The following is a 57,028-nucleotide window of genomic DNA, read 5'->3' as shown; positions in this document are numbered from 1 at the left end:
GACGCCGAGCGCTTCCTCGACGGCGACGTGGTTGTTCGTGAAGAAGTGGCGCGGCACGTACAGCATCGGCAGCGCGTCGGTGGTCCAGACGCCGGTATCGGGATCGACGTTGATCGGCAGTTGCGGTTGCATCGTGGTGACTCCGTGAGGAAATTGGCCGCGCGGCTCGGTGCGCCGGCGCGACATCGTCCGCGCGCCCACGCTGCTTGCGCGGGCACGTCCCGATTTTTTTATGTTGAAACGAAGGGAGCGGTTCGGCTCGGCGAGGGCTTACGCGCCCCACACGTCCTTGAACACGCGCACCCAGTTCTCGCCCATGATCTTGCGGATGCGCGACTCGCTCCAGCCGTGGCGTTCCATCGCGGCGGTCAGGTTCGGGAATTCGCCGATCGTGCGGATGCCGTCCGGGTTGATCACCTTGCCGAAGTTCGTCAGTTGGCGATAGCGTCCCTTGTCATGCGTCAGCATGTCGAAGAATTCCTTCGCGAAATCCTGCGTGAAGTCCGTGCCGATGCCGACCGCGTCTTCGCCGATCAGGTTCACGACGTAGTCGATCGCCTCGATGTAGTCGTCGATGTTCGCTTCGATGCCGCGCTTCAGGAACGGCGCGAACATCGTCACGCCGACGAAGCCGCCCGCATCGGCGATCTCCTTCAGCTGCGCGTCGCTCTTGTTGCGCGGATGTTCCTTCAGGCCCGACGGCAGGCAGTGCGAGTAGCACACCGGCTTCTTCGAGAACGCGATCGCTTCCGACGACGTGTTGCCGCCCACATGCGACAGGTCGACCATGATGCCGACGCGGTTCATCTCGGTGATCACTTCGCGGCCGAAGTCCGACAGCCCGCCGTCGCGTTCGTAGCAGCCGGTGCCGACCAGGTTCTGCGTGTTGTAGCAGAGCTGCACGACGCGCACGCCCATGTCGGCGAACGCTTCGATGTAGCCGAGGTTGTCCTCGAACGCATGCGCGTTCTGGAAGCCGAGGATGATCCCGGTCTTGCCTTCCTTCTTCGCGCGGAAGATGTCGTCCGTCGTGCGCACGAGCGTCAGCAGCTCGCCGTTGTCGCGGATTTTCTTCTTCATCACGCCGATGTTGTCGACGGTCTTGGTGAAGTTCTCCCACACCGACACCGTGCAGTTCGCGGCCGTGATACCGCCCTTTCGCATGTCCTCGAACACCGGCTTCTCGAACTTCGAGATGTTCAGTCCGTCGATGATGATGCTGTCCTGATGCAGCGTGCTCATATCTGCTCTCGCTCGTGTGACTGTTCTTGTGGGGTCGATCAATAGATCGGGAAGCGCTCGCAGAGCGCGAAGATCTCGCGACGCACGCGCTGTTCGGTTGCGGGGTCGCCTTCCGGGTTCGCCCGCAGTGCGTCGAACACTTCGAGGATCAGGCGGCCGACTTCACGGAACTCCGCGACGCCAAAGCCGCGCGTCGTGCCGGCCGGCGTGCCGAGGCGGATGCCCGACGTGACGGTCGGCTTCTCGGTGTCGAACGGGATGCCGTTCTTGTTGCAGGTGATGCCCGCGCGTTCCAGCGCCTGCTCGACCGGCGCGCCCTTCAGGCCCTTCGGGCGCAGGTCGACCAGCAGCAGGTGGTTGTCGGTGCCGCCCGTGACGAGATCGACGCCGCCGGCCTTCAGCACTTCGCCGAGCGCCTGCGCGTTCGCGAGCACGTTGTCGATGTAGGTCTTGAAGTCCGCGTGCAGCACCTCGCCGAATGCGACCGCCTTGCCGGCGATCACGTGCATCAGCGGGCCGCCCTGCAGGCCGGGGAACACGGCCGAGTTGATCTTCTTCGCGATGTCCTCGTCGTTGGTCAGCACGAAGCCGCCGCGCGGGCCGCGCAGCGTCTTGTGGGTGGTCGACGTGACGACGTGCGCGTGCTCGACCGGGTTCGCATGACGGCCCGCGGCGATCACGCCCGCGATGTGCGCCATGTCGACCATCAGCTTCGCGCCGACGCTGTCGGCGATCGCGCGAAAGCGTGCGAAGTCGAGCGCGCGCGGGTACGCCGAGAAGCCGGCGATGATGAGGTTCGGCTTGTGCTCGTGGGCAAGGGCCTCGACCTGGTCGTAGTCGATGCGCAGCGTGTCGCGGTTCACGCCGTACTGCACGGCATTGAACCACTTGCCCGACAGCGCCGGCTTCGCGCCGTGCGTCAGGTGGCCGCCGGCATCCAGCGACATGCCGAGCACCGTGTCGCCCGGCTTCGCCAGCGCGAGCATCACCGAGCCGTTCGCCTGCGCGCCCGAGTGCGGCTGCACGTTCGCATAGCCGGCGTTGAAGATCTGCTTCACGCGGTCGATCGCGAGCGCCTCGACTTCATCGGCGAATTCGCAGCCGCCGTAGTAGCGCTTGCCGGGATAGCCTTCCGCGTACTTGTTGGTCAGCACCGAGCCCTGCGCCTCGAGCACGGCGCGCGACACGATGTTTTCCGACGCGATCAGCTCGACCTGCGACTGCTGACGCTCGAGTTCCTTCAGGATGGCGCTGCGCACCGGCGCGTCGCGCTCGGCAAGGGGCTGCGAGAAGAAAGGCTGGGTGTTCGACATAGTGCGTCCGTGACGAAGAATAAAGGGCTGCAACCGAAGCTCAAGGCCCGCCGTGCCTGGGTTTCCCATGCTTCCAGTGCAAGGCTGCCGACGGCTCTATTCTTGTCGTTCGGATTTTCGGCGGATTGATGAATTTAGACGCGTTCTTTGCCTTTTCCGCCATGCACGTCCGTTTTATACAAGTGACCGGTCGTGCTTTTCGGTATGACCGCCGGAAACGGTGCGGGCTGTTCACCTATGGACACGCACACCGGCAGTGCGTTTGCCGCACGTTCGCGTGCGGCGTCTCCCGGATACGGTGCAGTGCAACAACGGCCCGATGCCCAGACAACGTATGGAGCTAGGGTTTAGCCGTATGGCACGCTTGTTGCACTCGCTCACACAATACCGCAGCCCGATCCGTGCCCCGGGCCAAAAGCTATTAGAGATTCAAGGAACGCTCCCCATGTCGCCCGACCGCACAGCGTCGCTGTCCCACTTCGCGTTCATGCCGTTACCGAACTTCACGATGATCGCGTTCACCAATGCGATCGAGGTGCTTCGGATGGCGAACTACCTGAGCGGTCAGCCGCTCTACCGCTGGTCGGTGATCAGCCCGGACGGCGGCCCGGTCACGGCGAGCAACGGCCTCACGGTCGACACGGGCCCGGCCGAATGCGCGGGACAGCCCGACATCGTGTTCGTGTGCGGCGGCGTCGACGTACAGCGCGCGACCACGCCCGCCCATCTGTCGACCCTGCGCCGCTTCGCGCGCTCGGGCATCCCGCTCGGCAGCCTGTGCACGGGCACCTATGCACTCGCGAAATCGGGGCTGCTCGCGGGCTACGCGTGCGCGATCCACTGGGAGAACATGTCGGCGCTGAAGGAAGAGTTTCCGGACACGCGCTTCCTGAAGGAACTGTTCGTGATCGACCGCGACCGCATCACGTGCACGGGCGGCGTCGCACCGCTCGACATGATGCTGAACCTGATCGCCGCGCGCGTCGGCACCGCGCGCGTCACGCAGATCGCCGAGCAGTTCATCGTCGAACACGTGCGCGACACGAGCGCGCAGCAGCGCATGCCGCTGGTTGCTCGCCTCGGCTCGGCGAACAAGTCGCTGTTCGAAGTGATCTCGCTGATGGAGAACAACATCGAGGAGCCGCTGTCGCGCGAAGAGCTCGCGCGGCTCGCGAACATGTCGCAGCGGCAGTTGCAGCGCCTGTTCCGCGAGCATCTGGGAATGACGCCGACGCACTACTACCTGACGCTGCGGCTGCGCCGTGCGCGCGAGCTGCTGCTGCAGACCGACATGTCGATCATGCACATCACGATGGCGTGCGGCTTCCAGTCGGCATGCCACTTCAGCAAGAGCTATCGCGATGCGTTCGGCGTCGCGCCGACGCGTGAGCGCCGCAAGCAGGTCGCGCCGCTCGCGCAGGGTGCGGTGAGTGCTGCGCCGGCGTTTCCGGCGCGTGTGCTGCATGCGTGAGGCGGGCAGTACCTGATGCAAAAAAGCGGCCTCGAAGGCCGCTTTCCGTTTTCGCTTACGATCCCCACACCTGCATTTCATAGAGCGAATACCCCCACTGCGTCGCCCGCTTCGTGCCGAGCATCCGCACATAACGGCCGTGCCCGTTCAGGTTCGGCAACGTCACATGGCTGTACGACACGCCGTTGCTCGTCGAGTAGATCGTCGTCCAGTTCACGTTGTCGTTCGACGTCTGGATCTGGTAGACGAGCGCGCCCGCATCCCAGTACAGATCGATGCTGCTGACGGTCTTCGTCGCACCGAGATCGACCGAGATCCATTGCGGATCGACGCCGGCGCCTTCCGGCGAATCCCAGCGCGTGCTCGCCGTGTTGCCGTCGAATGCCTTGTCTGCCGTGAGCGACGCGTTGTAGCTCGCCGACGCCGCGGCCGGCCGCCCCTGCGACAGCAGCGTGCGCGCCGCGGCCGCGCCGCCGTAGTAATTCGCGCCGAGCTTCGCCTTCGTCGCGTCGGCATTCACGCCGAACTGCGACAGGCTCCAGCGCTGACCGGTCGTCACGTCGCCGACATAGAGCTGATAACCACCCGCCGTCGTCGATGAGAAAAACAGGTAATTCGTACCACTGACGGGTGCCGGGTCCGAGTTGTTGCTCATGCAGTCGTTGAGCGCCAGCGCGCTCGGCGTCGAGGCCGGGTCGGCCGTCTTCGCATAGATCTGGTCGGCCCCGCCGCTGTCCTTCCAGCGCGCGTAGTACACCATGCCGTCCGCACGCACGGTCGGGTAGTACGTCTGCAGCCCGGCCGGACGATCGAACACGGCGGTCGCGCCGGTGGCGATCGTGCGCTTCATCAGCCCCATGTTCGAGCCGGTGCCGGTCGCGTAGTACACGGCGCTCGCGTCCGGCGCGAGGAACGGCATCGAGTATTCGGCGCCGGCCGGCGCATTCGTCAGGCTCACAACCGACGTGAACACCGGGCCGGCGCTCGTGTACGACAGCGTCGCCTGCTTCACGTCGCCGTTTTGCTTGAACACGAGCGTCTTGCCGTCCGTGCTGAACTTCGGGTCTTCGTTGCGCGTGGCGCCCGTGCTGTTCGTCATGTTGACGGGCGGCGTACCGGCGCCGAGTTGCAGCATGAACACGTTCCATGCGCCGTTGCTGATGCCCATGAACGCGAGCCACTTGCCGTCGGGGCTGAACACACCATTCATCGGATCGGTGATGCCCCACGCGCTCTTGCTGAGTTGCGTCAGCGTATGGGCCGAGAAATCGTAGAGGAACAGCTGGCTCGTGCCGTCGCCGTACTTCACGTAGCTGTGGTAGACGAGCTTGCCGGTCAGCGCGGCGGGGAATGTCGCGTTCGGCTGGGCGGCGGGATTGTTGACGCAGGCTGCGGCGGCCACGCCGCTGAACAGGTTGAGGGCGATGCCGGCCACGAGGCCCGCGACGAGGGTCTGCAGTTTCACGCTGGATACTTTCGGGTAAGGTAAGGACGCCGCAAAAAAGGACTCGCGCGACACGCGCGGACGTCACGGATTCGCGGTCGGGCAGCGTGAATTCCGTATCGGTCGGACAGCGGGAACAAAGCTTGCGAGAGGATGCCCGTTCGTCAGACGAAAGAACAGGATCAGAGCGCCGATAAAACATACGGATCAGCGATTTGGGGCGCGCTTGCACGTGACGGCTGCCGTACTACTCTGTGTCATCAGGGCACAACGGCCGGGGGACACGCATGAAGCGCTATGCGGTGCTGGCGCAGACGATCGCCGACGCGATCCGGCGCGGCGACCTGGCGGCCGGCGCGCGCATCCCTACCGTGCGCGCGGCATGCCGCGCGTATCGGGTGAGCCCGTCCACGGTGTTTCGTGCGTACTACGCGCTCGAAAGCGAGGGCCTGATCGTCGCGCGGGCGCGCTCGGGTTATTTCGTGGCGAACGTCGCGGACAAGCACGTGCGGTTCGGCCGCGATTCGCCGCGCAAGCCGGGCGCCGCGCAGAACGACGCCGCTCGAACCGGCGACGACGATGCGCTGTTCCGCCTGCTCGACTCGCTCAAATGCGACGACATCGTGCCGCTCGGCTCGGCATTCGCGAGCTATTCGCTGTTCCCGATGAGCAGCCTGTGGCGCCAGGTGGCGTCGGCCGCTCGCCACATGGACCGCACCAAACTGCTCGAAGGCTTGCCGCCCGGCAACGAAGCACTGCGCCGCCAGATCGCGTTGCGCTATCTGAACGCGGGCGCGTCGCTGCCGCTGGAGGAAATCGTCATCACGACGGGCGCGACCGAAGCGCTGACGCTCAGCTTGCAGGCGCTGACGCGCCCGGGCGACATCGTCGCGATCGAACGGCCGGCCTTCCACGCGGTGCTGCAGGCCGTCCAGTGCCTGCATCTGAAGGCCGTCGAGATTCCGGTCGACCCGCGCACGGGCCTCGACCTCGACGCGCTCGCCGAGGCGCTCGACACGCATCCGGTACGCGCATGCTGGTTCATGACGTCATTCCACAACCCGACCGGCGCGACGCTGACCGACGAGCGCAAGCGCGCGCTGATCGACCTGCTCGCGTCGCGCGGCGTGCCGCTGATCGAGGACGACGTGTATGGCGAACTGCAGTTCGGCACGGCGCCCACGCGGCCCGCGAAACTGTATGACGACAGCGGACTCGTCCTGCATTGCGGATCGTTCTCGAAATGTCTCGCGCCCGGGTTCCGAATCGGCTGGGTCGCGGCCGGCCGCTTCGTCCGGCAGATCCGCGAGGCCAAAGGCACGAGCACGCCGGCCGCCGACGTACCTGCGCAGATGGCGATAGCGAGCTATCTGCGCGACGGCGCATACGACCGGTTCCTGCGCAAGCTGCGACGCAATCTCGCCGCGCACCAGGCGCAAATGCTGTCGGCCGTGCGCGCGTATTTCCCGACGGATACCGAAGTGTTCGCGCCGCGCGGCGGGTATTTCCTTTGGATCGAATTGCCGCCGCACCTGGACGCGATGCACCTGTTCGACGACGCGATGGAAAGCGGCGTCAGCATTGCGCCCGGGCCGATCTTCTCCGCCACCGGCGGTTTTCGCCGCTATTTGCGGCTCAACTACGGGCGGCCGTGGACCCCGGCCGTCGAGCGCGCGCTGGAGACGCTCGGCACGCTCGCGGCCCGGCAGCGGCACGGCGGCTAGTACGAAACGGGCGGCACGAAATGTGCGCCACGCAACGCGCGACATGCGCCTTGCGTTTCGCGCGCGAACGACCAAGAATGAAGCGGCAGGCAGACGCGGACGAACGGGTTCCACGCGTCCGATGTTATGGAGAATCAAATGAACGCCGAATGCGAACGACCGCCGATGTGTAGCCCCACGATGGCATCCGTCGGTCGCTGACGATGCGCGTCCTGCCCAACCGGAGTGTCCGCGCGCGCGATGCCTGGCGTTCCGTGCTGAATGCACGCGCCGAATCGCGGCACGCGACGTGCTGCCGCTGCCGCGAATGCGGTTTCGTCGCGTTCCGCGCACTCGAGCACTGCCCCGTCTGCGGTCGGTGGAACTGGCCGTTCGAGCCGATTCGCCACACGCCGGCCGACGCGCGTGCCGTGCATGCGCCGCGATCGTTCCACACGTGGTCGTCGCGCGTCGCCCGCGCGCTGCGCAACGCGGCTTTCCAGCGGCCGCGCGCATCGAGCGCACCGCTCCTGAGTATCCTCACGCTCGTGCTGCTGGTCGGCGGCTACGTGATGGTCGACCAGACCTGCAAGGCCGATCCCGTTTGTCGCGGCTCCGCTGCGCCGGCCGCCGTCGCGACCGAAACCATGCTGCAGGCATCGAACGATCCGTTGCTGCCGGTCGTGCCGGCACCCGTCTACCCGTTTCATTCGCCTGATCAAACGCAAGTGGCAGCCAATCCGCAACAGAGCGCCCCGCTCGCCGGCAAACCTGCTCGCCCGATGGCAGTTGTACAAGCCGCGCCGTCGTTGCGGCCCGACCGGACGCGCGCCGGCGCAGTCCGCGTGGCCGACTGGAAAGGCAACCGCGACACCGCCCATCGCCCCACGCGCGCGATCCGCCGCGTCAGCCTGCACACCGGGCGTACACGCCGCACCGCCGCCAGCAACGCCGAACTCGCGAAGCTCTATCGCGGCCACTGAACGCGCCCGCAACGAAAAACGGGCGGCCCGTTTCCGGAGCCGCCCGTACTCGCGTCACGCGTCACGCGTGTCGAACGCTAGTGCATCACGCCGCCAGCAACCCGTGCGGGTCGATGACGAATTTGCGCGGCGCACCGCCGTCGAACTTCTTGTAGCCTTCCGGCGCCTGGTCGAGCGAGATCACTTCGACGTTGACGATCTTCGCGATCGGCAGCCGGTCGAACAGGATCGCCTGCATCAGGTTGCGGTTGTACTTCAGCACCGGCGTCTGGCCCGTGAAGAACGAATGCGACTTCGCCCAGCCGAGGCCGAAGCGGATGCTCAGGCTGCCGTGCTGCGCGGCCTTGTCCTTCGCACCCGGATCGTCCGTCACGTACAGGCCCGGGATGCCGATCGCGCCGGCCGGGCGCGTGATTTCCATCAGCGAGTTCAGCACCGTCGCGGGCGCTTCCTCCGAATGGCCCGACGAGCCGTGACCGTGCGCCTCGAAGCCGACGCAGTCGACCGCGCAATCGATCTCGGGCACACCGAGGATCTGCTCGATCTGCTCGCCGAGCGACGCGTCCTTCGACAGGTCGACCGTCTCGAACCCCATCGCCCGCGCATGCGCGAGGCGTTCCGCGTTCATGTCGCCGACGATCGTCACGGCCGCGCCGAGCAGGCGCGCCGACGCGGCCGCCGCCATCCCGACCGGGCCCGCGCCCGCGATATAGACCGTCGAACCGGGCTTCACGCCCGCGCTCACCGCGCCGTGATAACCGGTCGGCAGGATGTCGGACAGGCAGGTCAGGTCGCGGATCTTCGCCATCGCCTGATCGCGATCCGGGAATTTCAGCAGGTTGAAATCGGCATACGGCACGAGCACGTACTCGGCCTGGCCGCCGATCCAGCCGCCCATGTCGACGTAGCCGTACGCGCCGCCGGCACGCGACGGGTTCACGTTCAGGCACACGCCGGTGTGCGTGTCCTTGCACATCGCGCAGCGGCCGCACGCGACGTTGAACGGCACCGACACGAGATCGCCGAGCTTCAGCGTCTCGACGTCGCGGCCCACCTCGACCACTTCGCCGGTGATCTCGTGACCGAGCACGAGGCCGACCGGCGCGGTCGTACGGCCGCGCACCATGTGCTGGTCGGAGCCGCAGATGTTCGTGCTGACCACTTTCAGGATCACGCCGTGGCCGATCGCGCGGCCGCTTGGGTCGACCATCTTCGGATAATCGATTTTCTGGACTTCGACCTGGCCCGGCCCAAGATAGACGACACCTCGATTGCTGCTCATCGTATTGTCTCCATGTCTCGTTGGATGGCGCCGCGGCGCGCCGGCGCCATGCGGCGCACGCGCAACGTGCTGTTCGAGAGTAGTCCGGGAGGCAGGGGCGCCGATGTCTCAAACGCGACATGCGTTTGATCGGCGCCGACATCGATGGCGGAAATACGAAAGTCGGGCGGGAATCTACCGGGGGCCGGACCAGCCCTTGCGGCCGGCCCTGCCTTGGCGGCCCGGCGCTCACCCGCCCTGATTCTCGCGGATGATCGCGGCGGCGGCCGCTTCCGCGTCGCTCGCGACGCCGTCGTGCACGCGCGTGCTGACGGCCGGCGTCGGCGGCTCGCTGTCGAGCGCGTGACCGTTGCGGTCGTGCGTGTCGACCGTCGCGCGCATCGACAGCCCGACGCGCAGCGGATGCGCGGCGAGGTCGCGCGGATCGAGCGCGATCACCACCGGCACGCGCTGCACGACCTTGATCCAGTTGCCGGCCGCGTTCTGCGACGGCAGCATCGAGAACGCGCTGCCCGTGCCGGCCGAGAAGCCCTGCACACGGCCGCGATAGGCGATGCGCGAGCCGTAGAGATCCGACACGACCTCGACCGGCTGCCCGACGCGCATGTGGCGAATCTGCCCTTCCTTGAAATTCGCCTCGACCCACAGCCGGTTGAGCTGCACGATCGACATCAGCGGCACGCCGGGCCCGACCTGCTGGCCGACCTGTACCGAGCGCTGCCCGATCGTGCCGTCGACGGGCGCGACGATCGTCGTGCGCTTCAGGTTCCGGTACGCGAGCTTGAACTGCGCGGCCGCCTGCACGACCGCCGGGCTTTCGTCGACGGGCAGCTTGCTGCCGAGCGCGCGCGCCGCGTCGAGCTGCGCCTGCGCGGCCGCGAGGTTCGCCTGCGCGCCGGCCACCGCCGCGCGCGCCCGCGCCAGTTCTTCCGGCGCGACGATCTCGACCGATGCGCCCGAACGCGCGGCGAGCGCGCGCTGCGCCAGCGACAGGTCGGCGCGGCGCGCATTCACGGCCTCGACGTACATCGTGTTCGAAATCCTCGCGTTCGCGACCTGGCGCACGGCCTGCGCGAGCTGCGCCTTCGCCTGCGCGAACGCGACGGATGCCTCGGTGTCGTCGAGCCGCACGAGCGTCTGCCCGGCGCGCACGGCTTGCGTATCGGCGACCACCACGTCGGTCACGGCGCCCGGGATCTGCGCGGCGACCTGCACGATGCTGCCCGCGACGTATGCGTCGTCGGTGTCTTCGTAATAGCGGTCGCTCAGCAGCCAGTAGGCGATCCATGCGATCGCGGCCAGCAGCACGATCGCGAAGAACACGGTGAAGCGCTTGCGGCGCGTCGCGCGGCGCGCGTCGAGCGCCGGGTCGTTCAGTGCGGCCGGCGGCGCGGCGGAATGGAGGTTGTCGTGGTGCATCAGTCGCTTTGCGTAACGATCAGACGATCGTGCTGGAAGACGGGAATCGCAGGCATCGGCGACGAATCGCGCGTCGGGCTCGCCGAGGCCGTGCGCGCGAGAACGGGGTTGCCGCGCGGCGCCGCGTCGGGGCGGGTCGCACCGATCGTCGACGGGCGTGTCGTGTCGTCGCGTCGTGCCGATGCAGACGCGTTGCTCGTCGCGGTAGCAGCCGGCGACACTGCCGTGCTGCCTGCGCGTGCATCGTTAGACTGGCCAGCCGTCTCCCGATTCGCGGCCACGGCGCCCACAGCAGCCACGGCCGTTGCCGCCCCGCGCTTCGCCGCCCCACTCCGCGCCCGCGGCCCGGCCGGCGTCTGCGCTTGCGCGACCGTTGCGCCCGCATCGAACCCGCCGCCCAGCGCGCCGATCAGCCCCACCCGCAGCGTCCGCTGCTTGCCGAGCAGCGCGATCATCTGCGCGCGCTCGTCGATCAGCGTGAGATCCGCGACATCGACGTCCTTCTGCATCAGCACGCCGCGCCGATGCCGATCCGCCGCGATCTGCACGATCTTCTGCGCGGCCGCGACCGCGTCCTGCTGCTGCGCGACGAGCGTCTGCGACGTCTGCAGCGACGTGACGAGTTGCGCGACCTGCCCGAGCGCGTCGTCGACGGTCTTGTTGTACAGCCCGATCGCGACGTCGGCCTGCGCGACGTCCGCGCCGAGCTTCGCCTTCAAGCGGCCGCGATCGAAGATCGGCAGCGAGATCGCGGGGCCCACGGAGCCCGCGAGCGAATCGCGCGAGAACAGCGACGCGGGCGTCAGTGCGAACACGCCGCCGAGCGCGACGAGATTCACGTCCGGATAGAACTGCGCACGCGTCGAGTCGGCATTCGCGAACGCGGCTTCGACGCGCAACCGCGCGGCGACGATGTCGGGCCGGCGGCCGAGCAGATCGGCCGGCAGCCGGGCGGGCACGGCGCCGCCCGCGAACGCGCCGACGCGCGGCCGCTGCAGCGCGAGCCCGCGCTCCGGGCCGCGGCCCGACAGCACGCCGAGTTGCAGTTGCGCGAGCTTGATCTGCTCGTCGTTCAGCGCGATCTGCTCGAGCAGACGGCTGCGCTTGATCGACGCATCGCTCGCGTCGTACGCGTTGTCGAGGCCGCGCGCGGTGCGCTCGCGCAGCACGGCCGTCACGCGCTGGCTGATCTTCAGCTTCTGCTGCAACAGGTCGCGCACCGCGTACGCCTGGTCGAGCTGGCAATACACGGTGACGATCGCGACGGCGAGCGTGAGCCGCACCTGTTCGGCTTCGACGCCGGCCGCGTCGCGCAGCGACATCAGGCTCTTCGTCGCCGCGCGGTTCTTGCCCCACAGGTCGAGCTGGTAGTTCAGCCCGACGAAGACCGACGACGGCGATACGTTCGGATCGCCGAAGATCTGCACCGGCACGCGATAGCCGCCGGCCGTCACGTCGGCAATGTCGCCGGGTTTCGGCATCCGTGCCCGGCTGATCGTCGCGCCGGCCGTGCCGGTCAAACCGGTCAGCGAATCGAACTGCTGAAGCTGCGCCTGCGCGATCCGCAACCGCGCCTGCGCGACCTGTAGATCCGGGTTGTGCTGCGACGCCTCGGCGACCAGGTCGTCGAGCTGCGGGTCCTGCAACTGCTTCACCCAGTCGGGCGCCGGCCATGCGCCGTTCGCGCCGGGGCCGGCGGTATGCGCGAGCGCATCGTCGGCCGGCGCACGCAGCGACAGCGACGGCAGGAAGCCCGACGGCACGCATCCGGCCAACGCGAGCAATGCCGCGGCGGCCGCGATCATCGAGCCGCCCTTCACGCCACGCGCCGAACCCGCCGCTTGAATCATCCGTCGCATCGTCACCCCTGCCGAACGCGCCGCGCCCGCGCGGCCAGACGCGGTCGCGTGCGCTCGAGCGGGCCGAGCCGGCCGAACAGGCCGTCCGCGACGCCGAACAGGATGCCGGCCAGCTTCGCGCGCTTGTCGCGCTCGACCAGCGCGATCTGCACGACCTGCCACACGGTCAGCAGGTTCGGCACGAGCGCCACCGGAAAGCGCAGCCCGTACTGCATCCCGAGCTGCACCGCATTGCGGGCGCTGTAGTAGCGCCGTTGCCACGAGTGATTCATCGACGTCATTTCGAAAGGGCCGATCGCGTGCCGATGCTTCGCGCCGATCCGGTGCGGCAGCACCAGCGACGGCACGACATAGAGCGGCACGTTGCGCGCCAGCGCGCGGAAGCTGTATTCGGTATCGACGTGATCGATGAACAGCGTCTCGTCGAAGCGACCGAGCACGTCGAACGCGTCGCGCGACACGACGCAACCCGACGAAATCAGGAACGCGCAGCGCTGCATCGGCGTGCCCGGCTCGATGCGCAGGCGGCGCAAGCCGATGCCGTTGGTCGCGAGTTCGGGCAGGAAGCTGCGCGCGTTCTCGTCGAAGATGCGCGGGCCGGCGAGGAACGCACGCCGCGCGAGCCCCGCGCAGACATCGCGCATCGCCGGGAAATACGCAGCCGGCACCGACGAATCCTGATCGAACAGCGCGACCGCATCGAGGCCGTCGCGAAACAGCGCCGTAAGCCCCGCGTTGTACGCGCCCGCGATGCCGCCGCGATTGCCGTGATGCAGCAGCGCGATGCCTTCGCAGGCGCACAGTTCGCGTGCCCGCGCATCGGGCTGCGGCGTGTTGTCGACGACGAGCAGCGCGTCGCATGCGTGCCGCCATGCGCGCAGCGCGTCGAGCTGCGCGTCGCTCGGGTGATACAGGATCACGAGTGCGCCGAGTGTCGTCATGGTCCGCTCCTCAATGCCCGAACGATGCGGCCGCGCCGCGCTTGGGCCGCGTCAGCCACATCATCGCGGCGAGCGCGAGACACGTCATGCTCGCCATCCAGAACATGTCGTTGGTCGCCATCATGTAGGCCTGCTGCATCACGACGTGATGCAAGGTCGTCAGTTCGCGCACGCCGTCCACGCCCATCGCGTTCAACGCATGCACGAAGCGTTGCGTGTTCGCCGACGCATGCGTGACCGATTGCGACACGACGTCGTAGTGATAGGTCGCGCGGTTGTCCCACAGCGTCACGCTCATCGCGGTGCCGAACGCGGCCGACAGCGTGCGCAGGAAATTCGACAGGCTCGACGCGGCGGCGAGCCGGTCGTCCGGAATGCGCGACAAGGTCGCGGCGGTCAGCGGGATGAAGAAGCACGGCAGCCCGATGCCCTGGATCAGCCCGGGTGCTGCGATCTGCGCGAACGTCATCTTCAGCGTGAACTGCGCGTCCCAGGCGAGCACGGCCGCGAACACGAGGAAGCCGAACGTCGCGAGCACGCGCGCATCGAAGCGGTGCGCATGCAGCCCGACGAGGATCGAGAACACCAGCGCGAGCACGCCGAGCGACGCGGTCGCGAGCCCCGCATGAAACGCGTTGTAGCCCATCACGGCCTGCATCCACAGCGGAAACACCACGCCGACCACGGAGAAGCTCATCATCCCGAGCGAGATGATCAGCACGCAGAACGAGAACGTGCGGTCGCGAAACAGGCTCAGGTCGACCACCGGATGCGCTTCGCCCGCTTCCCAGATCAGCAGCGACACGATCGCGAGCGCCGCGACCACCGCGAGCGTGACGATCAGCGGCGAATCGAACCAGCCGCGGTCGTGGCCGAGATCGAGCATCGCCTGGAGCGAGCCGACGCCGATCACGAGCAGCACGATGCCCGGCACGTCGATCGGGCCGGCCGCGCCGCGCTGCGCGTCGGGGCGCAGCATCGCGGTGCACACCGCGAACGAGAACAGCCCGATCGGCAAGTTGATCAGGAAGATCCACGGCCACGAGAAGTTGTCGACGATCCAGCCGCCGACCACCGGCCCGAAGATCGGCGCGAGCAGCACCGTCATCGCCCACAGCGCGAGCGCGATCGTGCGTTTGTCGGGCGGGAACGTGCGCAGCAGGATCGTCTGCGACAGCGGCACCATCGGCCCCGAACACAGCCCCTGCAGCGCGCGGCAGATCACGAGCACGTGCAGGTCGCGCGCGAGCCCGCACAGCAGCGACGTCAGCGTAAACAACAGCACCGCGCCGACGAACAGCCGCAGCTCGCCGACACGGCGGGCGAGCCAGCCGGTGAGCGGCACCGCGATCGCGGCCGCGACCGAATACGAGCTGATCACCCACGTGCCCTGGCTGTTCGATACGCCGAGACTGCCCGAGATCGCCGGCACCGCGACGTTCGTCACGGTCGAGTCGAGCACCTCGATGAAGGTCGCGAGCGACAGCGCGAACGTCAGCAGCGCGAGCCGGATGCCGCGCACCGGCTGTGCGGCCGGCGCGGGCGCCGGCACGTCGAACGCGGACGGCGCGCCGCTCTCGTCGTGCAGCGGCGACGCGGTGCTCATGCGCCGGCCACCGCGACGTCGGCCCGCGCGGCAGCGCGCCCGCGCCTGGGCACGAACCGTTCGATGAAATCGGCGGCGGCGCCACAGCCGTCCGGCGCGGCCGCGAGCAGCGCACGCGTACGTTCCGCATGCACCGCGAACGCGGGTTCGTCGAGCACGCGTGCGAGCGCCGCGCCGAGCCGCGCGCCGTCGAGCGGGCCGTCGACCCGCACGCCGCAGCCGTTCGCGACGACGCGTTGCGCGTTGTCGAACTGATCGTGCGCGAACGGCGTGACGACCTGCACGATGCCGGCTTCGCACGCGAGCGCCGCCGTGCCGATCCCGCCGTGATGCACGAGCGCGCGGCAACGCGGCAGCAGCGTGCGCATCGGCACGAAGCGGCGCACGAGCAGCCGGTCGTCGCCCTGCACCGCATCGTGCGGCGTCAGCAGGATGCCGCGTGCGCCGGTCGCGCGCAGCGCATCCGCCACCGCACGCGCATACGCCGCATGATCGACGAGCGTCGAACCGGCCGTGAACACGACCGGGGCTTCGCCGGCCGCGAGAAACGCATCGAGTGCCCCATCGTCGTCGGGTGTCGCGATATCGTTGAACAACGGAAAACCGCTTTGCAGATGGTTCGACGGCCAGTCCGGCTGCGGCGGCGCGAACCAGCCGGGAAACAGGCACAGCACGCCGTCGGTCGAATGCAGCCAGCGGCCGAGCACGCGCCGCGCGGGCGCGAGCCCCAGCTCGCGGCGTACCGCATCGAGCGCCGGGCCGCACACGCGGTCGAGCACCTGCCGCTCGATCAGCGTCATCAGCGCCGACTTCACCGGCAACGGCCAGCGCGCGGGAATCGTCAGGCGCGGGTGAGTCGGCGGCGCATGCGCGGACAGCAGCGTCGACGGCGACACCTGCACCGATACGTACGGCGTGCCGTGCAGTTCCTGCATGAAGCGCGCGGAGAACGCCCACAGCGTGCCGACCAGCACCGTATCGGCATCGGTCAGCGCGCGCAGCGCGTCGTAATGCGGGCGCAACGTCGGCGCGATCACCTGCCACAGCGTGCGGAACGACGTGCGCGGATTCCACAGCGCCGGGTTCGCCATCGCCGCGTCGTATTCCGCCGCGGTGCCGACCGGCACGAACGCGAACCCGCAGCGGCGCACGGTCGCCTCGAACGGCGCGTGCGTGCAGAACACGACGTCGTGACCGCGCGCGGCCAGCGTGCGCGCGACGCCGAGCAGCGGATGCACGTCGCCCGCCGAGCCGATCGCGGTCACGATCATCTTCGCCATCGCGCGCCTCGCGGGTGTCAGTAGAAGCCGGGGATCAGCGCCGCGACCTCGCGGCGATACTGCGCATACGCCGGCCCGAAATATCCGGTCAGCCAGCTCTCCTCGACGCGCACCTTGTACGCGAGCGACGCAAACACGAGCAGCACGCCGATCGCGCCGCGCCATTCGCCGCCGATCAGCGCGGCGCCGACCAGCGCGATCAGGCAGCCGGTGTAGATCGGGTGACGCACGAGCGCATACGGCCCCGTGCGCACGAGTTCGTGGTCTTCCTTCAACGTGACCGACACGCTCCAGTTCGTGCCCAGATGCAGCCGTGCCCACACCGAGAACAGCAGGCCGGCTACCAGCACCGCGAGCCCGCACTGCGCCTGCAGGCCGAAGCGCTGCCAGTCGGGCACGAGCGCCTGCCACGACGGATCGGGCAGGATGATCAGCGCGCCGCCGACGATCAGCGGAATCGACTGCAGCGTGCGCGAGCGCGACGCCTCCTTGCGCACGGTGGTCTTGACGCCCTGCGACGTGGCGATCCAGTACGCGAGCCACGCGGCCCACGGAACGACGATGGCGATGGTCTGAACGATATTCACGGCTGGCCTGCCTCGTTGGGATGGGAATTCGGATGCGCGGGACGCGCCCGCTGCACGACGGATGGCGTCACGACGACAGCGCGTGCATCGGCGTGGGCACGCACGCATGTGCGGCAGCACGCGCGACGCCGGCCGCGGCGGCCGCCTCGCCGCAGAAGAAATCGAGCAACGCGGCACGGGTGTATTCGCGTTGCGCCCGGCCTTCGATGTCGAGAAAGTGGCCGGCGTCCGGCACCGTCGCGAACCGTGCGCGCGCCACGTGCGCACCGAGCTGGCGCACGTCGGCCGGCGTCGTGTACTCGTCGCGCTCGCCGTTCAGGAACAGCAGCTCGCAGCCGATGTTCGCGAATTCGCTGAAGTAGCGCTCGGGCTGCAGCGACAGGATCTGGTCGACGTGGAACGCGACCTGATCCTGCTCGTCGCGCGGCAGGCGCGTCAGATACCGGTAGTTGTACAGCTTCATGATGCGCGGCAGATAGCGGCCCACGGTGTCGTTCAGCAACTGCGCGGCCTTCAGGTTTTCGCCGGCCGCGATGTGGTCGCGGGCGCGCGTCACGTAGTCGACCATCGCGTCGTTCAGGAACGGCGAGAACGAGCAGATCGCCGCGCGCCGCACGCTCGGGCAGCCGCGTGCGAGCGCGAACAGCGACGCGACGCCGCCCCACGACACCGAAACGAGGTACGCCGGCGCGAAATGCTCGACCAGGTACTGGAGGATCGCGGCTTCGTCGTCCTTGGTCAGGATGAAGCAGCCGGGGTTGTGCTGGCGCGACTGCCCCGCATACGGCAGATCGAAGCAGATCGTGTTCATCCGCTCGCCGAGATACTGGACGGTCTGGCCGAACGACGCGGTGGTCGCGAGCGCGCCGTTGACGAGCATCGCCGTGTCGAACGCCGGGTCGAACACGTTCTGTTCGACGTAGACCTTCAGACCATTCGGCAGCGGGACCACGTGTTTTTCGGTCGGCATCGTCGTTCTCCGGTGGATGCGGCGTCTCGACGTCGCGGCATGCTGCAAGTGCGCAATGGCTGGCGCCGGCTGCGTGCGCGGTCGATCGACACGGTCATCGCCGACGCGTCGCGGCAATTGCCGGCGACGCCATTCATTCCTCATGGTGCGGCGCCATACTAATACGGTCGATATTACTTACTCAAGTCATTCCAAAAATCCCTCTACTCGGCCCGGAAATACGCCAAGTTCAAATTTTCTTATCAATTTCCATGGTATGCGGAATCTCAAAAAGGATCATCGCAATCGTTTGCTAGCAATTCGATCCAGCATTCAAAAAACACAAATTATCGTTTTGATTCAATCAGTTATATTGTTTAGATCGCTTGATTGAAACGGTTTTTAGAAAACCGTACACCCCCACAATCCGATTTGACGATTTCATATCGTGAATAATATTGCAGTTTTCGACACTCTTTCGGTTTGTAATGGAATCGAGTCTGGAAACGGTCCTCTGCATTGCGTCATATTTTCACGGTCCGTTTTAAACAGATTCAAACTTAGTTAATCTTCTTTCAACCGTCTTTCCGCACCTGCACATGAGCTTCGGACGCGAAGCATCGTGCCCCGTTTGGAACGCAGTCTCCCCTTCGGCCCCGATTTTTTATTGATTGAACGATCAATAAAAAATCGCTAAGCTCTCGACTTCCATGGACGACGGCCCGCCCGGGCGAAGGGAGTCACGATGCCGAAAGTCGGAATGCGGGAGATCCGCCGCGCACAGTTGATCGACGCCACGCTGCGCTCGATCGACGAAGCTGGCCTGCCCGGCACGACGCTCGCATCGGTCGCGCAACGCGCGAACATCTCGACGGGCATCGTCAGCCATTACTTCGGCGACAAGGACGGCCTGCTCGAAGCGACGATGCGGCACGTGCTGCGCGATCTGTGGTCGGCCACCACGCGCCGCCGCGTCGCCGCACGCAAGGACCCGCGTTCGCGGCTGCGCGCGGTCGTCGCCGCGAACTTCGACGACACGCAGGTCAGCGCGCCCGTGATGAAGACGTGGCTCGCGTTCTGGTCGCAGAGCATGCACGACCCGATGCTCAAGCGCCTGCAGCACGTGAACACGCGGCGCCTGCATTCGAACCTGTGCGCCGAATTCGCGAAGGCGTTGCCGCTCGCGAAGGCGCGCGAAGCCGCCAGCGGCCTCGCCGCGCTGATCGACGGCCTGTGGCTGCGCGGCGCACTCGCCGGCGGCCCGATCGACACCCGGGCCGCTTTGAAGCTCGCCCACGATTACATCGACCTGCTGCTCGCGTCCGACTGACGCGCGACGCAGTCGCCCTCAAGGAGATCCTCATGTCCGTATACGGTTTGCAGCGCCTCTACATCGGCGGCGGTTACGTCGACGCCACCAGCGGCAAGACTTTCGACACCTTCGATCCCGCCACCGGCGAACTGCTCGCGCAGGTGCAGCAGGCCAGCGCGGCCGACGTCGACCGCGCCGTTGCGTCCGCCCAGGAAGGCCAGCGCGAATGGGCCGCAATGACCGCGATGCAGCGCTCGCGCATCCTGCGTCGCGCGGTCGAGCTGCTGCGCGAACGCAACGACGAACTCGCGGCCATCGAGACGCGCGACACCGGCAAGCCGATCGGCGAGACGCTCGCAGTCGACATCGTCACCGGCGCGGACGTGATCGAGTACTACGCGGGCCTCGCGACCGCGATCGAAGGGCTGCAGGTGCCGCTGCGCGCCGAGTCGTTCGTGTACACGCGCCGCGAGCCGCTCGGCGTGTGCGCGGGCATCGGCGCGTGGAACTATCCGATCCAGATCGCGTGCTGGAAGACGGCGCCCGCACTCGCGGCCGGCAACGCGATGGTGTTCAAGCCGAGCGAAGTCACGCCGCTCACCGCGCTGAAGCTCGCGGAAATCTATACGGAAGCCGGCGTGCCGGCCGGCGTGTTCAACGTCGTGCAGGGCGACGGCTCGGTCGGCGCGCTGCTCACCGGCCATCCGGACATCGCGAAGGTGTCGTTCACCGGCGGCGTCGAGACCGGCAAGAAAGTGATGTCGCTGGCCGGCGCGTCGTCGCTGAAGGAAGTGACGATGGAGCTCGGCGGCAAGTCGCCGCTGATCGTGTTCGACGATGCGGACCTCGACCGCGCGGCCGACATCGCGGTGACCGCCAACTTCTTCAGCTCGGGCCAGGTCTGCACGAACGGCACGCGCGTGTTCGTGCACCGCTCGATCAAGGACGCGTTCACGCAGAAGGTGCTCGAACGCGTGAAGCGCATCCGCGTCGGCAAGCCGACCGATGCCGACACCAACTTCGGCCCGCTCGTGTCGGCCGCGCAACTCGACAAGGTGCTCGGCTTCATCGAAAGCGGCAAGGCCGAAGGCGCGAAGCTGCTCGCGGGCGGCACGCGCCTGACCGACGGCCACTTCGGCAGCGGCCAGTACGTTGCGCCGACCGTGTTCGGCGATTGCCGCGACGACATGAAGATCGTGCGCGAAGAGATTTTCGGGCCGGTGATGAGCATCCTCGAATTCGAATCGGAGGACGAAGTGATCGCCCGCGCGAACGACACGCACTACGGGCTCGCGGCCGGTGTCGTGACCGAGAACCTGTCGCGCGCGCACCGCGCGATCCATCGCCTCGAAGCCGGCATCTGCTGGATCAACACGTGGGGCGAATCGCCGGCCGAGATGCCGGTTGGCGGATACAAGCAATCCGGTGTCGGGCGCGAGAACGGCATCACGACGCTCGAGCACTACACTCGAATCAAGTCGGTGCAGGTCGAGCTCGGCCGTTACAACCCGGTGTTCTGAGACAAGGAGATCCGTCATGACGACACGCGAATACGACTACATCATCTGCGGCGCGGGTTCCGCGGGCAACGTGCTCGCAACGCGCCTGACGGAAGATCCGGACGTCACGGTGCTGCTGCTCGAAGCGGGCGGCCCCGACTACCGCTTCGACTTCCGCACGCAGATGCCGGCGGCGCTGGCCTATCCGCTGCAGGGCCGCCGCTACAACTGGGCGTACGAGACCGATCCCGAGCCGCACATGGACAACCGCCGGATGGAATGCGGGCGCGGCAAGGGGCTCGGCGGCTCGTCGCTGATCAACGGGATGTGCTACATCCGCGGCAACGCGCTCGACTACGACAACTGGTCGACGCACAAGGGCCTCGAGAACTGGACCTATCTCGACTGCCTGCCGTACTTCAAGAAAGCCGAAACGCGCGACGTCGGCCCGAACGACTATCACGGCGGCAGCGGCCCCGTGTCGGTCACGACCAGCAAGCCGGGCGTGAACCCGCTGTTCGAGGCGATGGTCGACGCGGGCGTGCAGGCGGGCTATCCGCGCACCGACGACCTCAACGGTTACCAGCAGGAAGGCTTCGGCCCGATGGACCGCACCGTCACGCCGAAGGGCCGCCGCGCGAGCACCGCGCGCGGCTACCTCGACCAGGCAAAGGTGCGGCCGAACCTCGAGATCGTCACGCACGCGCTCGCCGACCGCATCCTGTTCGACGGCAAGCGCGCGTCGGGCGTGACCTACCTGCGCGGCAGCGAGCGCGCGACCGCGCATGCGCGCCGCGAAGTGCTCGTGTGCAGCGGCGCGATCGCGTCGCCGCAACTGCTGCAGCGCTCGGGCGTCGGCCCCGGCGCGTGGCTGAAAGAACTCGACATTCCGGTCGTGCTCGATCTGCCCGGCGTCGGCCAGAACCTGCAGGATCACCTGGAGATGTACATCCAGTACGAGTGCAAGGAGCCGGTCTCGCTGTACCCGGCGCTCAAGTGGTGGAACCAGCCGAAGATCGGCCTCGAATGGATGCTGAACGGCACGGGCCTGGGCGCGAGCAACCACTTCGAGGCGGGCGGCTTCATCCGCACGCGCGACGACGACCCGTGGCCGAACATCCAGTATCACTTCCTGCCGGTGGCGATCAACTACAACGGCTCGAACGCGATCGAGATGCACGGCTTCCAGGCGCACGTCGGCTCGATGCGCTCGCCGAGCCGCGGCCGCGTGAAGCTGCGCTCGCGCGATCCGAACGACCATCCGAGCATCCTGTTCAACTACATGGCCGAAGCGCTCGACTGGCGCGAGTTCCGCGATGCGATCCGCGCGACGCGCGAGATCATGCGGCAGCCGGCGCTCGACCGCTATCGCGGCCGCGAGCTGAATCCGGGCGCCGACTGCAAGAGCGACAAGGAACTCGACGCGTTCGTGCGGGCGCGCGCGGAAACCGCGTTCCATCCGTCGTGCTCGTGCAAGATGGGCTACGACGACATGGCGGTGGTCGATGAAGAAGGCCGCGTGCACGGGCTCGACGGGCTGCGTGTCGTCGATGCGTCGATCATGCCGATCATCACGACCGGCAACCTGAATGCGCCGACGATCATGATCGCCGAGAAGATCGCCGACAAGATCCGCGGCCGCACGCCGCTCGCGCGGGTCGACGTGCCGTACTTCGTCGCGAACGGCGCACCGGCGCGCAATGTGGCGAAGGCCGTGCGGCAACCCGAGACGGTCTGACGAAGACGGCGCCTGCCCGGGCGCCGCGATACCCCCCGCGCGGCTCGCGGCGTTCTCGCCGCGAGCCGCATTTCATCGTGCCTTCTCGTTTGCGCTGCGCGGCCCGGCTGCCGAAACGCCCCGCATCCGCTTGGCGCGGACGATCGGGTTCCTGCGCGACGTCAGGCTCATCGCGTCGCGCAAGCGGTCGAATGCGACATCCTCCTTCGCCCCGAAGCGGCTGACCGCCGGCCATGCGAGCACGTGGTCGAGCCACGTCTGCCAGGTATCGCCATGAAACCGGCGGCCGATTGCCCTTACCGTATCCGGCGCTGCGATTGCAATGCCCGCCAGCAGGTAGTGGGCCCAGAAGCTGCCCGCGCCGATCAGTCGATCGAGCCGGCACACGGCGAGCGCGGCAAGGAGCCCCTCCATCGACGCGAGATCGGCGCGATGCGTTCTGATCGCTTGCGCGACGAAGTTGTGCCGACCGCCATACGCGTGAACGGAAACGCCGTTGCCGGCGGCGAGTTCGGCCGAGAACATCGCAAGCGCAGCCATCTCGTCGACCCGCGTCGCGTCGTCGCGCGGGCCGCATACGCGCAACACGATCGCATCGATGACCGCACCGGGACGAACCGGTGTTTCCGTGCTCATTGCCGCGACGGCGGTCAGCCTGTCTCTCAGGTTCTTCGCAGGCGGCGTCTCGCGCTGCCCGTCAGGTTCGTTCGCGACTTCGCCGTGGCATTCGACGCCATCGGCAATCCGTTCGAGCGCGGCCCAGCCGACGTCGGGATCGTCGAATGCACACGCATCGATCACGCCGTGCGCGGTGTCGAATACGGCAAGCGAGCCGGGGCAGCAACGTTCGGCGTCCGCGAGCTGCTGCGCGGAGGGCACATGCGCGCACGCGCCGAGCGGATCGGCCGGATCGCATGCGCAACCGCCGCCGTCGGTCGCGATCCACGGGACCAGCCGGTGGAGCACGGCCGTCGCTTCGCGAGACAGATGCGCGCCAGTTCCCGCACGGATTGCATACGAAGCGACGACGGGCGTGTCGCCGACGTCGGTCGCGGCCATCGCGCAAACCGCCGTGTCGAGATGGTCGATCAGGTACTGCAACCACGCGGCCGTGCGCAGCCGGTCGGGCGTCGCGCCGCGGGCATCGCCATACTTTGCTGGATCGGTCAGCATGGGTCGTCCGGGATGGTTCTGGCCAATTGGCCTGGTTTTGTTTCGATCGGATCGGGAGGCGTCATACACGCCACGCCGGCCCTGCAACTCCGCCCGTGTCGGATCGCGACACGGGCGGTCAACCGGCCGTCACGCGGGTAAGCATGACGGCTCGCATGAATCGGTGAAGCGGAAACTCGCGTATGCGCCGCACGGCTCGCATGCGCGACGGGCGCCCCGCTTCGCGGCGCCGACTGCACGCGGCGCTTCGGCAATCGATGGACAACGGCACAAACGGCCACGCTGCCAGACGCATCCGGCCGTCGCGCCGATACGCGCGACGGCACGAACCCATCAAGGCCGCGGACCCCGCCGCGCATGCCGCACGGCCCTCGTGCGCGGCGGGTCCCGGCTTCGATCGTGCGACGCTTACTGCACGTGGAACTTCGGCGACGTCAGGACCGTACCGGTCACCGTGCAGTCCGGCGTCAGCACGGAGTTGTTGAACGCCAGCGACGAGTTCGCATCGCTCCACGCGGTCACGACCTTGCTCGGCCCGCAAGTACCGAGCAGCGTGACGTTCACCTTCACGTTGTTGATCGACAGTTGCGTCGTGCTGTCGGCCTGCCCCGTCCACGGCGACGTGCTGCTCGCGCTGCCGCTGATCAGGCCGCACGTCGCGCCGCCTGCGAACGTCGTCGACGTGATGTTGACGATGCCGGTCGACGTGATCGTGCCGTTGAAGGTCGCGGTACAACTGGCGTTGATCGATCCCTTGCTGAGATTCGTGAGCCCCGTCGCCGAGAACGGCTCGCCGTTCGGATTCATCGGCTGGCCGTCGGCACGCGACACGGTGACGGCGAAAGCAGGCGCGGCCGAAACCGCGGTGAAAGCCACTGCAGCAACAAGCGATACGATTTTGCGAATGCTCATTTGAACTGCCCCCTCTCTTCACAAATGGCGGCACGCCGCCAGGAACGCGACCGTCCGGCCGGAACGGTCCGGCCAGCCGGTCGCAGGAAGCCGCCGGCACGCGTCATGCGCGCCGGTCGGCTCAGAACTTGTAGGAAATCCCGACGAACGTGATCAGCGGGTCAGCCTTCAGCCGCGTGCGCGTGGTCGCGAGCGTCGAGCCGTCGGCCGCCTTGATCACCAGCGACGAGTAGGTCTTCAGCGGCATGTAGGTCAGCGTCGCCGTGAGCCCCCAGTGCTTGTCGATCGCGTAGCTCGCGCCGATGTTGTAGACGGGCGTGAACGACGACGACGCCTTGCCCTCCACCGACGTCGCGCCCGGCTTGCCGGCGCCGGCCGCGAGCACGCTGCCGAGGTTCTCGTTGATGTCCTTCGCGAAGTTGCCGTTCAGTTCGATGTTGCTGAACCAGCTGTAGGCCACGCCGATCCCGACGAACGGACGAAACTTGGCCGTCGACGAATTGAAGTAGTACTGCAGGATGATCGTCGGGCTCCACTGCCGCGCGTTCTTCACGGCCGGCTGGTTCGCCGACTTGTCCATGTCGACGTTGCCGAGCGCGCCGGCCGGGCCGGGCGGCCTGATCACGCCGTGTCCGGTCAGCGTGAATTCCGGCGGCACGCCGAGCACCGACGTCACCGCGATGTGATCGGTGAAGAAGTGCGTGAGCGTGAGGCCGACCGTATCGGCGTTGTTGACCGTCAGGCTCGTGCCCGGCGACGTGAACGAACCCGGCAGGCGCAACGGCCCGTTGATCGGCATGCTTGCAAGATTCGTCGTCAGCCCGTTGGTCGAATCCTGCGGCATGATGTGCAGCCAGCCCAGCGTCGCGACGTTGTCGCCCGCCTGCTGGGCCGATGCGAGCGTCGATACGCCAGCGACGACACCCGCGACAATCAGCTTCTTCATGAAGTCTCCCCCTCATTCTGTCCGGGCGCCGCGCATTCGCGCGCGGCGCCGCCGTGTCTCCATCCACACGCGGTCACTGCACGAACGCGCCGACCGTGAAGTACGGGTTGCTCGTATCGGCCATGTCGAGGAACCCGAACACGCCGCCGGTGAACACGAACTTGCCGGTCGCCGGCCCCGATGCCGCATCCGCATGCACGGTCGTCACGACGCCCGGCACCTTCTGCGTGTAGTCGAGGTTCAGCGCGCGCGTGAGCGCGGCCTGCGACGCGTTGAACGGATCGAGCAGCGTGGCCTGCGCGCCGACGAGCGCGGTCGCGCGGTAGTTGAATGCGCTGTCGACGCCGGTGTACTCGCCGTCCTGCGAGCCCTGCGCGACCGCCGTCCGCGGGCTCAGGAACGAGATGCCCGATTCGTCGTCCGCGCTCGGCGGGCCTTGCGTGAGGTCCGCGTTCGCGGCGCCGGTGCGGATGAAAACCGGCACGAGCTGGTTGCGCAGCCTGCCGACGATCAGGATCCCCTTGCCGGCCTTCGCCGGATCGAGCGCGGCGAGCGTCGGCGGAATCTGCGGCAGGTAGTTGAGCGACTGAAATGCCGGCGCATCGGGGCGCAGCGTGAACGGCTGGTTCACGGTCGCGCTCGACGCAAGCGGCTGTCCGCCGTTCTTCTTGCCGAAGTTGTCGGTTTCCGTATAGCTGCCGTCCGCGTTGATCGTCACCTGCTGGTCGAGCGCCACCGGCTGGAAGTTCTGCGACGGCACCTGGTGATAACCGAGCTGGTTGTACGTACCGGCGATCTTCGTCAGGTCGGTCTCCAGCGACGAGAAGCTGATGAACGGGTAGTACGGAAACGTCGTCTTCGTGATCTTGCCGACGCCGATCACGCCGTCGAACTGGATCGTCGCGCCGGGGATCGCGCCGCCCAGCACGCCTTCGCCGAGGAACAGCCGCGCGGGGCGGCTCGGGTCGAGGCTCGCGTTCTGCATCCGGAACGTGCACTGGTTCAGCTTCACCGTCGGCAGCCCCGTCTCGTCGGCCAGCGTGCCGTCGACCACGTTCGCGGGCGCGGTGTCCCGCGTCGGCTGCACGGTACCCGTGGTGGCGGGCACCGGCGACGCGAGGTAGGTCATCCGGTACGTCATCTTCGTCGTGTCGAGCTGCACCTTCACGAGCTCGCCCGACCCCGACCCGCCGATGAACACCGTGTTGTAGTCGATCGTCTGCGGGCACAGCCGGACCACCGGCGCGGGCGGCGGGTCGCCGTCTCCGCCGCATGCGGCCAGCACGGGCGCGAGCGACGCCGCGGCCATCCATTGTTTCAAATTCATAGGATTCCTCTTGAAATTCGATTCGCCGGCGGCGACGCATGCGCCGCCGGTGTGACGTGTTCGATACGGGGTTACTGGACGAACGCGCCGATCGTGAAGAACGGGTTGACCTTGTTGTCGTTGACGACCATCGCGTAGACGTTCCCGGCCGTCACGAGCCAGCCCGTGTCGCCCTTGCCGAAGATCGCCGCGTTGCCGTTCGCGCCCTTCGCGTTGAAGTCCTGCGCGGCCGTCACCCTGATCTTGCCGGGCGTGGCCTGCGTATAGTCCAGCGCGAACTGCGAGGTGACCGACGACGTCTGCGGATCGATGAACGCCGCGGTACTGCCCTGGAACAGCGTGGACGTATAGTTCGCCGCCAGCGTCGACACGGCGGTGCCGTCGTTGCAACTGCCGGCGACCGAATAGAACGCGTTGTTGGCGAAGATGCCGGGCAAATCGGGGTGCGGCACGTTCGGGTTGAAGCTCGGCCCCGCCGACGCCAACTTGTTCCCCTGGCCGCTGGATGTCACGATGCCGCACGCGGAGGCACTGGTTGCGCCGATGTACCCGCCCTTCAGGGAGTTCGCGGCAATCGCCTTCGTCGACGACAGCATCGAGATGCCGACTTCGGCATCGGCGACCGAGGCGAGCAGATTGACCGTATCGACGTGCGTGTAGCCGACACGAATCACGATCGGCACGAGTACGCCGTTCAGCCTGCCGACGATCATGATGCCTTTCGCCTGGCTCGGTGCGATGATCAGCGTCGAGCCCTGCCCCGCGATCGGATACCCCTGCCCCCCGGCCGGATTGCTCACGAATACATTGTCCGCCGATCCGTCCGCGTTCTTGCGCTGCGCCCACGGCGTCCCGGTCGTCTGACACGAGTAGTCGCTGCCCTGCGTGATCGAGCACGAGCCGTCCGCATTCAGCGTCTGATTCCAGTTGACGACGTCGGATTCCCAGCCGACCGCCCCGGTCGGGCTCTGACCATCACCGCCGATGGGCGACAGATGGATGCCGACCTCGTTGTAGTTGCCCGCCACTTTCGTGAAGTCGGTTTCGGTGTCGGTGAAGCCGATGAACGGATAGAAATCGAAGGTGCGCGACGGGACGACACCGAGCGTGATGCCCGGCAGCAGCGGGATACCGGCGAACGCGATCGTCGCCCCCGGAATCCCGCCGCCCACCACGCCATTGCCGACGAACAGCATCGGCGGATCGGCACGGTTGATCGTCACCGAATACGCGCCGTCGCTCGTCGCGCCGCTGTCGAGCACGAACGCGCAACGGTTCTGCTCGGCGGTCGGAAGCGTGGTCGGATGATGGAACGCGCCGCTGATCGTCAGGCCCGCGCGCGTGTTGTTGACTTGCCCTGCCGAGGTCGGCACCGACGATTCGATGAACTGCATCTGGTAGGTGAGCTTCGTCGTGTCGAACTTCACCTTCACGTACTCGCCGCTGCCGGCGCCGCCCGTGTACGTCGTCGTGTAGTCGAGCGCGTCCGGACACAGCTTCGTCACGACGGGCGGCGTCGTTTCGGCGCCGCTCGGCCCGCAGGCGCTGCCCGAGCACTGCGGCACGGTGATCGGCCCCGGATCGTCGCCGCCGCCACAGCCGGCGACGAACGGCAGCGCCAGCACCGCGCACGACAGGATCGCCTTCCGCCATTCAGGAATGCAAATCATCAACCCCTCCTTTTCAGGTACGACAAGTCTCGCCCGGCCGGGCTGCATGGCCCGCCGGTTGGTATCGCGCCGCCGCACGAAGGCGCGGCGCATGACGATGCACGCAGGACCGCCGCGAGGCCGGTCAGGCCCATGCGGCACACGCCGCGACGGCAGACGAACGCGCTCCCGCGGCGCCGTCATGCGGCACGGCGCCGTCGGAACGATCGAAACGGAATTGGGTCGCCGCTACACGGCGAAGTGACGATGCAGGCACGCGACCTGTGTCGCGCCTGCATTCAGCGAAAAATCGGAAAACGACAGTCCCGCTGGGCCCTCGGATAGGCGTCTCATGATTTGGTCTCCATACGTACGCTTGATTCGTTATCGTGATGCGTCGTTTGTCGAGACTATGATCGGACCATTCGCGCAAGTAAATGGATGCAGAGTTCCAAACGACGGAACCCGCGCAATCCTAGCGTTTATACGGTATTTAACAGATTTTCAAACAGCCTTCATTTTATTTGCTCAGACAAATACCCGAGCCGTGGAACACGCGTTTGAACGGCGGCCGCCAATCCGCGCCGAGCCAGGCCAGCCGGGCTTCAGCGGCCCGCGCGCATGTTGCGGCGCAACCTCACACGTCGATGATCGCGAGCGTGCCGTGGCTGCCGGGCAGCACCGCGTGGCGCGTGCCGGCGTGCGCGAGAAACATCTGGCCGGCCCCGACCACGACCGTTTCCGCGTCGACCTCGAGCATCAGCGTGCCGTCGAGCACCAGCAGCCCCTCGTTGTAGTCGTGCACTTCCGCTTCGTACGGCTGCGCATCCATGCGTAGCACCTTGATCCGCGCCGGGCCGACTTCGCCGACGATCGTGGATTTCCATGCGGCCGCCTGCGCGTCCGCCACGGATTTGAAATCGATCAAAGACATGCGCCCCGCTCCGTATCGCCGTGAAAGGAACGCATTATCGCGAGCGCCGCGCGCGCCGTCCCGGTACGGCGCAAGGGCATGCGGGCAGCACAGTCGGCCAGCCGGTCGGGCGGCAACGCGAGCGTGGCCCGATTCCCCGAAAACCCGCCGGATTGTTCGCATCGCTCAAATAAAGCATCGAATCATTGAGCGATATCACGGCAATTCACGCCAATCCGGCACCGGCAGTGCCCGGTCTTCCCATCGGAATGCATTTCGATCTGCCGATTGCTAATATGGCGGTCCCGCGATCCCGCACCACCCTGCCGTTCGACATGACGCCCGTTCGCCATGCCGTGCCCGGTCCCGGCCGCTTCGCAGCGGCGGCGGCGCCGGACATGCGCGGCACCCGCCGTCGCGCCGGGCGGCCGTGCCATCCGTGAGCATGCAACCGATCCTTTCCGTCTCCGACCTCTCCAAGACTTACGCGTCCGGCTTCCAGGCGCTGAAGCACGTGACCCTCGACATCCGCCCCGGCGAGATCTTCGCGCTGCTCGGGCCGAACGGCGCCGGCAAGACGACGCTGATCGGCTCGATCTGCGGCATCGTCACGCCGACCGAAGGCCGCGTGACGGTCGGCGGCCACGACATCCGCGATCAATATCGCGCCGCCCGCGAAATGATCGGCCTCGTGCCGCAGGAGCTGACCACCGACGCGTTCGAAACCGTCTGGGCGACCGTGTCGTTCAGCCGCGGCCTGTTCGGCAAGGCGCCCGATCCCGCGTACATCGAGAAGACGCTCAAGGCGCTGTCGCTGTGGGACAAGCGCGACAACAAGCTGATGACGCTGTCGGGGGGCATGAAGCGCCGCGTGATGATCGCGAAGGCGCTGTCGCACGAGCCGCGCATCCTGTTCCTCGACGAGCCGACGGCCGGCGTCGACGTCGAGCTGCGCCGCGACATGTGGAAGCTCGTCGATTCGCTGCGCGAAAGCGGCGTGACGATCCTGCTGACCACGCACTACATCGAGGAAGCCGAGGAGATGGCCGACCGGATCGGCATCATCCTCGGCGGCGAGCTCGTGCTCGTCGAGGAAAAGCGCGAACTGATGCGCAAGCTCGGCAAGAAGCAGCTCACCGTGCAGCTCGAGCACCCGCTCGCCGACATGCCGCCCGCGCTCGCGCCGTTCGGGCTCGAACGCGCGGAAGACGGCGCCGCGCTCGTCTATACGTACGACTCGCAGCGCGACGACGCGAGCATCGCGAAGCTCATCAACGCGCTCGGCTCGGCCGGCATCGGCTTTCGCGACCTGCACACGACGCAGAGCTCGCTGGAGGACATTTTCGTCAGCCTGATCGACAACCGCCGCAACGGCGTGCAAGGAGCCGGCGCATGAACTGGCAAGGAATTCGCGCGATCTACCGCGCAGAAATGGCCCGCACGCGCCGCACGCTGATGCAGAGCATCATCGCGCCGGTGATCTCGACGTCGCTGTATTTCGTCGTGTTCGGCTCCGCGATCGGCTCGCGCATCAGCGACGTGAACGGCATCGGCTACGGGTCGTTCATCGTGCCGGGCCTCGTGATGCTGTCGCTGCTGTCGCAGAGCATCTCGAACGCGTCGTTCGGCATCTACTTCCCGCGCTTCACCGGCACGATCTACGAGATCCTGTCCGCGCCCGTGTCGTACTGGGAGATCGTGATCGCGTACGTCGGCGCGGCCGCGTCGAAGTCGATCCTGCTCGGCGTGATCATCCTTGCCACGGCCGGCCTGTTCGTGCCGCTGCACATCCTGCATCCGTTCTGGATGGTGCTGTTCCTGGTGCTGACGGCCGTCACGTTCAGCCTGTTCGGCTTCGTGATCGGCATCTGGGCCGACAGCTTCGAGAAACTGCAGCTCGTGCCGCTGCTGATCATCACGCCGCTCACGTTCCTCGGCGGCAGCTTCTATTCGGTCGACATGCTGCCGCCCGCGTGGCGCGTCGTCACGCTGTTCAACCCGATCGTCTACCTGATCAGCGGCTTTCGCTGGTCGTTCTACGGGATCGCCGACGTGCATGTGTGGATCAGCCTCGCCGCGACCGCGCTGTTCCTCGTGATCCTGCTCGCGATCGTCGCGTGGATGTTCCGCACCGGCTACAAGCTGAAGAATTGACGCCGGCGGGCGTCACGCGCGCCGCCCGCCGATGACGCATTTGGGCAAGCAGGCGGCGCTTTTCCTCTGATGCGGCAGTTTGTGGTCGCGTCTACTGAATATGAAGCATCGGGGCCTTGGAGCATGCGCTGCGCGGCCCCTTTTTCATTTCAGAGGACGCCATGCCCGCCGCCACCGCTCCCGCCTCCGCCGCCGCCCGGCTCGAACGCCTGCCGTTCTCCGGCTATCACAAGCGCATCTTCTTCATCATCGCGATCGCGTTCTTCTTCGACTCGGTCGATCTCGGCACGATGACGTTCGTGCTCGGCTCGATCCGCAAGGAGTTCGGGCTGTCGACCGCCGCCGCCGGCCTCGTCGCGAGCGCGAGCTTCTTCGGGATGGTGCTGGGCGCGGCGGTAGCCGGCCTGCTCGCCGACCGTTTCGGCCGCCGGCCCGTGTTCCAGTGGAGCATGGTGCTGTGGGGCGCCGCGTCGTACCTGTGCTCGACCGCGCAGAGCGTCGACGCGCTGATCGTCTACCGCGTGCTGCTCGGCATCGGGATGGGGATGGAGTTTCCGGTCGCGCAGACGCTGCTGTCCGAATTCGTGCCGACCGAGAAGCGCGGCCGCCTGATCGCGCTGATGGACGGCTTCTGGCCGCTCGGCTTCATCACGGCCGGCATCGTCGCGTATTTCGTGCTGCCGCAGTTCGGCTGGCGCACCGTGTTCGCGCTGCTCGCGATTCCGGCCGTGTTCGTGCTCGTCGTGCGCCGCATCGTGCCGGAATCGCCGCGCTGGCTCGAACATGCGGGCCGGCACGCGGAAGCCGACACGGTGATGCACGCGATCGAGGCGAAGGTGATGCGCTCGGCCGGCGTCACGACGCTGCCGCCGCCGTCGCGGCTCGCCGAACCGGCCGCCGCGCGCGGCCGCGGCGCGCTGCGCGAGATCTGGAGCGGCGTGTACCGCCGCCGCACGGTGATGGTGTGGCTGCTGTGGTTCTTCGCGCTGCTCGGCTTCTACGGCCTCACGTCGTGGCTCGGCGCACTGCTGCAGCAGGCCGGCTTCGAAGTCACGAAATCGGTGTTCTACACGGTGCTGATCTCGCTCGGCGGCGTGCCGGGCTTCCTGTGCGCCGCGTGGCTCGTCGAACGCTGGGGCCGCAAGCCGACCTGCATCGCGTCGCTGATCGGCGGCGGCGCGATGGCGTACGCGTACGGCCAGAGCGCGCTGTACGGCGGCAGCACGACGCTGCTGATCGTCACGGGCCTCGCGATGCAGTTCTTCCTGTTCGGGATGTGGGCGGCGCTGTACACGTACACGCCCGAGCTGTACGGCACCGGGGCGCGTGCGACGGGTTCGGGCTTCGCGTCGGCGATCGGCCGGATCGGCTCGCTGATCGGGCCTTACGTGGTCGGCGTCGTGTTGCCGGTGTTCGGCCAGGGCGGCGTGTTCACGCTCGGCGCGCTGTCGTTCATCGCGGCGGCCGTCGCCGTGTGGACGCTCGGGATCGAGACGAAGGGCCTCGCGCTGGAACAACTGGCGGCAGGCGACGATGCGGGCGGCAGCGGCCGGTATCCGGCGGCGGCAGCGGACGAGGCGTCCTGATCGCTAACGTTGGTTTTCAAGCTGCTTCGAGCCGAATCCAGGCACTCGATCTCGACATCGCTCTGCCGATGCACGGTCCGGCGATCACGCAAGACATCCCGCGCGTGCTCGCCGGCGCAATCGCTCACGGCAAAACCGCCGCCGCGTCAGCCGCGGAGGCGGTAATACGACAGGGGTACCGCAGCGGCCGTCACGCGTCGGCGACGACGAACTCTTCGGCCGCCTTGCGCTGGACCGCGGCCATCACGGCCAGTTCGCGCTTGCTGCGCGCGTCGCCGGACACGACACCCGTCGCGTGCTTCGCTTTCGCACCCAGCGGGAAGAAGACGAACGACGCGCCGGCCGGCGCTGCCGGCTCCGCGCGCAGGCGTTTGTTCAGGATTTTCAGGTACTTCTTCTTCGAGACTTCCTTAGCAGCCATGGCGCCCTCCGCGTAAACGTGGTGTGGACCAGCATACCAGCTTTGCCGAGGCGCTCCGTGACAGCGGCCGCGCGAATCGATCTGCTTTAAAATGGAGCCCGCTTACGCGACCTGCCGCACCGCCCGCGGCCGCATGTCCTCATCGGAGCGCTTCCATGCATGTCGAGTTGTTCGCGCAGCATCACGCTTGCCCCGGCTGGCAGGGCGACATGGCCCGACGCATTACCGCATTCGACTGGTCGGCCACCGGGCTCGGCCCGCTCGACGGCTGGTCCGCCAGCCTCGTCGCGGCCGTCCGCACCGTGCTCGCCTCGCCGCTGCCGCTGGTGATGCTGTGGGGCCGCCCCGGCTACATGATCTACAACGACGCGTATGCCGGATTCGCCGGCGGCCGTCACCCGTATCTGCTCGGTCAGCCGGTCGAACTCGGCTGGCCCGAAGTCGCCGATTTCAACCGAAACGTGATGAACACCTGCCTCGCCGGCGGCACGCTGTCCTATCGCGACAAGGCCCTCGTGCTGCTGCGCAGCGGCCGCCCGGAAGATGTCTGGATGGATCTGCACTATAGCCCGCTGCCCGACGACGAGGGTGCACCGGGCGGCGTGCTCGCCGTCGTGGTCGAGACCACCGAGCGCGTGCTCGCCACGCGCCATCGCGATCGCGCGGAAGCGGCGCTGCAGGCCTCCAATGCCGAGCTGCGCGAGCTGACTGAAACGCTCGAACAGCGCGTGACCGACGCGATCGCCGAGCGTGCGGCGATCGAGGAGCAGTTGCGTCACGCCCAGAAGATGGAAGCGATCGGCAACCTGACCGGCGGCATCGCGCACGACTTCAACAACGTGCTGCAGGTGATCAGCGGCAACCTGCAGATCCTCTCCGTCGAACTCGGCGCCCATGCGAGCGCGCAGCCGCGGATCGAGAACGCGAACAATGCCGTGCGGCGCGGCGCGCAACTGGCGTCGCACCTGCTCGCGTTCGCGCGACGCCAGCCGCTTGCGCCGACCACGCTGAACCCGTGCCGGCTGATCGACGGCATGAACGAGATGCTGCACCGCGCGCTCGGCGAAACCGTGCGGATCGTCTCCGCGCTGGCGCCCGACGTCGGCAACGTGCTCGCCGACCGGCACCAGCTCGAAAACGCGCTGCTGAATCTCGCGATCAATGCGCGCGATGCGATGCGCGGCGGCGGCACGCTGACGATCGCCGCGTACAACAGCACGCAGCCCGGCCACGCGGCCGGCACGCGCGGCACAACGATGCCGCCCGGCGAATACGTGACGTTCGAGATCGCCGACACGGGCATCGGCATGACGGCCGACGTGCTCGAACGGGTCTTCGAACCCTTCTTCACGACCAAGCCGGACGGCGAAGGCACCGGGCTCGGGCTCAGCATGGTGTTCGGTTTCGTCAAGCAGAGCGGCGGCCACGTGTCGATCGACAGCACGCCCGGCCAGGGCACCACCGTGCGCCTCACGTTTCCGCGCTGCCACGAGGCAGCCGACGAACCTGCCCGCACGCCGCAGCACGACGCGGTGCGCGGCCGCGAAACGATCCTCGTCGTCGAGGACGATGCGGATGTCCGGCTGACGGTGGTCGACATGCTCGCGCAGCTCGGCTACAAGGTCATCACGGCGTCCGACGGCGAAGCCGCGCTGCGCGTGCTCGACAGCGAAACGCCGATCGATCTGCTGTTTACCGACGTGATCATGCCGGGCCGCGTGAAGGGCGGCGAACTCGGACGCCGCGCCGCGCTGCGCAAGCCGCCGTTGCCGGTGCTGTTCACGTCCGGCTATACGCGCGACGAAATCTTCCACGCGGGGCGGCTCGACCCCGGCGTGATGCTGCTCGGCAAGCCGTACCGGCGCGACGAACTCGCGGCCCGGATTCGCAGCGTGCTCGATGCGCAGCAGGCCGACGCGGCATGACGCATCGCCGATACGGCGCCTTTCGCGATTTCGACCGCCGCTGAATTTTTTGCCCGCGATGTCGATTCCCGTCGCCGTCGCGCGTCGTGTTGTCGTAACCGATCGTTTTGCCGTCGTACCGCCGGCAAACGCCCTATTCCCGTTCAAGGAGAAACGACAATGCGCGTCATGGTCATCGTCAAAGCCACCGCCGATTCCGAATCCGGCCAAATGCCCGACACCGAACTCATGGCTGAAATGGGCCGCTTCAATGAAGAACTCGTGAAAGCCGGCATCCTGCTCGCCGCCGACGGGTTGCGCCCGAGCAGCCACGGCAAGCGCGTGCACTTTTCCGGCAAGAACCGCTCGGTCATCGACGGTCCGTTCGCCGAAACGAAGGAACTCGTCGCCGGCTACTGGCTCTGGCAGGTCAAATCGATGGAGGAAGCCGTCGAATGGGTGAAGCGCTGCCCGAACCCGATGCCCGGCGACTCCGACATCGAGATCCGCCCGCTGTTCGAGATGGAGGATTTCGGCGACGCATTCACGCCGGAGCTGCGCGAGCAGGAAGCGCGGATGCGTGCGGAAGTCGACGCCCGACAGCAGCGCTGAGCGGCAGGCCGGCGGCGCACACGCCCCGGAGGAGCCGGTTGACGAGCCCTGGTCAGTAACGTATCGTTTTGATACGTTACTGACCAGGGCTCGTCATGCATTCCCGTTTCGACCGTTTCCGCTCGACCCCGCTCGGCGCCCAGCTCGAAGCGCTGATCGAGCAGCCCGAGCGCTATCTCGAGTTCGCGGCGCTGTCGCGCGTCGGCGTCGCCGCGATCGGCGCGATCCAGGACGAGATCGCGCACAAATTCCCCGAAATCGAAACCGACACGACGGCCCGCCAGTTCTGCGGCGCGATGGTCGCCGACGTGATGCGCCGCCGCGGCCACGAGGTCGTGCAGGCGCGCGGCCGGCTCGGCGGTGCGCTGTTCAGCTATGGCGCGGTGTTCAGCGCGTGCCCGCACCGGCTGCCGTTCGCCGACGTCGTCGCCGCGCTGGCGCGCATGCCGGCCCGGCTCGCCGCCTATGCGGCGCATGTGCCGGCCGCGCTGGCCACGCGCCGCCCGGCCGGCACCGGCTTCTCGCTGGTCGAACATGCGTGCCACCTGCGCGATCTCGATGCGGTGTTCGCCGCGCGCATCGACGCCGTGCGCAGGGCCGAGCTGCCCGTGATCGAGTCCGTCGACGGCACCGCGCTCGCCGCGCAACGCGACTACCTCGCGCAGCCGCTCGATCTCGCCGTCGCGGCGTTCGTCAGCGGGCGCGCCGCGCTGTGCGCCACCGCGGCCGCGCTGGAGCCGGCGCAACTCGCACGCTGCGGACTGCGCGACGGCATCCGCCGCATGTCGCTCGACGAACTCGTGCGCGAGCTGCTCGACCACGATCGCACGCACGGGCTCGAACTCGACGAACTGCTCGCCGAACTCGAATTGCCGCCGCTTCCTTCAGCACACGCCGCATGATCCAGCCCACGCCCGTCGTCTTCATTCACGGTTTCATCGGCACGTTCGACGTGCGCGGATGGAACGGCCCGCATCTGCGCCCCGACCTGCTCGGCTACGGCGTGCATCGCGCCGCGCCGCCCGACACGATCTCGCTTGCCGCGCAGGTCGAGCATGTGCGACAAACCGTCGAGATGCACTTCGGGATGCAGCCGGTCGATGTCGTCGGCCATTCGGTCGGCGGCGCGATCGCGATGCTGTTCGCGCATGCGCACCCCGAACGCGTGCGGCGCATCGTCAACGTCGAAGGCAACTTCACGCTCGACGATGCGTTCTGGTCGGCATCGGTCGGCCGCATGACGCCCGGCGAAGCCGACACAATGCTCGACGGCCTGCGCGCGGCCCCGCTCGACTGGCTGCGCGGCGCGATAGACGCACCGTCGCCGGGCCAGCTCGACGACGCACGCCGCTGGCTCGCGCATCAGCCGGCATCGACGCTGCGCGCGATGGGCCGCTCGGTGGTCGACACGACCGGCGATGCGGGCTACCTGCCGGCGCTCGCACAGGTGTTCGACCGTCATCGCGTGTGGCTGATCGCCGGCGAACGCTCGCGCGCGGGCTGGCACGTGCCGGCCTTCGCGCTCGCACGCTGCGCCGGCTTCGACACGATCGCCGGCTGCGGGCACCTGATCGCGGCCGAGCGGCCCGACGCATTGCGCGCCACCCTCGAACGCATCGTAGGCGAGCCGTCTGCCTGACAACCCGTAGGATTCGCCGAAATATGGTTGAAAGGCGCGGTTGCTAGAGTCGCCGGAACAGGGTTTTCCCGGCATCCGGCCGGACTGGATCGACACATGCAAGGATCGATGCGCCTGGCACGTACTTTCTGGCTGCTTCTGCTGCTCGCCGTCACGAGCCCTGCCTTCGCCTTTCACGCGCGGGTCGTCGCGATTCCGAGCGCCGCGATGAGCGAAACGCTCAAGGCCACCATCGTGCTGCCCGACGATTACGCGCGCGACAACCACGGCGAGCGTTACCCCGTCGTCTATCTGCTGCACGGCTCGGGCGGCGACCATACCGACTGGACGTCGAACACGCACATCGCCGCGCTCGCCGACCGTTATCACGTGATCCTCGTGATGCCCGACGGCGGACACGAAAGCTGGTACATCGACAGCCCGTTCGATTCGGGCAGCCGCTACGAGACCTTCGTCGGCGATGAAGTCGTGTCCTATGTCGACCTGCATTTCCGCACGATCGCCACCCAGCATGCGCGCGCGATCACCGGGCTCAGCATGGGCGGCTTCGGCGCACTGCGCATCGCACTCGACCGGCCCGAGACGTTCGGCGCGGTCGGCAGCATCAGCGGCGCGGTCGATCCGCGCTGCTGCACGGACGAGCCGGGGATCGCCCACGTGTTCGGCGATCCCGACCGCCATCCGTCGTTCTGGAACCGCAACGTGATCGCCGAAAGCGCGCGGGCGTTCGTGCGCGCGCATCTCGACCTGACGATCGATTGCGGCCGCGACGACGCATTCGTCGACTCGAACCGCACGCTGCACGAACGGCTCGTCGCGCTCGGCGTGCCGCACGACTATGCGGAGCGCCCGGGCGGCCATACGTGGGATTACTGGGCGAATGCGATCCGCTACCAGATGCGGTTCTTCGCGACGTCGTTCCAGCATCGCGGTTACGCGTCTCGTGCCGCGCCGTCCGCGCCGGGCATGACTCGCGCGGGCTGACGCACGGCTAGCCTTTAGCCCTTACAGCGGCCGCTATCCGGTCGCAGGCTGCCAGGCCTGAAAATCGAAACGGGATGATGGACCGGCACGTCGGGCAACACACCCCGGCAAGAAGATGAACGCGCGCCGCCCGACGCGCGAAAAGAGAAACGACGAAGCCGTCAGTTGCCGTGCGTGGTGTCCGCGCCGACGACGCGATCGAAGAATTCCTGCGCACGCGCCAGCTCGTCGAGCGCGCGATCGAGACGCGACATCGCGCGGGCGTATTCGGCCGACGAGCCGTCGTCGTCGCTTTCGCCGCGCACCGCGCGAAACGCCTGGTCGACGTTGCGCGTCGCTTCGACGAAGCGTTGTGCGGCCTGTGCTTCCGGCGAACAGATGTGGGTCGACATCGACACTCCTCCCTCGGGATTGCAGTGTGAAGCACGCCGACGCTCAGTGTGCGTGGTACGCATGTCGGCGGCGTGAACCACGAGCCGCCGCGTGTCGACGCATCGGCCGCCGCACCGCGCGCTTCGTGCCGATTGTCGCTCCGCGCTCGCCGATCCGCTACGGCGAGATTGCAACAAATTCTTGCGCGAACGGCGTCGTGCGTGGCGTCACGCGCGCCCGACGCGCGGATGCGCCAACCCCGCGAACGCGGCCGCTTCGCCCGGCGACAGGTCGAACAGATCGCCGGTGAGATCGCGCGGATGCTCGGCCGCGGGCCGGTTGCGCAGGCGCGCGACATGCGTGGGCGCGACATACGCGGCGGCCGTTTCGAGCGGCGGCACGTCGAACAGATCGCGCGTGACGCCGCGCACGGCATCCGTCGGCGAACGGCCGCGCAGGCGCGCGACCAGCTCGACGAAGCGATCGAAATCGCCCGCGCGCGTGGCCTTGTTCACTTCCGCGAGATCGCGCGCCTTCAGCACGCACGGCTGCGCAAGCCGCACGAAATACGGCGCCTCGAGCTCGACCGACAGCGCGAGCGGATAGCTCTTGCCCGTCTGCTCCTTCGCCCGCCCGATGCAGTCGACCACGGCCGCCCCTTGCGCGGCGCCCAGCGGCTTGCCGGTGCTCACGCTGCGCAGGTGGTCGGGAAACACGCGCAACTGCGTGCCGACCGTCAGCGCGGTGGACGACGCGCACACGAGCGCGTAGTGCTGCTCGCGACGCCGGCCCGACGGCAACGTCGAGCGGCTGGCGATGAACGTATGCGGCGGCAACGGCCGCACCTGCCCGCTGGCGTCGACCCACGCATTCCACAGCAGCGCGTCCTTGCGCGCGCCCGCACGCGGACGCGACGCGACCGGCGAAAACAGTGCGAGCAACGAACCCGTGCGATGCGCGGCGACCTGCGCGCTGCTGCCGAGCGGCTGGTTGATGCCCCACAGAAAACGCCCGCCCCCGAGCCGGCGCTCCCATTCCTTGCGGAGCACGACGGTCGGCAGTTCCTCGCCGGACTCGGTACCGATCTTGGTCCAGCAGAACGTGGGAGGGAGGTGTTTCAGTGTCATCAACTTTCTCGGGATACAGCCTCGCTGCTGACAGCAAGCCCATTCAACAGCCGTAACTGTATAGGTATAATGCATCGCATGGAAGCCCCGGACCAGGATTTTCCCGTTCAAGACCTGTTGCGCCGCCTGATGGCAGACACACGCTCGTCCAGCGAAATCGCGCGACTTTCCGGGGTCAGCCAGCCCACCGTATCGCGCCTTCGGCTGTCGAACGGGCACCGGCTGCGCCGTAGCGCGCCATTCAACAAGCTATGCAGTTTCTATGGGGTCGACACCGAGCCGTCGCGCCGCCGGTACAACGACCTGCTGCGCGACGCGATCGTCGACGCGTGGGACGGCTCGGACGAGCACGGGCGCGCGCTGCTGGTCGTGATTCAGGGGCTGAAGGATTTGCAGGCGAAGGCGGATGACGGGTAATCGCGGCAACGTACCCGGTCATTCATCAAGATTGAACGTGATCGGCACGCGCGCTCGCATCGGCGTCGGCGCGCCGTTTTCTATATGCGCGGCGCAGCGGCTTGCCAGCACCGCATCGCGCGCCGCGGCATCGAGGCGCGGATAGCCGCTGCCGGCGGCAGCGACACGCGCGGCGACCACCCGGCCGCATCGGTTTCCGGTTCGACGAGCGCGGTGCCGCGTTCGCCCCTGCCGTCGCCCCTGCCGTCGCCCGGACCGCGCCTCGTCAGCAATCGCACGCCGCGCCGCATTGCGCGAGCGAATTCTCCTTGCTGCGAAAAACCAGCGGCTGTTCGTCGCTCGGCGCACGACGTCGCGCGAACTGCACGGCCTGTTCGACCTGACCGTGATGGGCGGACTTCGCACACACCGGATCGGCCTCCCGCGGGTCGCCGGCCAGCAGGTAGGCCTGACACCGGCAACCACCGTGATCCGCATGCCGCTCGTCGCACGTACGACACGGCTCGCGCATCCAGTCGTCGCCGCGAAACGCGTTGAACGCGTCGCTGTCGTACCAGATGTCCCGCAGTGAACGGTCGCGCACGTTCGGCAACGCGAGCCCCGGCAGCGACCGCGCGGCATGGCACGGCAGCGCGGTACCGTCCGGCGCGACGCCGAGGAACACCGAGCCCCAGCCGTTCATGCAGGCCTTCGGGCGGCGCTCGAAATAGTCGGGCACGACGAACAGGATCTTGCAACGCTCGCCGATCAGCTTGCGATAGCGGTTGACCGTGTCCTCCGCCTCGCGCACCTGCTCGACGGTCGGCATCAACTGGTCGCGATTGAGCATCGCCCAGCCGTAGTACTGCGTGTTCGCGAGCTCCAGGTAATCGGCGCCGAGATCGAGCGCCATCTCGATGATCTGCCCCACGTGCGGCAGGTTGTAGCGATGCAGCACGCAGTTGAGCACCATCGGGTAACCGTGCGCCTTGATCAGCCGCGCCACGTCGCGCTTCAGTTCGAACGTGCGTGTGCTGGTCAAGAAATCGTTTAGCTCGCGCGTCGAATCCTGCAGCGACAACTGGATGTGGTCGAGCCCGGCGGCCTTGAGCCGCTCGATGCGCGCGACGTTCAGCCCGATGCCCGACGTGATCAGGTTCGTATAGAAGCCGAGCCCGCGCGCATGCGCGACGAGCGTCTCGAGGTCGCCGCGCTGCAGCGGCTCGCCGCCCGAGAAGCCGATCTGCGCGGCGCCGAGCGCGCGTGCGTCGCTGATGACCGTGCGCCACGCATCGGTATCGAGTTCCGCGCCGTGCGTCGCGAAGTCGACCGGGTTGTAGCAGAACGCGCAGTGCAGCGGGCAGCGGTACGTGAGTTCCGCGAGCAGCCACAGCGGCGCGGACGGACGGGAAGTATCGGGCGTCATGTCAGTCGAGCCAGCCGCGCAGTCGCGCATGATCGAGAAAACGGTACACGTCGGTCGCGAGATCCGATTGCATGAACAGGCGTTCGAGCTCGCCGATGATGTCGTCCAGTTCGCGCGTGCCGTCGCAGCGCGCGAGAATCTCGCCGGCGCTCGGGTTCAGCTTGACCATGCCCTCCGGATAGAGCAGCACGTACGCATCCTGGGCTGCCTCCCATTGCAGGCGGTACATGCCCCTGAGGCAGGGGCGCAGCGGCACGCCGCTGGCGGCTTCGATCGCGTTCATAACGGGTAGGCCTTTTCGACGGCGTCGAGCATCGACCACAGGATGTCGAGCTTGAATTGCAGAATGCCGAGCGCGCGCTGCTGCGCGTCCGGTGTCGTGAAATGCGCGAGCGTCACCGCGAGCCCATGCTCGACGTCGCGCTGCGCGAGCGGCACGCGGCTGCGGAAGTAATGCAGCCCGGCCGGTTCGATCCACGGGTAATGCGACGGCCAGCCCGCGAGCCGGTCGAGATGGATCTGCGGCGCGAACATCTCGGTCAGCGACGAGCACACGGCTTCCTGCCAGGGCGCGCGCCGCGCGAAGTTCACATACGCATCCACCGCGAAACGCACGCCCGGCAGCACGTGTTCGAGCGACCACAGCTCGTCGCGCGTCAGGCCGCACGCTTCGCCGAGCCGCACCCACGCCTCGATGCCGCCTGCGTTGTCGCCCTGCCCGTCGTGGTCGATCAGCCGCTGAATCCAGCGGCGCCGCGTCTCGCGGTCGGGGCAGTTCGACAGGATCGCCGCATCCTTGAGCGGGATGCAGATCTGGTAGTAGAAGCGGTTCGCGACCCAGCCGCGGATCTGCGTGGGCGAACAGGCGCCGCTGTTGAGCCGCCGGTTGAACGGATGATGAATGTGATAGCGCGATTCGAGCGCACGCAGGCGCGCCTCGAATTCGGTCGCGGTCCAGGGCGTCGCGTGCAACGCCGTAGCGGGGATCGGTGCGTTCATCGTCAGACCTGGAATTGCATGCCGTCGTGCGCGACGTCGATGCCGTGCGCGCGCAGGTGCGCATGCTCGACGGAATGCGGATCGAGAATCGGGTTCGTGTTGTTGATGTGCGTGAGCACCTTGCGCGTGCGCGCGGGCAGCGTGTCGAGCCAGTCGATCATGCCGGGCTGCCCGGGTTCCGCGCACTGCGCGAGATGCCCCATGTCCGAAGCGTGCTTGCCCGACAGGCCGAGATCGATCATCTCGGTGCCGGTCCAGAACGTGCCGTCCACCAGCACGAGATCGGCGCCGTCCATGGCCGCGCGCACGTCGTCGGTGACCGACGCGAGCCCCGGCGCATAGAACGCGCGCCGCCCGCTCGCGACGTCCTCGATCGACAGCGCGATGTTGTCGCCGGGCGCGGCCGACGCGCGTCGCGGCGAATAAGGCGGCGGCTTGCTGTCGACGGCGATCGCGGTGAAACGGATGCCGCGCGCCGCCGGCACCGCGAACGGCTCGCCGGGCACGATCGTGTGCGCGGCGACGCCGCAGTAATGGCCGAGCAGCGGCACGAGCGGCAAGCCGGTCGACAGGTCGTCGAGCACCGGCGCGCTCGCGTAGAGCGGCAGCGGCGTCGAACGCTCGCGCAGCATCAGCAGGCCCGTCACGTGATCGATCTGCGCGTCGCACAGCACGACGGCGGCGATGCCGCTGTCGCGGATCGCGCGCGCCGGTTGCAGGTCCGGCGCCGCGCGCAACTGGGAAAGAATGTCGGGCGACGCATTGACGAGGACCCAGTCGACGCCGTCGTCGCTGACCGCGATCGACGACTGCGTGCGCGACAGCACGTGGCCGCTTCCGCTGCGCGCACGACGGCAGTTCGCGCAATTGCAGTTCCATTGCGGCAGCCCGCCGCCGGCTCCCGAGCCGAGTATCTTGATCTTCATGGGCGTCAGCTCCCGAGGCCGCCCGCGCCGACCACGGCGAAGCGGGCGGCACGCACGGCGATCAGCGGTTGGCGATGTACATCGTGATTTCGAAGCCGAAGCGCAGGTCGGTGTAAGACGGTGTCGTCCACTGCATGGTGTGTCTCCTGTTGAGTTGATGAGTTGATGCGTTGCCGGATGAATCGAACGACCGCGGCAAGCGAGCGGTCGATTTCTATTCAGCAAGGAGCGTGCCGAACGCGTATTGCGGCGGCGCGGCGGCGGTAGACGGCCGCCATCCGGGCATCGAGGCGGAATCCTTACGAATAGCCGACACGATCCGCGCGAATGCGGTCCGCCACCCCGGCGGCACGATGTCCGCGAGTGGTCACAAGTGTTGAATCGTTGAACACCGGTGTTGCAAGTTGACACACCGGCTGTGACAGGTCGCGCACCGCGCGACGGCCGCGCGCGTCAGTCTTCGTCGGACGACGGCTGGCGTCCCGCGTCGGCGGCCGGCATCTTCCGGTAGATCGTGTTGCGCGAGACGCCGAGCGCGCGCGCCGCGGCGGACACGTTGCCGCCATGACGCGCGAGCGCGGCGGCGATCGCGGAGGCGGCGACGTCCTGCAGGCGCGCGTCGGCGGGCGGCAACGCGTCCGCGACGCAAGGGCCGGCGCTCGCCGCGGCAGGCGAATCGGGCGCCGCCTGCCCTGCGTGCCCGACGTGCGCATCGCCGCGCCGCAGGTCGTCGAAGAAGTCGTCGGGCAGGTGCTCGCGCCGGATTTCGCCGTCGTCGTCGACCATCGCGGCCGCCGTGCGCAGCAGGTTGCCGAGCTGGCGGAAGTTGCCCGGCCACGTGCACCGCACGAACAACTCCATCACGTCCGGCGCCACCGACAGCGGCGGCCGGCCCGGGCCCGCGAACGCTTCGCGCTGCAGCATCTTCTGCACGACGACCGCGAGATCCGTGCGGTCGCGCAACGGCGGCAGGCGCACCACGAGGCCGTTCAGCCGGTAGTAGAGATCCTCGCGGAAACGGTTCTGCGCGATCATCTCGCGCAAGTCGCGGTGCGTCGCGCAGATGATCGCGATGTCGACGGCGATCGTCTTCGTCGACCCGAGCGGGTTGACGAGGCGCTCCTGCAGCACGCGCAGCAGCCGCACCTGCAGCGGATACGGCATGTCGCCGATCTCGTCGAGGAACAGCGTGCCGCCGTTCGCCTGCAGCAGCTTGCCGATCGCCCCCTTGCGGCGCGCGCCGGTGAACGCGCCCTCCTCGTAGCCGAACAGCTCGGACTCGATCAGCGTCTCCGGAATCGACGCACAGTTGACCGCGACGAACGGCGCGTCGCGGCGCGGCGAGTCGTTGTGGATCGCCTGCGCGAGCAGTTCCTTGCCGGTGCCGGTCTCGCCGGTGATCAGGATCGGGATGTCCTTGCCGATCACCTTGCGCACCTTCGCGATCACGCTGGCGACCTGCGCATCGCCGGTGTCGAGATAGTTGAGCCGCGACAGGCCGGCCGACGTGCCCGCCGCCGGCGCGGGCACCGCGTTCGCGCGCGCGGCCGGCGCGCCCGCGTCGTGGACGTCCGTCGGCCGGCTGCCTTCGGCGAGCGTCGCGCGGCGGAAGTGCACGCGCGCGCAGACCACCGCGCCGTTGCCGAGATTGAGCATCAGGTGCCGGTCGGTGCTCGCGCGCATGCGGTCGATCAGCTGGGCGCTGGTGACGTCGAACAGCGACGACAGCGTGTGCGCGCGCAGCGCGGCGAGCGGCATGCCGAGCTGGAACTGCGCGCTGCGATTGGCCGACAGGAAGCGGCCATCGGCGGTGAACGCGACGATCCCCTCCATCAGCGTGCCGAGAAATTCGGGGCGGCCATGGAACGACACCTGCAGCGTTTCCTGAAAGGTCGTCGTAAACAGGTGATTCTCGATCATCTGCACCGACATCTTCGCGAGCGCCATCGTGTGCTGGTGATAGCTGCGGTGGTCGCCCGTCACGTCGAGCACGCCGATCGCGTCGCCGTACGGATCGAGGATCGGCACGCTCGAACAGGTCAGGAAGCGGTTCGCGGCCAGGAAGTGCTGGTCGCCGTGGACGACCATCGGGCACAGCTCGGCCAGCGCCGTGCCGATCGCGTTGGTGCCTTGCCGGTTCTCCGCCCAGTTCGCGCCCGGGCGCAGCGCGACCTTCTCCGCGCGGCGCAGGAAATCGTCGTCGCCGATCGAATGCAGGATCAGCCCTTCCGCATCGGTCAGCACGATCATGCTCTGCGTGTTGACGATCTGCTCGTGCAGCGTCTCCATCACCGGCATCGCGTGTACGCACAGCACCCGGCTCTGCTCGCGCTTGAGCACCAGCGCCGCGTTCGACAGCACGTCGTAGTCGGGCCGCGCCGATACCTGCAGGCCGAACGTCTCCGAGCGCTCATGGGCCTTCTGGATCGACGGCGCGGGCCAGCCGGCGGGATGCGCGGCCCGTGACCCGGCCGCCTGCTCTACGTCATCGCGCATTGTCTCCTCCGGGGGATCCTTCCGGTCAACTGCCGGACTCTTTGCCGTCACTGCAAGCAAGCATCGGGCCACGCTGGCGCCACGCAACGAAACTGAAAGGACGATGTAATGAATCGACCGGGCGCAGCGGCGGCGTGTCGCGTCAGGCGACGGCCTGCCTTCGTGATACCGTGATTTCCCGACGCGTGACTACCCGTGCGAATCCGGATCTTCGCGGCGGGCGCGCTTCTGGCGCGCTTCTCGCTTTGTCGCAGGGCAGGCCCGGCCACCGTCCGGCCGCCGAAAGTTCCCCCTTCCGAACCCTATCGACAGACATGACGCGTCGCCCGACTCGATCCACGCCATCGCTCGCGCCGCGGGCCTTGCCCGATACGCCGGCGTCACCGGCCCCGCCCGTACACAGGCGCCTGCACCGCGACGCGCAATCGATCGCCTTCGCCGTGGCCGGCGCCGCGCAGGGCCATCCGGTCGTCGTGCTGCACGGCGGGCCCGGCAGCGGCAGCCAGGCCGGCATCCTGCGGCTGTTCGACCTCACCCGCGTGCGCGTCGTGCTCGTCGATCAGCGCGGCGCGGGCGCGTCGGGGCCGCGCGGCGGCACGCGCCACAACGACACCGCGCGGCTGATCGCGGATCTGGAGGCGGTGCGCGAGCAGCTCGGCATCGCCCGCTGGGGCGTCGTCGGCGGCTCGTGGGGCGCCGCGCTCGCGCTCGCGTATGCGGGCACGCATCCGGCGCGGGTGACGGGCGTCGTGCTGCGCGGGCTGTTCCTGACGTCGCCACGCGAAGTCCGCGGGCTCTTCATGACTTCCCGCACGCGTGCGCCGCGCGAATGGCGGCGCCTGCATGCAGCGGCCGGCGGCGGCCGGCCGGATCACCTGCTGTCACGCTGCGCTGCCGGGCTGCGCCCCGGCGCGAACACAGCCCGCCAGCGCGCAGTGGCGCTCGCGTGGCACGCATACGAAAGCGCGATCCTCGCATCGGCACGCACGCGCCGCTCGCCCGTGCATGCGGTCCGTTCGAACCAGACCGTCGGCCGTCTGATCGACAAATACCGGGTCCAGGCGCACTACCTGCAACACGACTGCTGGCTCGGCGAGCGCCGCGTGCTCGCGCTCGCGCGACGGGCCGCACAGGCGCGCGTGCCGCTGTTCGCCGCGCACGGGATGCACGATCCCGTTTGCCCGGTCGGCAACGTCGAACGCCTCGCGCGGGCCGCACCCGAAGCGGAAATCGAACGCGTGCAGGCCGGGCATCTCGCAAGCGACCCGGCATTGGCGCGCAGCGTCGCACGCGCCGTCAATGCGATGTTCGCGACGGTGCCGCTCACGTAACGGCCCCGCACTCGCTCGTGTCATGACGCGACGACACATGCAAGCGCGCCACACACGGCCACGCGCCGCTCAATCCCACGCATAGCGCACGCCGACCCACGCACCGCGCGGCGCGCCCGGCCCGACGAACTGCTCATTCACCGGATGGGCGCCGTCGAACGTATGGTTCGGCCCGTTGAAGAAATTCTGGCCGAGTGCGCCGAAGCTCGCGTAGCGCTTGTCGAGCAGGTTCGTCACGCTCGCGAACACCTCGAACCGCTTCGTGATCCGGTAACGCATGTCGAGATCGACCAGCACGTAGCCCGCGATCCGGCCGTTCACGTCCCCGTTGTTCTCGTCGCCGCGTGCGTACACGCCGCCGCGCCAGGTCACGTTCGCGCCGATGTCCCACGCGGGCGTCGCCGCGTAGTCGAGCCGCAGTTTCACCGTATGCGCGGGAATGCCGGGGATGCGGTCGCCCGGCTTGACGGTCACGTTGCCGTTCGCGTCGGCCGCCGAATTCGCCGGGCTGTGTTCGGTCCACGACGAGCGGTAGGTCGCGTCGACATAGCTGTACGACAGCCCGACACCGAGCGGGCCGACCCGCGTGCGGCCAGCGAGCTCGATACCCTGCCGCCGCGTATCGCCGACGTTGCGGAAGTAGCCCTGCGCGCTGGCCGGGCTGCTGATGAACTGGATATCGTCGGTCAGCGTCGTGCGATAGGCGGCGGCGCTCCAGGTCGTCGCCCCGCCGATGCGGCCGCGCATGCCGGCCTCGAACGTCTTCGAGATCACCGGTTTGAGCGCCGGGTCGGCGATGAAGTCGTTCGGCAGCGAACACGGCGCGGCCGGGTCCGCGCACGCGAGCTCGATCGCGGTCGGCGAACGCATGCCTTCGTTGTACGTCGCATAGGTGGTGAAGCCCGGCACCGGGTTCCAGTTGAGCCCGACGGCCGGGTTGAAGCGCGAGAACACATGGCTGCCGTCGAGCAGCGGCTGCACGCCGCTCTCGTCGCCGATCCGCGCTTTCGACCAATCGTAGCGGCCCGACAGCGTCAGCGTCCAGTGCGGCGTCAGCGACAGCGCATCGCTCAGGTACACACCGACGTTCGCATTGCGCGTCTTCGCGCTGGTCTGCGGAACGAAATCGCCGATGCCGATCGCCGCGCGCGCATCGGTAAACGATGCGTCCTGCGACGACGCGACGTAGCTCGAATTCGCGACATCGGCCGAGACGCCCGCGACCAGCCGGTTCGCCATCCCGCCGAGCTTGCCGAGCAGCGTGAGCTGCACGCTGCCGCCGTAGCTGTCGGTGACGATCGTCGATTGCGCATTGCTGCCCTGCACCGTGTCGACCGTGCCGTCCTCGTCCACCGATCCGTAGTCCGTATTGTTGTTGCTGCTCGTGTTGGTGTTGCGCAGGTGCCGGTAGTACGCGTTGCCGCTCAGCTCGACGTGTTCGCCGAAAAATCGCTCGCCCGACAGCGTCAGGTAGCCGGCGCTGTTGCGGTTCCGGTCCGGATACGTATACGCCTGCTTCCGGTTGTCGAGGAACGAGCGCGGGATCGTCTGGGTGCCGGACAGCGTGTTGTCCGCGCCGCCCGCGGCAATCGACAGCGTCGTGTCCGCATCAGTGTAGCGCAGCTTGCCGAACGCCTGCCGCACGCGGCTCGCGTTATGGTCGGCCCAGCCGCCGTCGTTCGCGACGTTCGCGGTCGCGTAGTAGTCGAGGTTCGAGCCGATCGTGCCGCCCTGCTCGACGCTGGCGGTCTTGCGGCCCCATGAGCCGCCCGACACCTCCGCTTCGCCGCCCGGGTTCGACCTGCCGTTCTTCGTCGTGATCGCGAGCGCACCGCCGAGCGTGTTGAGCCCGTACACCGGGTTGGAGCCCGGAATCAGCTGCACGCGGTCGATCGCCTGCGTGGGCAGGATGTCCCAGTTCACGACGTCGCCGAACGGCTCGTTCACGCGCACGCCGTCGACGAACACCGACAACCCCTGCGGCGTGCCGAGCAGCGGCGACGCGGTGAAGCCGCGATAGTTGACGTCCGCCTGATACGGGTTGCCCTGCGCGTCCGAGATCGTCACGCTCGGCAGGTTCGCCGCGAAGAAATCGGTGAGCGTCGCGCGGTGCTGCGCGTCGAGCTCCGTCGCACGCACGCTCTGCACGTTCGCCGGCACTTTCGACAGCGGCGTGCCGATCCCGGGCAGCGGCGTCGTGCCGACGACGACCACCGCGGGCAGCACGATGGCCGGCGGCTCGGCCGGCGCGATCGCGCCGCCGTCGGGCTGCTGCTGCGCGCGCACGCTGCCGGGCGGCAGGCCGAACAGCGCCAACGTGCCAACGGTCACGCCAACGCATCGCGCACGCCGGCCACGCCGCATCGCGCCGTACCATCCGGCGGCCTTTGGTCTCCTGATCATTCCGTTGTCTCCGCACTTGTATTTCGCCGGGCCGTGCGATGCACCGCGCGGCGACGGGTTGTCGCGACACCGGCGTGCGAGAACCGTGCCAGCGCCGCGAGCACGAGCAGCGCGCGCTGCGCCGCACATCGCTTCGGAACGGCACGCGTGCGACCGATTCGCCGCTGTCCCGCGGACTGCACCACCTGTCATGTTTGGCAACACTTCGCGCGCGCCGGTGTACCTGAATGCAACACCTGCGTCGACGTCATGACGCGCACCGTCGCTCGGCGCATCACCCGCGATGCGTCCGCGTGCCGCGCCGCACCGGCTTCCGGCCGCGATGGCATGCGACTTGCGTAACGGGCAGTGCACTCGGCCCGGAAACCCCAACCGTGCCGGCGCGACGCAACGTTCGCGGCGGTGCGACCACAATGACCCAGGAGACAACCATGAAGAAACTCTCGGCTTCAGCGAGCCGGCTGGCGACGATCGGCATCGCGGTGGCGGCCGCCGTCGCGCTGAACCCCGGCCTCGTCGAAGCGGCCGCGGATTACCCGGCCGTGACCTACCAGCGCCTGACCGATGCACACGGCGACCCGGGCTGGCTGACCTACTACCGCACCTACGACGGCCGCTCGCATTCGCCGCTCAAGCAGATCGACACGTCGAACGCGAAGGATCTCAAGCAGGTGTGGGCGTACAAGTTCCCCGCCGACCTGAAGCAGGGCTTCGAGGCCACGCCGATCGTCAACGGCAACTACCTGTTCGTGACGACGCCGAAGGACAACGTCTACGCGTTCGATGCAAAGACCGGCAAGCAGCTGTGGAAATACGAGCCGAAGCTCGGCGCGGCCTCGTTCAAGACCGCGTGCTGCGACGTCGTCAACCGCGGCGTCGCGCTGTACGGCAAGAACGTCTACATCGCGATGCTGAACGGCGAAATCGCGGCGCTCGACGCGCAGACCGGCACGCTCGTGTGGAAGAAGCAGATGTTCGAGCCGGGCCTCGGCTACGCGTTCTCGCTCGCGCCGCTCGCGATCGACGGCGCGATCGTCGTCGGCACGTCCGGCGGCGAATATGGGATTCGCGGCTACATCGCCGCGCTGAATCCGGAGGACGGCTCGCAGGTCTGGAAACGCTACACGATCCCCGCCGCCGGCGAAAAGGGCGCGGAAACCTGGCCCGACGGCATGCAGAGCCATGGCGGCGGCGCCGCGTGGCTCACCGGCACCTACGACGCCGCGTCGCGCACGCTGTACTGGGGGGTCGGCAACCCCGGCCCGTGGCTCGCGGCGCTGCGCCCCGGCGACAACCTGTATTCCGACTCGCTGCTCGCGCTCGATGCGAAGAGCGGCAACCTGAAGTGGCACTACCAGTACACGAACAACGACACGTGGGACTACGACGGCGTGAACGCGGCCGTCCTCGCGGACATCAAGTACAAGGGCAAGGACTACGACGCGATCATCCACGCCGACCGCAACGGCTTCTTCCACGCGATCGACCGCACGACCGGCAAGCTGATCTACGCGACGCCGTTCGTGAAGGCGCTGTCGGTCACCGGCTACACGGACGACGGCAAGCCGATCCAGGACGCATCGAAGTTCCCGAAGGCCGGCACGACGATCGAAACGTGCCCGAGCTTCCTCGGCGGCAAGAACTGGTGGTCGATCTCGTACGACCAGGAACGCAACATCGCGGTCGTGCCGGCGCTGCATGCGTGCATGAGCCTGACCGGCAAGTCGGTCAGCTACATGGAAGGCCTGCCGTATCTCGGCGAAGGCTTCGAGATCAAGCCCGAGCCGGGCAGCGAAGGCTACGGCGAACTGACGGCCATCGATGTGAACACCGGCAAGAAGCTGTGGAGCCACTGGTCGAAGAAGCCGTGGAACGGCGGCGTCGCGACCACCGCGAGCGGCCTCGCGTTCAGCGGCTCGCTCGACGGCCACCTGTACGCGTTCGACACGGCGACCGGCAAGGTGCTGTGGGAAAGCCCGCAACTGGCGAGCGGCATCATCTCGCAGCCGTCGGTGTATGAAGTCGACGGCAAGGAGTATGTCGCGGTGCTCGCCGGCTACGGCGGCGCGAACCCGATCTGGGGCGGCCCGATGGCCGACATCGCGAAGGACGTTCCGCGCGGCGGCACGCTCTACGTGTTCGCGCTCAACTGACCCGGCGCCACGCCCGAGTCGCGCCCGCATGCGCCCGATGCGGGCGCGACGCCCCACCCGCTTCAACCGGACACCGACCATGAATACTCGCCTCACTTCCGTTACCGTCGCCAGTCTGCTCGCCGTGGGCGTGGTGCTGACACCGGCAACCGCATCGGCCGGCGTGCGCGTCTGCACGCTGCCCGGCAGCCCCACCACGGCGCTCGATCGCTCCGTCGCGCGCGAAGTGTTCCGCACCGCGGGCATCGCCGCGACCTTCAACACACGCGGCGTCGACGACAACGGCGACGACGACGGCATCTCCGCCAGCGAGCTGACGAAATCGCTCGAACGCGACTGCGACGTGATCGCCGGCTTCCCGCGCTCCGCGATCGCCGATGCGTCGGGATCGAAGATGACGTTCTCGCAAGGCTATCTGCGCTCCGGCTACGTCAGCGTGTCGCTGCGCGATGCGCCCGCGCCGTCCGGCGCGAAGGAAACGATCGCGGCCACCTACGGCAGCCCGTCGCAACTGATCGCCGCGCAGCAGACGAACGCCCGCTTCGACCTCGAGAACACGAGCGAGAAAACGATCGGTGCGCTCGCCGCGGGCCGTGCGCAGCGCGCGATCGTCTGGTATCCGAGCGTCGTCGCATACGAGCGTGCGCACCCGAAACAACGGTTCCAGGTGGCGGCGACGTCGTCGCCGTACTCCGACTGGCAACTGTCGTTCGCGTTCGGGCCAGGCAAGGACGCGCTGCAACAGCGCATCGACGCCACGCTGTCGCAACTGAGCGGCAACGGCCGCCTCGCGTCGCTCACGCGCGGCTGGACGCTGCCCGACGGCATCGCGCAAGCCGCCGCCTCGCGCGTGCCCGGCCGGTTTCTCGACGGCGCGATCGCGTCCGCGCAGCGGCCCGGCTTCGTCAAGGTGTCGACGAGCGAAGGCGGCGGCGTCCCGTCGTTCGACCAGGCTCAGGTGCAGCATGGCAAGAAGCTCTACGGCGATGCGTGCGCGAAATGCCACGGCGACCAGCTCGAGGGCAATACCGCGCCCGCGCTGAGCGGGGAATCGTTCGCGCCCGAAGGCAAGTCGCACATCACGGTCGGCGGCATCTTCCTGTACATGTCGAGCAACATGCCGGCCGATCGCCCCGGCAAGATGTCCGCGCAGGAATACGAGGATCTGATGGCGTTCCTGCTTTATTCGAACGGCTACGACGCGTCGAAGAACAAGCTGACCGCCGAGATCGCGAATGCGTCGAAGGCGCCGCTGATCGCCGGGCCGCGCAAGTAACCGCTCCACCCTCTTTCGTTTCGATCGACCGCCGTGCCGGGCAGCTTGCCCGGCGCGCGGGCCGGGCTTTTTCCGTTCATTTCATTCAGGACCGCATCATGATCTCCCGTCATCGCAGAACCTTCTTCGTGCAGGCCGCCGGCCTGTGCGCCGCGCTCGCGGCCGGCACGCGCGCATTCGCCGCCGCCCCGCCCGTCGACGAAAACGACGCGGCGGCGAAGACGCTCGGCTACCGCGCCAAGGCGACGACCGTCGACGCCGGCAAGTTCCCGAAGTACCAGGCCGGCCAGACGTGCTCGAACTGCCGCTTCTACAAGGCCGCCGCGGGCGAATCCTCCGGCACGTGCCCGATGTTCGCGGGCAAGACGGTTGCCGCGGAAGGCTGGTGCAACGTCTATGCCAAGCTCGCTTGACGCCGGGCCCGCACGCGAACGCGACGGCGCGCCGTCGCCGTGTCGCGGCGCCCACGCCGACCGCGCCGCGCATCTGCATGCGCTGATCGCGCTGGGCATCGATCGCGGCTACGTGACGCACGGTGAAATCGCCGATGCGCTGCCCGACGACGCGACCGACGGCGCGGATGCGGACGCCGCCGCGTCGATGCTGCGCGAGCTCGGCATCGACGTGCGCGAGCATACCGGCGCGCATACCGCATGGACGCTCGATCGTCATTTCGCGCAAGTGACGGAAGTCGCGTCGCCGCTCGCCGACGCATCGACGCCGCTCCCGGCCGACGATCTGCTCGCGGGCCACACCAACGATCCGATCCGGCTCTATCTGCGGGAAATGAGCGCGACGCCGCTGCTCGAACGCGACGAAGAGATCGCGCTCGCGCTGCGTCTGGAAAGCGGCCGCGCGGCGTGCATCGACGCGTTGAGCCGCGATCCGGCGGCACTCGCCGCCGTCGCGGCGCTCGCGGATGACATTCGTGCCGGCAAGGTGGCGGCGTCGGTTTACGTGACGGGGTTCGCCGGCGATGCCGAATCGCCTGCAAGTGCACCGGCGACGTTGCCCGACGCTCCGGCCATCGAATCACCGGCGCCCAACGACGACGCCGATCTTTCTCTCGACAGCCCGGCGTGGCGCGATACGGTCGTCGACGCGCTCGAACGTGTCGGTGCGCTGGCGCCCGCGATGCAGCGTGCATTGCATGCCGACGGTTTCGCGTCGGCCGCTTACCGGACGCTGCTGCGCGAGGCTACGGCGTCGACCGGCCGCATCCGCTTCACCTCGCGCGCGATCGAACGGATCGGGCAAGCGAACGGCGAGCGTGCGACTCGGGCACGTACGTTCGAACAACGACTCGTCGATACGCTGGCCGCCGCGGGCATACGTGCCGAATCCGCGCGCCACGACCTCTTCACGCCGTGCGACGACGTACGCGCATGGCTACACGCCTGCCGCGCCGCGCACCCTGACTGCGCCGCCGCGCTCGCCCGCCACGCGCCGGCGCTGATCGACGCGCGCGGCGCGCTCGCTCGCCTCTCCGGCCAGTCTGCGCTGCCGCTCCACATCGCGATCGCGCTCGATGCGCGGCTCGCGCGTATCGAGCGGGCGATGCAACCCGCGAGAACGAAGCTGTTCCAGAGCAATCTGCGGCTCGTCGTGTCGGTCGCCAAACGCTATGCCGATCGTGGCCTGCCGTTCTCCGATCTGATCCAGGAAGGCAATATCGGCCTGATGAAGGCCGTCGATCGCTACGATCACCGGCGCGGCTTCAAATTCTCGACGTATGCGACGTGGTGGATCCGGCAGGCGATCACGCACGCGCTGGCCGATCTGGGCCGCACGATACGCGTGCCCGCGCATACGGTCGATACACTGAACAAACTGTCGCGGCTCGCGCGACTCCATCGGCAACGCACCGGCGACGTCGCCGACGCGCGGGCGCTCTCCACGCAGATGCGGCTGCCGGTCGACAAGGTGCGCGAGCTGATGAGCATCGTGCGCGAGCCGATCTCCGCCGACCTGCCGGTTTCGCCCGATCACGACCTCACGTTGTGCGACGTCACGATCGACCCCGACGCGCCGACGCCGGAAGAAGCCGCGAGCGCCGGTCAGTTGCGTGCGGCGGTTGCCGAGCTGATCGACAGCCTCCCGGTACGCGAGGCGTGGATTCTTCGCCTGAGGTACGGCATCGATGTCGACAACGAATATTCGCTGCGCGAGATCGGCCGGCAACTGAACCTGTCGGCCGAGCGCGTTCGTCAGCTCGAGGTATCGGCGCTCGAACGCATCCGGCAATTCAGGCACGCACCGGCGCTTCGCTCGCTGCTCGCCTGACGCGGCGGTGCCGCGCGACCATCTGCCGGCTCGCCCCAACTGCTCAGGACTGCAACACGACCTGCTGCATTTCTGAACGCCACACGGCATCGCGCGACCGTCCGCGATACAGCGCGACCAATCAGGTCGAGCACCACACGCCCGGCCGTCGCGACTTTCGCCGCCAGCGCATACCAGTCGCGCAACTGGCATGCATGTTGCGTTTTCCCGAGCGCCGTCAGGAATCACATGAACGCATGGAGACACGCTTGTCCAAGATCGAATCGGTTCTTCACGAAACCCGTCAGTTCGCGCCGCCCGCGGCGCTCGAGAAGACGGCGACCATTTCCGGCATGCCGGCCTACCGCGCGCTCGTCGCCGAGGCCGAGCAGGATTACGAAGGCTTCTGGGCGCGCCTCGCGCGCGAAGGCCTTACGTGGCACAAGCCGTTCACCAAGGTGCTCGACGAGCGCAACGCGCCGTTCTACACATGGTTCGACGACGGCGAGCTGAACGCGTCGTACAACTGCCTCGACCGCCACGTCGAAGCCGGCAACGGCGAGCGCGTCGCGGTGATCTTCGAGGCCGACGACGGCACCGTCACCCGCGTCACCTATGCCGATCTCCTCGCGCGCGTGTCGCGCTTCGCCAATGCGCTGAAGAAACGCGGGATCGGCAAGGGCGATCGCGTCGTCATCTACATTCCGATGTCGATCGAAGGCATCGTCGCGATGCAGGCCTGCGCGCGCATCGGCGCGACCCACTCGGTCGTGTTCGGTGGCTTCTCCGCGAAATCGCTGAACGAGCGGCTCGTCGACGTCGGCGCGGTCGCGCTGATCACCGCCGACGAACAGGCGCGCGGCGGCAAGACGCTGCCGCTCAAGAGCATCGCCGACGAGGCGATCGCGCTGGGCGGCTGCGAAGCGGTCAAAAGCGTGATCGTCTATCGCCGCACCGGCGGCAAGATCGACTGGCATGCGGAGCGCGACCTATGGATGCATGAGCTGACCGAC

At 67.8% G+C, this 57,028-nt stretch carries 51 protein-coding genes (1 of these 51 cut by a window edge); 22 read left to right on the top strand and 29 right to left on the bottom strand.

Annotated features, from left to right (window positions below; genetic code table 11):
• The 3 genes from AP428_RS16840 to AP428_RS16830 form a co-directional block, all read right to left on the bottom strand.
• Window positions 1–132, bottom strand: partial view of a DUF5943 domain-containing protein gene (locus AP428_RS16840; protein WP_011547096.1) — the 5' portion only. 402 nt of this gene lie to the left of the window's left edge; the window shows 132 of its 534 coding nt (coding positions 1–132); its start codon is at window positions 130–132; the stop codon falls past the left edge of the window.
• A gap of 138 nt (window positions 133–270) precedes the next feature.
• Window positions 271–1,242 (bottom strand): dipeptidase, encoded by a 972-nt coding sequence (locus AP428_RS16835; protein WP_006480656.1) that lies wholly within the window; start codon window positions 1,240–1,242, stop codon window positions 271–273.
• Between the two features lie 38 nt (window positions 1,243–1,280).
• Window positions 1,281–2,555, bottom strand: a complete 1,275-nt coding sequence (locus AP428_RS16830) for a serine hydroxymethyltransferase (RefSeq protein ID WP_011694820.1) — start codon at window positions 2,553–2,555, stop codon at window positions 1,281–1,283.
• A 355-nt stretch (window positions 2,556–2,910) separates the two neighbouring features.
• On the opposite strand from AP428_RS16830, the gene AP428_RS16825 reads away from it, so the two are divergent.
• Window positions 2,911–4,026 (top strand): GlxA family transcriptional regulator, encoded by a 1,116-nt coding sequence (locus AP428_RS16825; protein WP_011547094.1) that lies wholly within the window; start codon window positions 2,911–2,913, stop codon window positions 4,024–4,026.
• 55 nt (window positions 4,027–4,081) lie between these two features.
• Here the strand turns inward: AP428_RS16825 and AP428_RS16820 are convergent, their stop codons facing one another.
• Complete coding sequence (locus AP428_RS16820) at window positions 4,082–5,491, bottom strand: discoidin domain-containing protein (protein WP_041489357.1); 1,410 nt, start codon at window positions 5,489–5,491, stop codon at window positions 4,082–4,084.
• Window positions 5,492–5,757: 266 nt separating this feature from the next.
• Between AP428_RS16820 and AP428_RS16815 the strand changes: the two genes are divergently transcribed.
• Together AP428_RS16815 and AP428_RS16810 are read left to right on the top strand one after the other, a co-directional pair.
• On the top strand, window positions 5,758–7,194 hold the full coding sequence (locus AP428_RS16815; protein WP_011547092.1) for a PLP-dependent aminotransferase family protein: 1,437 nt from the start codon (window positions 5,758–5,760) through the stop codon (window positions 7,192–7,194).
• Window positions 7,195–7,397: 203 nt separating this feature from the next.
• Complete coding sequence (locus tag AP428_RS16810; protein ID WP_011547091.1) at window positions 7,398–8,156, top strand: hypothetical protein; 759 nt, start codon at window positions 7,398–7,400, stop codon at window positions 8,154–8,156.
• Between the two features lie 85 nt (window positions 8,157–8,241).
• Here AP428_RS16810 and fdhA read toward each other — a convergent pair whose 3' ends face one another.
• The 8 genes from fdhA to AP428_RS16770 all read right to left on the bottom strand — a co-directional run bounded on the left by fdhA (window position 8,242) and on the right by AP428_RS16770 (window position 18,100).
• The gene (fdhA, locus tag AP428_RS16805; protein WP_011547090.1) at window positions 8,242–9,438 is read right to left on the bottom strand and encodes a formaldehyde dehydrogenase, glutathione-independent; all 1,197 of its coding nucleotides are present in this window, start codon (window positions 9,436–9,438) and stop codon (window positions 8,242–8,244) included.
• A 228-nt stretch (window positions 9,439–9,666) separates the two neighbouring features.
• A complete protein-coding gene (locus tag AP428_RS16800) occupies window positions 9,667–10,857 on the bottom strand; it encodes an efflux RND transporter periplasmic adaptor subunit (protein WP_011547089.1) in 1,191 nt (396 codons plus the stop codon).
• Window positions 10,857–12,707, bottom strand: coding sequence for an efflux transporter outer membrane subunit (locus tag AP428_RS16795; RefSeq protein ID WP_011547088.1), 1,851 nt, complete (start codon window positions 12,705–12,707; stop codon window positions 10,857–10,859). Before AP428_RS16795 ends, AP428_RS16800 begins: the two co-directional genes overlap by 1 nt.
• Window positions 12,708–12,718: 11 nt before the next feature.
• On the bottom strand, window positions 12,719–13,657 hold the full coding sequence (locus AP428_RS16790) for a glycosyltransferase family 2 protein (RefSeq protein WP_011547087.1): 939 nt from the start codon (window positions 13,655–13,657) through the stop codon (window positions 12,719–12,721).
• 10 nt (window positions 13,658–13,667) lie between these two features.
• On the bottom strand, window positions 13,668–15,263 hold the full coding sequence (locus AP428_RS16785; RefSeq protein ID WP_011547086.1) for a DHA2 family efflux MFS transporter permease subunit: 1,596 nt from the start codon (window positions 15,261–15,263) through the stop codon (window positions 13,668–13,670).
• A complete protein-coding gene (locus AP428_RS16780; RefSeq protein WP_011694821.1) occupies window positions 15,260–16,543 on the bottom strand; it encodes a glycosyltransferase in 1,284 nt (427 codons plus the stop codon). The genes AP428_RS16785 and AP428_RS16780 overlap by 4 nt, the downstream gene beginning before the upstream one ends.
• Window positions 16,544–16,560: 17 nt before the next feature.
• Window positions 16,561–17,130: an isoprenylcysteine carboxylmethyltransferase family protein gene (locus AP428_RS16775; RefSeq protein ID WP_011547084.1), complete on the bottom strand. Its 570-nt coding sequence runs from the start codon at window positions 17,128–17,130 to the stop codon at window positions 16,561–16,563.
• A 67-nt stretch (window positions 17,131–17,197) separates the two neighbouring features.
• Window positions 17,198–18,100, bottom strand: coding sequence for an alpha/beta fold hydrolase (locus tag AP428_RS16770; protein ID WP_011547083.1), 903 nt, complete (start codon window positions 18,098–18,100; stop codon window positions 17,198–17,200).
• Window positions 18,101–18,824: 724 nt separating this feature from the next.
• On the opposite strand from AP428_RS16770, the gene betI reads away from it, so the two are divergent.
• The 3 genes from betI to betA are packed head-to-tail and all read left to right on the top strand — an operon-like array spanning window position 18,825 to window position 22,628.
• Window positions 18,825–19,409: a transcriptional regulator BetI gene (betI, locus tag AP428_RS16765; RefSeq protein ID WP_006480642.1), complete on the top strand. Its 585-nt coding sequence runs from the start codon at window positions 18,825–18,827 to the stop codon at window positions 19,407–19,409.
• A 32-nt stretch (window positions 19,410–19,441) separates the two neighbouring features.
• Entirely contained in the window at window positions 19,442–20,911 is a 1,470-nt protein-coding gene (gene betB, locus AP428_RS16760) for a betaine-aldehyde dehydrogenase (protein WP_011547082.1), read from the top strand.
• Between the two features lie 16 nt (window positions 20,912–20,927).
• A complete protein-coding gene (betA, locus tag AP428_RS16755; RefSeq protein WP_011547081.1) occupies window positions 20,928–22,628 on the top strand; it encodes a choline dehydrogenase in 1,701 nt (566 codons plus the stop codon).
• 72 nt (window positions 22,629–22,700) lie between these two features.
• Here the strand turns inward: betA and AP428_RS16750 are convergent, their stop codons facing one another.
• The 6 genes from AP428_RS16750 to AP428_RS16725 all read right to left on the bottom strand — a co-directional run bounded on the left by AP428_RS16750 (window position 22,701) and on the right by AP428_RS16725 (window position 29,569).
• Window positions 22,701–23,801, bottom strand: a complete 1,101-nt coding sequence (locus AP428_RS16750) for a hypothetical protein (protein ID WP_011547080.1) — start codon at window positions 23,799–23,801, stop codon at window positions 22,701–22,703.
• A 408-nt stretch (window positions 23,802–24,209) separates the two neighbouring features.
• Window positions 24,210–24,713 (bottom strand): hypothetical protein, encoded by a 504-nt coding sequence (locus tag AP428_RS16745; RefSeq protein ID WP_006480638.1) that lies wholly within the window; start codon window positions 24,711–24,713, stop codon window positions 24,210–24,212.
• Window positions 24,714–24,834: 121 nt separating this feature from the next.
• Window positions 24,835–25,659: an OmpW family protein gene (locus AP428_RS16740; protein WP_011547079.1), complete on the bottom strand. Its 825-nt coding sequence runs from the start codon at window positions 25,657–25,659 to the stop codon at window positions 24,835–24,837.
• Window positions 25,660–25,732: 73 nt separating this feature from the next.
• Complete coding sequence (locus tag AP428_RS16735) at window positions 25,733–26,986, bottom strand: DUF2957 domain-containing protein (protein WP_011547078.1); 1,254 nt, start codon at window positions 26,984–26,986, stop codon at window positions 25,733–25,735.
• A 71-nt stretch (window positions 26,987–27,057) separates the two neighbouring features.
• On the bottom strand, window positions 27,058–28,656 hold the full coding sequence (locus AP428_RS16730; RefSeq protein ID WP_011547077.1) for a DUF2957 domain-containing protein: 1,599 nt from the start codon (window positions 28,654–28,656) through the stop codon (window positions 27,058–27,060).
• A 616-nt stretch (window positions 28,657–29,272) separates the two neighbouring features.
• A complete protein-coding gene (locus AP428_RS16725; protein WP_006480633.1) occupies window positions 29,273–29,569 on the bottom strand; it encodes a cupin domain-containing protein in 297 nt (98 codons plus the stop codon).
• Between the two features lie 185 nt (window positions 29,570–29,754).
• Here AP428_RS16725 and AP428_RS36750 point away from each other — a divergent pair, with 185 nt between their 5' ends.
• The 4 genes from AP428_RS36750 to AP428_RS16710 all read left to right on the top strand — a co-directional run bounded on the left by AP428_RS36750 (window position 29,755) and on the right by AP428_RS16710 (window position 33,288).
• A complete protein-coding gene (locus tag AP428_RS36750; protein WP_156349328.1) occupies window positions 29,755–29,991 on the top strand; it encodes a hypothetical protein in 237 nt (78 codons plus the stop codon).
• Between the two features lie 2 nt (window positions 29,992–29,993).
• On the top strand, window positions 29,994–30,944 hold the full coding sequence (locus tag AP428_RS16720) for an ABC transporter ATP-binding protein (protein ID WP_011694822.1): 951 nt from the start codon (window positions 29,994–29,996) through the stop codon (window positions 30,942–30,944).
• Window positions 30,941–31,702: an ABC transporter permease gene (locus AP428_RS16715; protein ID WP_011547075.1), complete on the top strand. Its 762-nt coding sequence runs from the start codon at window positions 30,941–30,943 to the stop codon at window positions 31,700–31,702. Before AP428_RS16720 ends, AP428_RS16715 begins: the two co-directional genes overlap by 4 nt.
• Before the next feature lie 161 nt (window positions 31,703–31,863).
• A complete protein-coding gene (locus tag AP428_RS16710) occupies window positions 31,864–33,288 on the top strand; it encodes an MFS transporter (RefSeq protein WP_011694823.1) in 1,425 nt (474 codons plus the stop codon).
• 190 nt (window positions 33,289–33,478) lie between these two features.
• Here AP428_RS16710 and AP428_RS16705 read toward each other — a convergent pair whose 3' ends face one another.
• On the bottom strand, window positions 33,479–33,709 hold the full coding sequence (locus AP428_RS16705) for a hypothetical protein (RefSeq protein ID WP_011547073.1): 231 nt from the start codon (window positions 33,707–33,709) through the stop codon (window positions 33,479–33,481).
• A 155-nt stretch (window positions 33,710–33,864) separates the two neighbouring features.
• Here AP428_RS16705 and AP428_RS16700 point away from each other — a divergent pair, with 155 nt between their 5' ends.
• From AP428_RS16700 to AP428_RS16680, 5 genes are all read left to right on the top strand, one after another.
• Window positions 33,865–35,634, top strand: a complete 1,770-nt coding sequence (locus AP428_RS16700; RefSeq protein ID WP_011547072.1) for an ATP-binding protein — start codon at window positions 33,865–33,867, stop codon at window positions 35,632–35,634.
• 159 nt (window positions 35,635–35,793) lie between these two features.
• Entirely contained in the window at window positions 35,794–36,225 is a 432-nt protein-coding gene (locus AP428_RS16695; RefSeq protein ID WP_011547071.1) for a YciI family protein, read from the top strand.
• Between the two features lie 95 nt (window positions 36,226–36,320).
• The gene (locus tag AP428_RS16690; RefSeq protein ID WP_011547070.1) at window positions 36,321–37,127 is read left to right on the top strand and encodes a DinB family protein; all 807 of its coding nucleotides are present in this window, start codon (window positions 36,321–36,323) and stop codon (window positions 37,125–37,127) included.
• Window positions 37,124–37,864: an alpha/beta fold hydrolase gene (locus tag AP428_RS16685; RefSeq protein WP_011547069.1), complete on the top strand. Its 741-nt coding sequence runs from the start codon at window positions 37,124–37,126 to the stop codon at window positions 37,862–37,864. The genes AP428_RS16690 and AP428_RS16685 overlap by 4 nt, the downstream gene beginning before the upstream one ends.
• A gap of 96 nt (window positions 37,865–37,960) precedes the next feature.
• Window positions 37,961–38,848, top strand: coding sequence for an alpha/beta hydrolase family protein (locus AP428_RS16680; RefSeq protein WP_006480624.1), 888 nt, complete (start codon window positions 37,961–37,963; stop codon window positions 38,846–38,848).
• A gap of 161 nt (window positions 38,849–39,009) precedes the next feature.
• Here the strand turns inward: AP428_RS16680 and AP428_RS16675 are convergent, their stop codons facing one another.
• Together AP428_RS16675 and AP428_RS16670 are read right to left on the bottom strand one after the other, a co-directional pair.
• Window positions 39,010–39,240 (bottom strand): hypothetical protein, encoded by a 231-nt coding sequence (locus AP428_RS16675; protein WP_011547068.1) that lies wholly within the window; start codon window positions 39,238–39,240, stop codon window positions 39,010–39,012.
• A 207-nt stretch (window positions 39,241–39,447) separates the two neighbouring features.
• Complete coding sequence (locus AP428_RS16670; RefSeq protein WP_011694824.1) at window positions 39,448–40,347, bottom strand: hypothetical protein; 900 nt, start codon at window positions 40,345–40,347, stop codon at window positions 39,448–39,450.
• Between the two features lie 78 nt (window positions 40,348–40,425).
• On the opposite strand from AP428_RS16670, the gene AP428_RS16665 reads away from it, so the two are divergent.
• Entirely contained in the window at window positions 40,426–40,764 is a 339-nt protein-coding gene (locus AP428_RS16665; RefSeq protein ID WP_011547066.1) for a helix-turn-helix transcriptional regulator, read from the top strand.
• An 18-nt stretch (window positions 40,765–40,782) separates the two neighbouring features.
• Here AP428_RS16665 and AP428_RS37795 read toward each other — a convergent pair whose 3' ends face one another.
• The 7 genes from AP428_RS37795 to AP428_RS16640 all read right to left on the bottom strand — a co-directional run bounded on the left by AP428_RS37795 (window position 40,783) and on the right by AP428_RS16640 (window position 46,590).
• A complete protein-coding gene (locus AP428_RS37795; protein WP_374039667.1) occupies window positions 40,783–40,875 on the bottom strand; it encodes a hypothetical protein in 93 nt (30 codons plus the stop codon).
• A 154-nt stretch (window positions 40,876–41,029) separates the two neighbouring features.
• Complete coding sequence (gene pqqE / locus AP428_RS16660) at window positions 41,030–42,169, bottom strand: pyrroloquinoline quinone biosynthesis protein PqqE (protein WP_011547065.1); 1,140 nt, start codon at window positions 42,167–42,169, stop codon at window positions 41,030–41,032.
• Window position 42,170: 1 nt separating this feature from the next.
• On the bottom strand, window positions 42,171–42,452 hold the full coding sequence (gene pqqD / locus AP428_RS16655; RefSeq protein ID WP_006480620.1) for a pyrroloquinoline quinone biosynthesis peptide chaperone PqqD: 282 nt from the start codon (window positions 42,450–42,452) through the stop codon (window positions 42,171–42,173).
• Entirely contained in the window at window positions 42,449–43,168 is a 720-nt protein-coding gene (pqqC, locus tag AP428_RS16650) for a pyrroloquinoline-quinone synthase PqqC (protein ID WP_011547064.1), read from the bottom strand. The genes pqqD and pqqC overlap by 4 nt, the downstream gene beginning before the upstream one ends.
• A 2-nt stretch (window positions 43,169–43,170) precedes the next feature.
• Window positions 43,171–44,094, bottom strand: coding sequence for a pyrroloquinoline quinone biosynthesis protein PqqB (gene pqqB / locus AP428_RS16645; RefSeq protein ID WP_011547063.1), 924 nt, complete (start codon window positions 44,092–44,094; stop codon window positions 43,171–43,173).
• Between the two features lie 61 nt (window positions 44,095–44,155).
• The gene (pqqA, locus tag AP428_RS35315) at window positions 44,156–44,230 is read right to left on the bottom strand and encodes a pyrroloquinoline quinone precursor peptide PqqA (protein WP_006485436.1); all 75 of its coding nucleotides are present in this window, start codon (window positions 44,228–44,230) and stop codon (window positions 44,156–44,158) included.
• A 317-nt stretch (window positions 44,231–44,547) separates the two neighbouring features.
• Window positions 44,548–46,590: a sigma-54-dependent Fis family transcriptional regulator gene (locus AP428_RS16640; RefSeq protein ID WP_011547062.1), complete on the bottom strand. Its 2,043-nt coding sequence runs from the start codon at window positions 46,588–46,590 to the stop codon at window positions 44,548–44,550.
• A gap of 314 nt (window positions 46,591–46,904) precedes the next feature.
• On the opposite strand from AP428_RS16640, the gene AP428_RS16635 reads away from it, so the two are divergent.
• Window positions 46,905–47,921 (top strand): alpha/beta fold hydrolase, encoded by a 1,017-nt coding sequence (locus AP428_RS16635; RefSeq protein WP_011547061.1) that lies wholly within the window; start codon window positions 46,905–46,907, stop codon window positions 47,919–47,921.
• A 69-nt stretch (window positions 47,922–47,990) separates the two neighbouring features.
• Here the strand turns inward: AP428_RS16635 and AP428_RS16630 are convergent, their stop codons facing one another.
• Complete coding sequence (locus AP428_RS16630) at window positions 47,991–50,324, bottom strand: TonB-dependent receptor (RefSeq protein ID WP_011547060.1); 2,334 nt, start codon at window positions 50,322–50,324, stop codon at window positions 47,991–47,993.
• A gap of 431 nt (window positions 50,325–50,755) precedes the next feature.
• Here AP428_RS16630 and AP428_RS16625 point away from each other — a divergent pair, with 431 nt between their 5' ends.
• The 5 genes from AP428_RS16625 to AP428_RS16605 form a co-directional block, all read left to right on the top strand.
• Window positions 50,756–52,477: a methanol/ethanol family PQQ-dependent dehydrogenase gene (locus AP428_RS16625; RefSeq protein WP_011547059.1), complete on the top strand. Its 1,722-nt coding sequence runs from the start codon at window positions 50,756–50,758 to the stop codon at window positions 52,475–52,477.
• Window positions 52,478–52,556: 79 nt separating this feature from the next.
• Entirely contained in the window at window positions 52,557–53,753 is a 1,197-nt protein-coding gene (locus AP428_RS16620) for a c-type cytochrome (RefSeq protein WP_041489356.1), read from the top strand.
• Between the two features lie 98 nt (window positions 53,754–53,851).
• Entirely contained in the window at window positions 53,852–54,166 is a 315-nt protein-coding gene (locus tag AP428_RS16615; protein WP_011547057.1) for a high-potential iron-sulfur protein, read from the top strand.
• Window positions 54,150–56,036 carry a sigma-70 family RNA polymerase sigma factor gene (locus AP428_RS16610; RefSeq protein WP_011547056.1) on the top strand — a complete coding sequence of 629 codons (1,887 nt, stop codon included), beginning with the start codon at window positions 54,150–54,152 and terminating at the stop codon, window positions 56,034–56,036. The genes AP428_RS16615 and AP428_RS16610 overlap by 17 nt, the downstream gene beginning before the upstream one ends.
• Before the next feature lie 194 nt (window positions 56,037–56,230).
• The coding region (locus tag AP428_RS16605) for an AMP-binding protein (protein WP_236596390.1) at window positions 56,231–57,028 on the top strand (798 nt) is incomplete at its 3' end.

The sequence above is a fragment of the Burkholderia sp. E168m22 genome, assembly GCF_001319805.1.
In the GTDB taxonomy this organism is placed as follows: domain Bacteria; phylum Pseudomonadota; class Gammaproteobacteria; order Burkholderiales; family Burkholderiaceae; genus Burkholderia; species Burkholderia orbicola.
Note: the sequence above shows the minus strand (reverse complement) of the source record. Positions and strands in the feature narration are given on the sequence as shown.

Bases quoted from the DNA above. Each gene is read 5' to 3' on its own strand.
- AP428_RS16730 (WP_011547077.1), bottom strand. From the start codon at position 28,656: ATGATTTGCATTCCTGAATGGCGGAAGGCGATCCTGTCGTGCGCGGTG.
- pqqC (WP_011547064.1), bottom strand. From the start codon at position 43,168: ATGAACGCACCGATCCCCGCTACGGCGTTGCACGCGACGCCCTGGACC.
- AP428_RS16795 (WP_011547088.1), bottom strand. From the start codon at position 12,707: ATGATTCAAGCGGCGGGTTCGGCGCGTGGCGTGAAGGGCGGCTCGATG.
- AP428_RS16830 (WP_011694820.1), bottom strand. From the start codon at position 2,555: ATGTCGAACACCCAGCCTTTCTTCTCGCAGCCCCTTGCCGAGCGCGAC.
- pqqD (WP_006480620.1), bottom strand. From the start codon at position 42,452: ATGAACGCGATCGAAGCCGCCAGCGGCGTGCCGCTGCGCCCCTGCCTC.
- AP428_RS16615 (WP_011547057.1), top strand. From the start codon at position 53,852: ATGATCTCCCGTCATCGCAGAACCTTCTTCGTGCAGGCCGCCGGCCTG.
- pqqB (WP_011547063.1), bottom strand. From the start codon at position 44,094: ATGAAGATCAAGATACTCGGCTCGGGAGCCGGCGGCGGGCTGCCGCAA.
- AP428_RS16750 (WP_011547080.1), bottom strand. From the start codon at position 23,801: ATGCTGACCGATCCAGCAAAGTATGGCGATGCCCGCGGCGCGACGCCC.
- AP428_RS16740 (WP_011547079.1), bottom strand. From the start codon at position 25,659: ATGAAGAAGCTGATTGTCGCGGGTGTCGTCGCTGGCGTATCGACGCTC.
- AP428_RS16825 (WP_011547094.1), top strand. From the start codon at position 2,911: ATGGCACGCTTGTTGCACTCGCTCACACAATACCGCAGCCCGATCCGT.
- AP428_RS16670 (WP_011694824.1), bottom strand. From the start codon at position 40,347: ATGACACTGAAACACCTCCCTCCCACGTTCTGCTGGACCAAGATCGGT.
- AP428_RS16630 (WP_011547060.1), bottom strand. From the start codon at position 50,324: ATGATCAGGAGACCAAAGGCCGCCGGATGGTACGGCGCGATGCGGCGT.
- AP428_RS16780 (WP_011694821.1), bottom strand. From the start codon at position 16,543: ATGGCGAAGATGATCGTGACCGCGATCGGCTCGGCGGGCGACGTGCAT.
- fdhA (WP_011547090.1), bottom strand. From the start codon at position 9,438: ATGAGCAGCAATCGAGGTGTCGTCTATCTTGGGCCGGGCCAGGTCGAA.
- betB (WP_011547082.1), top strand. From the start codon at position 19,442: ATGTCCGTATACGGTTTGCAGCGCCTCTACATCGGCGGCGGTTACGTC.
- AP428_RS16685 (WP_011547069.1), top strand. From the start codon at position 37,124: ATGATCCAGCCCACGCCCGTCGTCTTCATTCACGGTTTCATCGGCACG.
- AP428_RS16700 (WP_011547072.1), top strand. From the start codon at position 33,865: ATGCATGTCGAGTTGTTCGCGCAGCATCACGCTTGCCCCGGCTGGCAG.
- betA (WP_011547081.1), top strand. From the start codon at position 20,928: ATGACGACACGCGAATACGACTACATCATCTGCGGCGCGGGTTCCGCG.
- AP428_RS16695 (WP_011547071.1), top strand. From the start codon at position 35,794: ATGCGCGTCATGGTCATCGTCAAAGCCACCGCCGATTCCGAATCCGGC.
- AP428_RS16680 (WP_006480624.1), top strand. From the start codon at position 37,961: ATGCAAGGATCGATGCGCCTGGCACGTACTTTCTGGCTGCTTCTGCTG.
- AP428_RS16835 (WP_006480656.1), bottom strand. From the start codon at position 1,242: ATGAGCACGCTGCATCAGGACAGCATCATCATCGACGGACTGAACATC.
- AP428_RS16720 (WP_011694822.1), top strand. From the start codon at position 29,994: ATGCAACCGATCCTTTCCGTCTCCGACCTCTCCAAGACTTACGCGTCC.
- AP428_RS16620 (WP_041489356.1), top strand. From the start codon at position 52,557: ATGAATACTCGCCTCACTTCCGTTACCGTCGCCAGTCTGCTCGCCGTG.
- AP428_RS16690 (WP_011547070.1), top strand. From the start codon at position 36,321: ATGCATTCCCGTTTCGACCGTTTCCGCTCGACCCCGCTCGGCGCCCAG.
- pqqE (WP_011547065.1), bottom strand. From the start codon at position 42,169: ATGACGCCCGATACTTCCCGTCCGTCCGCGCCGCTGTGGCTGCTCGCG.
- AP428_RS16815 (WP_011547092.1), top strand. From the start codon at position 5,758: ATGAAGCGCTATGCGGTGCTGGCGCAGACGATCGCCGACGCGATCCGG.
- AP428_RS16790 (WP_011547087.1), bottom strand. From the start codon at position 13,657: ATGACGACACTCGGCGCACTCGTGATCCTGTATCACCCGAGCGACGCG.
- AP428_RS16800 (WP_011547089.1), bottom strand. From the start codon at position 10,857: ATGCACCACGACAACCTCCATTCCGCCGCGCCGCCGGCCGCACTGAAC.
- AP428_RS16735 (WP_011547078.1), bottom strand. From the start codon at position 26,986: ATGAATTTGAAACAATGGATGGCCGCGGCGTCGCTCGCGCCCGTGCTG.
- AP428_RS16715 (WP_011547075.1), top strand. From the start codon at position 30,941: ATGAACTGGCAAGGAATTCGCGCGATCTACCGCGCAGAAATGGCCCGC.
- AP428_RS16725 (WP_006480633.1), bottom strand. From the start codon at position 29,569: ATGTCTTTGATCGATTTCAAATCCGTGGCGGACGCGCAGGCGGCCGCA.
- AP428_RS16745 (WP_006480638.1), bottom strand. From the start codon at position 24,713: ATGAGCATTCGCAAAATCGTATCGCTTGTTGCTGCAGTGGCTTTCACC.
- AP428_RS16625 (WP_011547059.1), top strand. From the start codon at position 50,756: ATGAAGAAACTCTCGGCTTCAGCGAGCCGGCTGGCGACGATCGGCATC.
- AP428_RS16640 (WP_011547062.1), bottom strand. From the start codon at position 46,590: ATGCGCGATGACGTAGAGCAGGCGGCCGGGTCACGGGCCGCGCATCCC.
- AP428_RS16770 (WP_011547083.1), bottom strand. From the start codon at position 18,100: ATGCCGACCGAAAAACACGTGGTCCCGCTGCCGAATGGTCTGAAGGTC.
- betI (WP_006480642.1), top strand. From the start codon at position 18,825: ATGCCGAAAGTCGGAATGCGGGAGATCCGCCGCGCACAGTTGATCGAC.
- AP428_RS16785 (WP_011547086.1), bottom strand. From the start codon at position 15,263: ATGAGCACCGCGTCGCCGCTGCACGACGAGAGCGGCGCGCCGTCCGCG.
- AP428_RS16635 (WP_011547061.1), top strand. From the start codon at position 46,905: ATGACGCGTCGCCCGACTCGATCCACGCCATCGCTCGCGCCGCGGGCC.
- AP428_RS16810 (WP_011547091.1), top strand. From the start codon at position 7,398: ATGCGCGTCCTGCCCAACCGGAGTGTCCGCGCGCGCGATGCCTGGCGT.
- AP428_RS16675 (WP_011547068.1), bottom strand. From the start codon at position 39,240: ATGTCGACCCACATCTGTTCGCCGGAAGCACAGGCCGCACAACGCTTC.
- AP428_RS16610 (WP_011547056.1), top strand. From the start codon at position 54,150: ATGCCAAGCTCGCTTGACGCCGGGCCCGCACGCGAACGCGACGGCGCG.
- AP428_RS16710 (WP_011694823.1), top strand. From the start codon at position 31,864: ATGCCCGCCGCCACCGCTCCCGCCTCCGCCGCCGCCCGGCTCGAACGC.
- AP428_RS16705 (WP_011547073.1), bottom strand. From the start codon at position 33,709: ATGGCTGCTAAGGAAGTCTCGAAGAAGAAGTACCTGAAAATCCTGAAC.
- AP428_RS16665 (WP_011547066.1), top strand. From the start codon at position 40,426: ATGGAAGCCCCGGACCAGGATTTTCCCGTTCAAGACCTGTTGCGCCGC.